This is a genomic window from Clostridium sp. CX1 (genome assembly GCF_025398335.1).
GTDB lineage: Bacteria > Bacillota > Clostridia > Clostridiales > Clostridiaceae > Clostridium_AM > Clostridium_AM tanneri.
In genome coordinates this window covers 346,029-392,330 of the sequence record NZ_JAODOO010000001.1, presented here as the reverse complement: position 1 = coordinate 392,330, position 46,302 = coordinate 346,029, and the positions used below count along the sequence as shown (strand labels likewise).

The 46,302-nt window shown below is 34.3% G+C and carries 37 protein-coding genes, 3 pseudogenes and 1 CRISPR repeat array (1 of these 41 cut by a window edge); of the genes and pseudogenes, 7 read left to right on the top strand and 33 right to left on the bottom strand.

Annotation, left to right across the window (positions count from 1 at the left end):
- Positions 1-1,168, top strand: a 1,168-nt coding sequence (istA, locus tag N4T77_RS01800) for an IS21 family transposase (protein ID WP_261670000.1), incomplete at its 5' end; no start/stop codon positions are given.
- Entirely contained in the window at positions 1,161-1,949 is a 789-nt protein-coding gene (gene istB / locus N4T77_RS01795) for an IS21-like element helper ATPase IstB (protein ID WP_261669998.1), read from the top strand. The genes istA and istB, both read left to right, overlap by 8 nt.
- 102 nt (positions 1,950-2,051) lie before the next feature.
- A CRISPR array of direct repeats spans positions 2,052-6,941; the repeat unit is 32 nt; unit sequence ATTTCAATCCACACTCCCATGTAGGGAGTGAC.
- 168 nt (positions 6,942-7,109) lie between these two features.
- Here istB and cas2 read toward each other — a convergent pair.
- From cas2 to cas3, 7 genes are read right to left on the bottom strand one after another with little or no spacing between them, the layout of a single operon-like run.
- Positions 7,110-7,400 carry a CRISPR-associated endonuclease Cas2 gene (gene cas2, locus N4T77_RS01790; protein ID WP_261669997.1) on the bottom strand — a complete coding sequence of 97 codons (291 nt, stop codon included), beginning with the start codon at positions 7,398-7,400 and terminating at the stop codon, positions 7,110-7,112.
- A gap of 8 nt (positions 7,401-7,408) precedes the next feature.
- Positions 7,409-8,440: a type I-C CRISPR-associated endonuclease Cas1c gene (cas1c, locus tag N4T77_RS01785; protein ID WP_261669996.1), complete on the bottom strand. Its 1,032-nt coding sequence runs from the start codon at positions 8,438-8,440 to the stop codon at positions 7,409-7,411.
- Positions 8,437-9,102, bottom strand: a complete 666-nt coding sequence (cas4, locus tag N4T77_RS01780; RefSeq protein ID WP_261669995.1) for a CRISPR-associated protein Cas4 — start codon at positions 9,100-9,102, stop codon at positions 8,437-8,439. Before cas4 ends, cas1c begins: the two co-directional genes overlap by 4 nt.
- On the bottom strand, positions 9,092-9,949 hold the full coding sequence (gene cas7c, locus N4T77_RS01775) for a type I-C CRISPR-associated protein Cas7/Csd2 (RefSeq protein ID WP_261669993.1): 858 nt from the start codon (positions 9,947-9,949) through the stop codon (positions 9,092-9,094). The genes cas4 and cas7c overlap by 11 nt, the downstream gene beginning before the upstream one ends.
- Before the next feature lie 3 nt (positions 9,950-9,952).
- Entirely contained in the window at positions 9,953-11,857 is a 1,905-nt protein-coding gene (gene cas8c / locus N4T77_RS01770; RefSeq protein ID WP_261669992.1) for a type I-C CRISPR-associated protein Cas8c/Csd1, read from the bottom strand.
- 4 nt (positions 11,858-11,861) lie between these two features.
- The gene (gene cas5c / locus N4T77_RS01765) at positions 11,862-12,569 is read right to left on the bottom strand and encodes a type I-C CRISPR-associated protein Cas5c (protein ID WP_261669990.1); all 708 of its coding nucleotides are present in this window, start codon (positions 12,567-12,569) and stop codon (positions 11,862-11,864) included.
- 14 nt (positions 12,570-12,583) lie between these two features.
- A complete protein-coding gene (cas3, locus tag N4T77_RS01760; RefSeq protein ID WP_261669989.1) occupies positions 12,584-14,998 on the bottom strand; it encodes a CRISPR-associated helicase Cas3' in 2,415 nt (804 codons plus the stop codon).
- Between the two features lie 301 nt (positions 14,999-15,299).
- On the opposite strand from cas3, the gene N4T77_RS01755 reads away from it, so the two are divergent.
- Complete coding sequence (locus tag N4T77_RS01755; RefSeq protein WP_261669987.1) at positions 15,300-15,458, top strand: hypothetical protein; 159 nt, start codon at positions 15,300-15,302, stop codon at positions 15,456-15,458.
- 17 nt (positions 15,459-15,475) lie between these two features.
- Here N4T77_RS01755 and N4T77_RS01750 read toward each other — a convergent pair whose 3' ends face one another.
- Together N4T77_RS01750 and N4T77_RS01745 are read right to left on the bottom strand one after the other, a co-directional pair.
- Complete coding sequence (locus tag N4T77_RS01750) at positions 15,476-15,883, bottom strand: hypothetical protein (RefSeq protein WP_261669986.1); 408 nt, start codon at positions 15,881-15,883, stop codon at positions 15,476-15,478.
- A gap of 14 nt (positions 15,884-15,897) precedes the next feature.
- Entirely contained in the window at positions 15,898-16,134 is a 237-nt protein-coding gene (locus N4T77_RS01745) for a transposase (protein ID WP_261669985.1), read from the bottom strand.
- A 112-nt stretch (positions 16,135-16,246) separates the two neighbouring features.
- Between N4T77_RS01745 and N4T77_RS01740 the strand changes: the two are divergent.
- Positions 16,247-16,963: pseudogene (locus N4T77_RS01740) on the top strand (DUF4180 domain-containing protein); the annotation flags it as partial.
- Between the two features lie 53 nt (positions 16,964-17,016).
- On the opposite strand, the gene N4T77_RS01735 reads toward N4T77_RS01740, so the two are convergent.
- The 16 genes and pseudogenes from N4T77_RS01735 to N4T77_RS01660 all read right to left on the bottom strand — a co-directional run.
- A complete protein-coding gene (locus N4T77_RS01735) occupies positions 17,017-17,526 on the bottom strand; it encodes a putative ABC transporter permease (RefSeq protein WP_261670014.1) in 510 nt (169 codons plus the stop codon).
- Between the two features lie 59 nt (positions 17,527-17,585).
- Positions 17,586-17,867, bottom strand: coding sequence for a hypothetical protein (locus N4T77_RS01730; RefSeq protein ID WP_261669983.1), 282 nt, complete (start codon positions 17,865-17,867; stop codon positions 17,586-17,588).
- 201 nt (positions 17,868-18,068) lie between these two features.
- Positions 18,069-18,788: an MBL fold metallo-hydrolase gene (locus tag N4T77_RS01725; RefSeq protein WP_261669982.1), complete on the bottom strand. Its 720-nt coding sequence runs from the start codon at positions 18,786-18,788 to the stop codon at positions 18,069-18,071.
- A gap of 71 nt (positions 18,789-18,859) precedes the next feature.
- Complete coding sequence (locus N4T77_RS01720) at positions 18,860-19,594, bottom strand: bifunctional 2-polyprenyl-6-hydroxyphenol methylase/3-demethylubiquinol 3-O-methyltransferase UbiG (protein WP_261669981.1); 735 nt, start codon at positions 19,592-19,594, stop codon at positions 18,860-18,862.
- Between the two features lie 150 nt (positions 19,595-19,744).
- Entirely contained in the window at positions 19,745-20,023 is a 279-nt protein-coding gene (locus tag N4T77_RS01715) for a CD3324 family protein (RefSeq protein ID WP_261669980.1), read from the bottom strand.
- A 203-nt stretch (positions 20,024-20,226) separates the two neighbouring features.
- Complete coding sequence (locus N4T77_RS01710; protein WP_261669979.1) at positions 20,227-20,613, bottom strand: MerR family transcriptional regulator; 387 nt, start codon at positions 20,611-20,613, stop codon at positions 20,227-20,229.
- A gap of 26 nt (positions 20,614-20,639) precedes the next feature.
- The gene (locus N4T77_RS01705) at positions 20,640-21,794 is read right to left on the bottom strand and encodes an aldo/keto reductase (protein WP_261669978.1); all 1,155 of its coding nucleotides are present in this window, start codon (positions 21,792-21,794) and stop codon (positions 20,640-20,642) included.
- 222 nt (positions 21,795-22,016) lie between these two features.
- Positions 22,017-23,183 (bottom strand): iron-containing alcohol dehydrogenase, encoded by a 1,167-nt coding sequence (locus tag N4T77_RS01700; protein WP_261669977.1) that lies wholly within the window; start codon positions 23,181-23,183, stop codon positions 22,017-22,019.
- A gap of 345 nt (positions 23,184-23,528) precedes the next feature.
- On the bottom strand, positions 23,529-25,415 hold the full coding sequence (locus N4T77_RS01695; protein WP_261669976.1) for an endonuclease MutS2: 1,887 nt from the start codon (positions 25,413-25,415) through the stop codon (positions 23,529-23,531).
- Positions 25,416-25,849: 434 nt separating this feature from the next.
- The gene (locus N4T77_RS01690) at positions 25,850-28,210 is read right to left on the bottom strand and encodes a PEP/pyruvate-binding domain-containing protein (RefSeq protein WP_261669975.1); all 2,361 of its coding nucleotides are present in this window, start codon (positions 28,208-28,210) and stop codon (positions 25,850-25,852) included.
- Between the two features lie 20 nt (positions 28,211-28,230).
- Complete coding sequence (locus N4T77_RS01685) at positions 28,231-28,863, bottom strand: TetR/AcrR family transcriptional regulator (protein WP_261669974.1); 633 nt, start codon at positions 28,861-28,863, stop codon at positions 28,231-28,233.
- 384 nt (positions 28,864-29,247) lie between these two features.
- Positions 29,248-29,781 (bottom strand): AAA family ATPase, encoded by a 534-nt coding sequence (locus N4T77_RS01680; RefSeq protein ID WP_261669973.1) that lies wholly within the window; start codon positions 29,779-29,781, stop codon positions 29,248-29,250.
- A 30-nt stretch (positions 29,782-29,811) separates the two neighbouring features.
- The gene (locus tag N4T77_RS01675) at positions 29,812-29,943 is read right to left on the bottom strand and encodes a hypothetical protein (protein ID WP_261669972.1); all 132 of its coding nucleotides are present in this window, start codon (positions 29,941-29,943) and stop codon (positions 29,812-29,814) included.
- A gap of 29 nt (positions 29,944-29,972) precedes the next feature.
- Positions 29,973-31,889: an ABC-F family ATP-binding cassette domain-containing protein gene (locus N4T77_RS01670; protein ID WP_261669971.1), complete on the bottom strand. Its 1,917-nt coding sequence runs from the start codon at positions 31,887-31,889 to the stop codon at positions 29,973-29,975.
- 212 nt (positions 31,890-32,101) lie between these two features.
- On the bottom strand, positions 32,102-32,245 hold the full coding sequence (locus N4T77_RS01665; protein ID WP_261669970.1) for a hypothetical protein: 144 nt from the start codon (positions 32,243-32,245) through the stop codon (positions 32,102-32,104).
- A 117-nt stretch (positions 32,246-32,362) separates the two neighbouring features.
- A pseudogene (locus tag N4T77_RS01660) lies at positions 32,363-33,883 on the bottom strand (phosphoenolpyruvate synthase); the annotation flags it as partial.
- A 100-nt stretch (positions 33,884-33,983) separates the two neighbouring features.
- Between N4T77_RS01660 and N4T77_RS01655 the strand changes: the two are divergent.
- Positions 33,984-35,459 carry a recombinase family protein gene (locus N4T77_RS01655; RefSeq protein ID WP_261669969.1) on the top strand — a complete coding sequence of 492 codons (1,476 nt, stop codon included), beginning with the start codon at positions 33,984-33,986 and terminating at the stop codon, positions 35,457-35,459.
- A gap of 150 nt (positions 35,460-35,609) precedes the next feature.
- Here N4T77_RS01655 and N4T77_RS01650 read toward each other — a convergent pair whose 3' ends face one another.
- From N4T77_RS01650 to N4T77_RS01640, 3 genes are all read right to left on the bottom strand, one after another.
- Positions 35,610-36,224, bottom strand: coding sequence for a recombinase family protein (locus N4T77_RS01650; protein ID WP_261669968.1), 615 nt, complete (start codon positions 36,222-36,224; stop codon positions 35,610-35,612).
- Positions 36,225-36,982: 758 nt separating this feature from the next.
- Positions 36,983-37,357 carry a hypothetical protein gene (locus tag N4T77_RS01645; protein ID WP_261669967.1) on the bottom strand — a complete coding sequence of 125 codons (375 nt, stop codon included), beginning with the start codon at positions 37,355-37,357 and terminating at the stop codon, positions 36,983-36,985.
- A 94-nt stretch (positions 37,358-37,451) separates the two neighbouring features.
- Positions 37,452-37,790: a hypothetical protein gene (locus tag N4T77_RS01640; RefSeq protein WP_261669966.1), complete on the bottom strand. Its 339-nt coding sequence runs from the start codon at positions 37,788-37,790 to the stop codon at positions 37,452-37,454.
- Between the two features lie 662 nt (positions 37,791-38,452).
- Here N4T77_RS01640 and N4T77_RS01635 point away from each other — a divergent pair.
- Positions 38,453-38,779: a hypothetical protein gene (locus N4T77_RS01635; protein WP_261669965.1), complete on the top strand. Its 327-nt coding sequence runs from the start codon at positions 38,453-38,455 to the stop codon at positions 38,777-38,779.
- 539 nt (positions 38,780-39,318) lie between these two features.
- Here N4T77_RS01635 and arr read toward each other — a convergent pair.
- From arr to N4T77_RS01615, 4 genes and pseudogenes are all read right to left on the bottom strand, one after another.
- The gene (arr, locus tag N4T77_RS01630) at positions 39,319-39,735 is read right to left on the bottom strand and encodes an NAD(+)--rifampin ADP-ribosyltransferase (protein ID WP_261669964.1); all 417 of its coding nucleotides are present in this window, start codon (positions 39,733-39,735) and stop codon (positions 39,319-39,321) included.
- 298 nt (positions 39,736-40,033) lie between these two features.
- A pseudogene (locus N4T77_RS01625) lies at positions 40,034-41,134 on the bottom strand (PEP/pyruvate-binding domain-containing protein); the annotation flags it as partial.
- 226 nt (positions 41,135-41,360) lie between these two features.
- Positions 41,361-42,398, bottom strand: a complete 1,038-nt coding sequence (locus tag N4T77_RS01620) for a DUF362 domain-containing protein (protein WP_261669963.1) — start codon at positions 42,396-42,398, stop codon at positions 41,361-41,363.
- Between the two features lie 137 nt (positions 42,399-42,535).
- Positions 42,536-43,465, bottom strand: a complete 930-nt coding sequence (locus tag N4T77_RS01615) for an exonuclease domain-containing protein (protein WP_261669962.1) — start codon at positions 43,463-43,465, stop codon at positions 42,536-42,538.
- Between the two features lie 348 nt (positions 43,466-43,813).
- Between N4T77_RS01615 and N4T77_RS01610 the strand changes: the two genes are divergently transcribed.
- Positions 43,814-44,950, top strand: coding sequence for an MFS transporter (locus N4T77_RS01610; RefSeq protein ID WP_396125074.1), 1,137 nt, complete (start codon positions 43,814-43,816; stop codon positions 44,948-44,950).
- A gap of 177 nt (positions 44,951-45,127) precedes the next feature.
- Here the strand turns inward: N4T77_RS01610 and N4T77_RS01605 are convergent, their stop codons facing one another.
- A protein-coding gene (locus N4T77_RS01605; RefSeq protein WP_261669960.1) for an efflux RND transporter permease subunit crosses the window boundary here: on the bottom strand, positions 45,128-46,302 show its 3' portion. 1,897 nt of this gene lie beyond the right edge of the window; 1,175 of the gene's 3,072 nt are visible here — the last part of the coding sequence; its start codon lies off the right edge, out of view — the gene reads right to left on this strand; its stop codon occupies positions 45,128-45,130.

The window sequence follows — 46,302 nt, the reverse complement described above, 5'->3', positions numbered from 1 at the left end:
GTATAATATAGATTGGCGTACTGCTAAAAAATATGCTACTTCAGAAGGCAAACCTAAGTACACACTAAGGGAGCCTAAACCTTCAAAGTTAGATGATTTTAAACCCATGATAAACAGCTTGCTTGAAGAAGCACCATATACTGCAGTTAGAATATATGAGATTATTTTAGAAAATGGATATACTGGTAAGCTGGGAATTGTAAAGAAATATGTTAAATCTATTAAGCGAAAGCTTAATAACAAAGCAACTGTAAGATTTGAAACTTTACCCGGAAAGCAAGGACAAGTAGATTGGGGGCACTTTGGTGAGTTCATAGACAAAAACAGCATTAAGCGCAACTTATACTGCTTTCTTATGGTTTTAGGGTACTCAAGAACAAGGTACATTGAATTTGTAACAGATATGACAACCACAACACTAGTAAGGTGTCATAACAATGCGTTTAGGTACTTTAGAGGTTATCCTGATGAAATCCTTTATGACAATATGAAACAGGTAGTAATAAAAAGGGTTCTAAAACAAGAAAATTCAAAGCTTAATCCGCTATTTGAAGACTTTGCTGGATTTTATGGATTTAAGCCTATACTGTGCAGACCATATAGAGGGCAAACTAAGGGAAAAATAGAAAGAACAGTACGGTTTGTTAGAGAGAATTTCTTTGTAGGAATACGATTTGAAAGCATTGATGACCTAAATAAACAGGCGCTAGCCTGGTGTGACAAGGTAAACTCTAGAACACATTCAACTACAAACGAAGTGCCCTTTGATAGACTTAGTAGAGAAAATTTAAACAAGATAGATAGAGAATATGTGCTAAATATTAATGAAATAAGAAAAGTGGAAAAGGACTGCTTGATTTCTTTCCAGAACAACAAGTATTCTGTCCCACCAGAATACATAGGAAAAGAAGTTACAGTTCTATCCACCCAAAACCTACTTAAAGTTTATCATAATGAGATACTTATAGCAACTCATAATATACCTGATACCAAACACAATATGATTGTAACGAAGACGCACTACGATAAGATATCTTCAAAAGAATCAAAGGTGTACAAGAATAGTATATATGATCTATCTGATCGCTATCGCGGAATCTCTGAAGTGGAATGTAGAGATCTTAAAATACTTGATAGTTTGTTCGGGGAGGTAATAAATAATGGATAGGTTGGCATATGAAAGAGTTAAAGAAAATCTTCAAGCACTGGATCTAACAAATACGTATAATATAATTGATAACTATTTGGAAAGAGCCTTAAAGGAAGATCAGAATGTTGTAGAAATTCTTGATTATCTGCTGATGGAAGAAGTGAAATTTAAGGATAAAAGAGCAGCCGATATACAAGTAAGTGTTGCTGCTTTTCCCTATAAAAAGACTCTAGAAGAGTTTGACCTAGATTTTCAGCCCTCTATAGATAAAAAATTGATAGATGAACTAGCAACACTAAGGTTTGTTAACAATGCAGAAAATGTTGTTTTTCTAGGCCCTCCGGGCGTCGGTAAAACGCATCTTGCAATAGCCCTAGGAATAATTGCCGCCAGGCATAGGTATATAACTTACTATATAAGCTGCCAGGATCTTATTACTCAACTAAATAAGGCTCATTTTGAAAACAAGCTGGCTTCTAAGATTAAACATTTTTCTAAATATAAGCTCCTTATAATAGATGAGATAGGTTATCTTCCTATGGATATTCAAGGAGCTAACCTTTTCTTCCAACTTATAGCAAGAAGGTATGAAAAATGTGCGACAATATTCACCTCTAATAAATCCTTCTCTCAATGGGGAGAAGTTTTCTGTGATAATACTATTGCCGCAGCTATTCTAGATAGAGTTCTACACCATGCTACTGTAGTTAACATCAAAGGAGATTCCTATAGACTTAAGGATAGAAAAGAATTCTTAAATAATAAAAAGGATGTTATAAATACCCTCTTGTCTAAATAACCTAGTAACTTTTCTCTGTATTTTTCTAGTGACTTTTTTATGGATTTTTAAATTGCCGTTGACAACATAGATAATTCAGTGCCAGAAAGCACACATGATTTAATTTCAATCCACACTCCCATGTAGGGAGTGACGCATTATGCCAGAGTTTTGTTTTGTAATTAAAAGATTTCAATCCACACTCCCATGTAGGGAGTGACCTAAAGTTCCTGGTATGTCAGTGTCATCATCATTACTATTTCAATCCACACTCCCATGTAGGGAGTGACTCTAATGACCACGTTGCAGTATCTATATTGAATTATTTCAATCCACACTCCCATGTAGGGAGTGACAAGAGAAAAAATACTTAGGAACTTCAAGCCTAGATATTTCAATCCACACTCCCATGTAGGGAGTGACTAAAGGGTCATTTACGTTAGTTATTTTAGAATTATTTCAATCCACACTCCCATGTAGGGAGTGACCAGAGGAAAAGTATAAATATGAGAAATCTTTAGAGATTTCAATCCACACTCCCATGTAGGGAGTGACCCTATTACCGCGGCAAACGCTAGAAAAGTCGATATTTCAATCCACACTCCCATGTAGGGAGTGACAACTCTTTGGAATCAATATAAAGTAAAATTTGAGATTTCAATCCACACTCCCATGTAGGGAGTGACTTTAATGATGATAACTTAGCTATTGATACCAAAATATTTCAATCCACACTCCCATGTAGGGAGTGACGCAGAAAGCTCCCAGCCTTTTTCATCTACAGTTATTTCAATCCACACTCCCATGTAGGGAGTGACCCAGTGTAATCATGGTCTATTATATAGCTCTTAGATTTCAATCCACACTCCCATGTAGGGAGTGACTTATATTTGTATAAAGCTTCGTACAATTTTTGAGATTTCAATCCACACTCCCATGTAGGGAGTGACTTATATTTGTATAAAGCTTCGTACAATTTTTGAGATTTCAATCCACACTCCCATGTAGGGAGTGACTAGATTATATTATGGGATTTATGTGTGGTACAAAGATTTCAATCCACACTCCCATGTAGGGAGTGACACCTCGTTTATATCGCAGTACTGATTGCCTTGTATATTTCAATCCACACTCCCATGTAGGGAGTGACTCCAATAGCCCAGGACTTTCCCGATCCTGACTTCAAATTTCAATCCACACTCCCATGTAGGGAGTGACAGAAACTAGGATTAAAAAATTGTTAGATGATGATAGATTTCAATCCACACTCCCATGTAGGGAGTGACGTTAATGAAACAGAAGAAGGTAAGTTTGAATTAAAAATTTCAATCCACACTCCCATGTAGGGAGTGACTCAGCAATCCCTTCAATTAACGCAACTAAAACTTATTTCAATCCACACTCCCATGTAGGGAGTGACTTGTTGCTGAAGCGTCAGTAATGCTTGTTAATGCTATTTCAATCCACACTCCCATGTAGGGAGTGACCTAAATCTGTTTTGTTCGCCTTTTCCTCCAATTGCATTTCAATCCACACTCCCATGTAGGGAGTGACTAACCACTGACATTATAGTAATTACATTGTCATAAATTTCAATCCACACTCCCATGTAGGGAGTGACATGTTCTTTAGTTGTTCATCTGTATAAGTTCTTACTATTTCAATCCACACTCCCATGTAGGGAGTGACTTGATACTTACTTCTTTTACGCCTAGCAACTTTTAATTTCAATCCACACTCCCATGTAGGGAGTGACTCTACACTGCCAGGTCCTTTTATAGCACCTCTAGCATTTCAATCCACACTCCCATGTAGGGAGTGACTAAATCCTCCTTAAATTTAATTCGCATTATATCCAATTTCAATCCACACTCCCATGTAGGGAGTGACTTTAACTGTATCAGTGATTAAAGTTGCATCATTTTATTTCAATCCACACTCCCATGTAGGGAGTGACTTTAACTGTATCAGTGATTAAAGTTGCATCATTTTATTTCAATCCACACTCCCATGTAGGGAGTGACAGTAAAGATTTAAGTACAAGACTTATAGATGATGATTTCAATCCACACTCCCATGTAGGGAGTGACCAATTATTACTGGACAACAGAGGGGCAATTTAATATTTCAATCCACACTCCCATGTAGGGAGTGACAATCGCTTGCTCTATACCTTCTATCACCATTTACAATTTCAATCCACACTCCCATGTAGGGAGTGACAACCTATTACGTTTTTTCTAGTTACTTGTGTGTATTTCAATCCACACTCCCATGTAGGGAGTGACAAAATTTATAAAAATAAGGAGGAAGTAAAGTAATATTTCAATCCACACTCCCATGTAGGGAGTGACAAAATGTAGATGTCTAAAAGATGATTATGTATGGATTTCAATCCACACTCCCATGTAGGGAGTGACATAATAGAATTAATTTAATAGTTCGGAATTTTAATTTCAATCCACACTCCCATGTAGGGAGTGACTTAAAAGGTGAAGATAGATATAAAACTATGCTGATTTCAATCCACACTCCCATGTAGGGAGTGACAATTTTCTACCTATGCGGTACCAATGATTATTGGAATTTCAATCCACACTCCCATGTAGGGAGTGACTGGTCGTTACAAATGGACAGGAGCAAAGACTATAATTTCAATCCACACTCCCATGTAGGGAGTGACAAAGGACTATTAGCAACGCCATTGCTTACATTGTAATTTCAATCCACACTCCCATGTAGGGAGTGACTTAGCACATATGCCCTTCATTCCTTTGTTAACAGATTTCAATCCACACTCCCATGTAGGGAGTGACTTAATCAAATTATTAAAGAAAAAAGCTATAGATATTTCAATCCACACTCCCATGTAGGGAGTGACTAAATTATACGTATAAAACAATAAATGGTTAAATTATTTCAATCCACACTCCCATGTAGGGAGTGACATAACCAACCACTTAGATTATTGTGCAACGGATATTATTTCAATCCACACTCCCATGTAGGGAGTGACGAAAATAGCACACCATCAAGATGTGCCTTTGATTATTTCAATCCACACTCCCATGTAGGGAGTGACTTTATTATCTCACTCCTTTAATGTCGTAATAATTTCAATTTCAATCCACACTCCCATGTAGGGAGTGACCTACTCTTCCTTTTCGTGTGGTTGAGTCAGGAAACTATTTCAATCCACACTCCCATGTAGGGAGTGACTCCTGTCTTTTCTTTTAAGTTAGGATATCCAGGAATTTCAATCCACACTCCCATGTAGGGAGTGACTAATAAAAAGGAGTAAAAATATGTTAGGTTGGTGATTTCAATCCACACTCCCATGTAGGGAGTGACATAAATACCCAGCTTTTATTTTATCTTCCGTCTTTATTTCAATCCACACTCCCATGTAGGGAGTGACTAGGACTACTAAAGACGATTCAGCTATTGTTATGATTTCAATCCACACTCCCATGTAGGGAGTGACTTTTGTACTATGGTACTTGTCCTTATGAGGTAGGAATTTCAATCCACACTCCCATGTAGGGAGTGACAAAAACATAGCAGAGTCTAAACCTATTGTAGGATTTCAATCCACACTCCCATGTAGGGAGTGACAAGATGCTCCACTACCTTCTACTTTTGCACAAGAAATTTCAATCCACACTCCCATGTAGGGAGTGACATGTTAAGATACAATCTGCTATAGACTACTTAGATATTTCAATCCACACTCCCATGTAGGGAGTGACACACATCATCTATAAATCTGTTATCTTTATAAGTAATTTCAATCCACACTCCCATGTAGGGAGTGACCACATAACAGATAAGTTCACAAAATTCTGACTTAATTTCAATCCACACTCCCATGTAGGGAGTGACTTCATACACTTTTAGGCTCCTTTCTCTTTATAATTATTTCAATCCACACTCCCATGTAGGGAGTGACTCATTATCACTTGTCATTGGTCTTACTGTCATAATTTCAATCCACACTCCCATGTAGGGAGTGACGTGAGAGTAAATACCTAAAGGGAGTGATTTAGGTATTTCAATCCACACTCCCATGTAGGGAGTGACTATTCATCCATCAGCTTATCTTTATATTCTTATCATTTCAATCCACACTCCCATGTAGGGAGTGACAGATTCAACTAGTAAAAAAGCTGGAAGTTACTTAGATTTCAATCCACACTCCCATGTAGGGAGTGACAATAATCAATTTCTAGTGCTAGACCACAGCTAAATTTCAATCCACACTCCCATGTAGGGAGTGACTTCATACACTTTTAGGCTCCTTTCTCTTTATAATTATTTCAATCCACACTCCCATGTAGGGAGTGACGTTTTATAAATAGAGCATTTGATGAATGGGGTAAATTTCAATCCACACTCCCATGTAGGGAGTGACATAGGGTGACAGCAGAAAATTTAAGAGCCATAGCAATTTCAATCCACACTCCCATGTAGGGAGTGACCTATAATACCTTTTCCATCACCGTATAACATTCTTATTTCAATCCACACTCCCATGTAGGGAGTGACCATCTAATCTGTCATAAGGTATGCTTAGACAGAAAATTTCAATCCACACTCCCATGTAGGGAGTGACCTGTTTCCTTGTTGTAATATTCATCCCTATAAAGATTTCAATCCACACTCCCATGTAGGGAGTGACCTGTTATCTTATTTTCTTTTTCTATAGTGAGTTTATTTCAATCCACACTCCCATGTAGGGAGTGACCTTACGATACAAGTAATAATTATAATACTACAATTTCAATCCACACTCCCATGTAGGGAGTGACCTAAATTCTCAGCACTCTTTCCCCATACAACTATAGATTTCAATCCACACTCCCATGTAGGGAGTGACAAAGGATGCTGGCAACTTTTTCGGAATATCTGTAGCAATTTCAATCCACACTCCCATGTAGGGAGTGACTACTTACCTTCTAAAAGTTGTATAAGCTGTTCTTTAATTTCAATCCACACTCCCATGTAGGGAGTGACAGCAAAAATAACCTAAAAGTTATCAACTTCTCAGCTTTCAAGTCGTTTTTTGCAGTTTTAATCTCTAAATAATCATCTCCAATCTAATATTTTATTTTTCACATGCAATTTTTAGTACTTTTTTAGGTGCGAAAGATATGGTGATTTTATGGTTACTTCACATTCGCATTATACTATAAGTGTTCCTTCTACATCAAATGACTCTTTTGCACCTATGTGTACAACTTTGCTTTTATAATTATTTCCTAAGTAATAAAATCTTAAGCTATCTTTATCCTTATCAATAATTTGTTCCAGTTTGTGCTCTATCTCGCGGCATTTAGCTGCATCTGCTACACATTCAAATACCGAATTCTGCACACGCTGTCCGTAGTTAACACATTGTTTTGCCACCATTCTTAAGCGTTTTCTTCCAGCCGCTGTCTCTGTATTTACATCGTAGGTTATCAATACTAACATTTCATCACCTACTTCCACATAAATGGAGGATACCCATCTAGATCACCACGAATATATCGTGCTAATAACATTGCCTGTGTATACGGTACAAGTCCCCACTCTAATTTTTCCTTTAAAAATGGATGTGTAATTACATCTTGTTTTTTGTTCTGCCATGCCTTTAGAATAACTTTTCTTGTATCATCATCCATTATAACCGCTCCATTTTCTTTTTGTGTAAATCCTTTTGCATTTACTTCTCTCTTATTAATCATTGATATAACAAATCTATCTGCATAAACTGAGCGTAGTTCTTCCATCATATCAAGTGCCAGTGAAATCCTTCCTGGTCTATCCCGATGTAAGAATCCAACGTACGGGTCTAGACCTACTGTTTCCAATGCTGCTGCAACATCATGTGCTAAGAGTGTATATACAAATGATAACATGGCATTTACATTGTCTAGAGGTGGTCTCTTGTTCCTACCATTAAAATAAAATGCCTCTTTTTGTTGAAGAATTAAATCGTTAAATACACTAAAATATTGTGATGCTGCCTCCCCTTCAAAACCACGAAGTTGTTCTAAATTTTCACTTCTCTCAACCAGTTTTATGGAATTCGAAAGAGTCTTAGAAATACCTTTTAATTTATCCACATCAAGTCTCATTGCATAGTCTCGAGTTGCACGTTCAATTATCCACCTTGTGTTGAAAATCTTGCCTATAATAAAATTTCTGGAAATTTTATTACTTTCCTCCAAGCTATCTGAAATTCTATACTGAGTTTTTCTAAGTGTTACATTACCTCTAACTTCACCAACTACCCTAGCCAGAAATTTACCACTTTGTGTCATGAAACTTAATGCTATATTACGTTTTGCACAAGCACCCATTAGTGCCGGACTTGCACCAGTATAACCAAATGTAACAATGCCTTCAAGATTATGAAACGGTATTCTTAATACCTCTATTTCTTCCTTTAGAATTACAACATTTTCTCCATCTAGAGATAAATAAGTATTTTGGGAAGTAACATATAAAGTGTTAAGTAATTTTCTCATTTCTCAACCTCCAACAGATTTTCGCTTATATAGTTATCAACTGATGGATTCTTGCATAGCTTTGGAACACAAATTTCAGATAACGAACATGCCTTACAACTTTTAGATAACTTTACTTTAGGTGTATATCTTTTATCATATAATTGGTGCATTTCCTTTGTCATAGTTCTAACTCTTTCACGTAACTCAATATCTAGGACAATTTTAAGCCTCCGTTTTGTTTCTCCATAGAACAAAAATGCTTCTGGAATTTCACATAATAACATTTCCTCTAGGCATATTGCCTGTGCACATAACTGCAATGCATCAGAATCATTTTCTTTAGGCTTTCCTTTTTTATACTCCACAGGGATTGGCCTATAAGTACCCTCCCTGCCGAATATACTTATACCTTTTACACTTTTGTGCAATTCTACAATATCACAGGTTCCTGTAATTCCTAACGAACGAGAAAAAATTGACATTCCTCTAGAAATTATTAAATCGCCACGTTTTTCTGCCAAGGTATTGTCATGAGCTTTCTCATGAAAAATCCCTCCTTCAACTGTACGGAGATTTTCTTGCCACTGCTGTTCAATATGTATTAATGCCCATTGACGTTTACAAAATGCAAAGTGCTGTATACCAGATAATAGAAGATAATCTTCCTCTCTATATTCCATCGTAAATCTCTGGTACTAATCCATCTAAGGCTTCATTAGATACACTATAATCATTAATACTTTTTGGTATTTCAGCAGTTGGCACTAATTTTAGACTTCTATGGACTTTCGCAGAAGAATATTGGCCGATTTGTGAGTTATGCTTCCACCAGTATACCTTGTAAACCTCCATACTTCCATCTGGACGTGCTGATGAACAATCATTTTCGAAAAGTGTAATGAGCGCCTTTTTAATAAACTCACTATCTTCTTCATTGAATCCTGTCTTTTCTGCTAGTTGAGTGTTAATGCTTCCATAGATAACATAAACTCCAAACTCTACTCTATGCTTCATACCCATCGTGTCTGCACTTTTCTTATCTGGATCTTTACCAGTTTCCCCATTAACACTTTTCGTAATTTGCATACTTGATATTTCAATTGGTGAAACGCTTACCGCTGAATGTATTGATACAGGTCCTCTTATGCCTATTGAAACTGAGTTATCATCACCTGCTTTAAACGCAAATACTTGTCCAAAGCTCCTAACATCAATCCATTTTTCACAAGCTAATGCTGCATATTTCTCCTTATCCTTACTTAGCTTTTTAAGTTCTGCACAACCATCTGCTCTATCCTTTAAACTTCTAAAACCATCTGATCTTCTTTCATCTGATTGAACAAATATTGCTTGTCCCATGTCCTGTAAGCGATTTCTGATTTTTCTTTTAATACAAACATCAGAAATTTCCCCATGACCTTCATAATTCTCTCTAGGTCTATTTCCATTCAAAGGATCACCGTTTGGGTTCGCATTTTTTACAGAAATAACAACTGCAAAGTCAATTTTGTTATTAAATTTACTCATGATTTATTTCCCCTTTTCGCTTATTTTATTTAGCTTTTTTTCTACTGCTTCTTGAATTCTTTGATTTTTTTCATCAATAAAAACCTGTCTTTGGCAATAATATCCCAAGATATAGCTGTCATTTAATTGCTTAGAACTTGTAAATTCTTCAAACGAAAGCATAGAATTAATTTTTGTCATTAACTCTACTAAGTTTACACCTTTTGCTCCTAATCTAGATACATATGGTTTAAGTTTATCTGTAATAATCCCCCAAGTCTTATATGGATGAAGCTTAAACTGATGCATTAATCTTTCTGCATTAGTATCTCTCTTTTCTCCTGTAGTACTTAATGCCCATTCTTCTATTTGCTGTGCTACTGCTAAAAGTCTACCAAATAAATAACTTCTATCAGTCTGATTTTCATCAAGTGCCATTCTCCATTCCTCCTTAAACTTATCATATCTATATTTTTTCACTAAAGCACAAGTTATAGTTAGTGTTTTTTCCCATTCCCACTTTTCCATTAAAACTGGATTTGAAGCACGATTTACTGCTGAATTCACAATATCATATGGTAATCTAGAATTATCAATAATGCATGGTAACAATCTCTCTATGGTTGCCTTTTTAAGCTTGTCGTTTATTTTATTGCCATAAGCTGTTAGAGCTATATCTCTTGGTGATGGTGCTCCTATAAAAGTAATAGACTTAAACTTCTGTTTTCCCTTTTCATTAAATCCATCCTGCACTTCTTTATAGGTATGTTTCCATATACAACTTCCATGCCAGCGCTCTATCCTAGACAAAAAATCTGAACCATAAAGTTCTCTATAATAGGATATGGATAACCTTCCTGTTGTTGCGGCCTCCAATCCCATTACAATAATTTCAGCCTTTGTATCTAAGTCACAAGCATATCCTGCAATAGCCTTATTTAGCCTTTCAGCAAATTCTTTTTCAGTTGAAATCGTGGTAATAGTATCTTCTCCAAAAAGACTATCTTCCGTATCTTCAAGAATCCCTGGAATAGACTGATCCTTAGTTCCCCAAGCAACTATTACCTGCTCGCCATTTCTATATCCTTGTTTATCAATAAGCCAACGTAAGGCATTATGCGCTTTCTGTGAGGTTTCATAACCAATGCTAACCACTTGATTTTTGTCTTCAAATCGTCCACGATATGTAAAGCCATCAGGGTCATTTGCTGAAATTAGCTTTGATTTATCAGCTGTGTTCCTAACCTTTGCTGGATGTTTTTGTGAACAAGGAATTTTCTCTCCACGTACATAACACAAATCTGAGCTTTCTTGAATACTTGAATAATATTTAATATAGCTTTCATAGATTTTACTATCAAGCCATACAGCTGACTCATCCTCCTTTGGAATTTCAACTCTAAACCTTATAAATGCATCACTTTGAGCACTTGCTCCAAGCTTTATTCCTTTTGATATATTTCCATCCTCATCGCATACTAATATTTTGTTTTTTATTAAATCTGTCATTAGAGTCTTCTTCTTTAAATAATTTAAAACTGCACTTACCTTTCTATTAGAATAAGGGCTCTTACACCAACCTTGAAGTTGCTCTATATATTTATTATAGTATTCTTCAGCCTTTTTCTTAGAAACATAATTAGCATAGTCACCCGCCACATATTGTAATTTATCGCAAAGTGGATGTGGTGCTATTCCACTACTTCTAGTTGCTGAATCTTCTGTTACAGGAATAATTGTGACAATGTCATCTTTTTCTAGAATCTTTGCCCTTAACAAATTACCATCACCATTAATAACGACTTCTATTTGAGCATTTTGCGTTGAATGTGCTATTGGAAGAAGAGGTGTTGTATCCTTATTTACTATAACGCCTACTTCACTGTTACAATTCTCATAAGTTTCATAGAGCTTATAAATCCAACTCAATATACTATCCCTCCATTTCAAATTCCTCAAATCCAGTGAAATTACTTTTACCAAACACCTTAGGTTTCATTGAAGAAATCTCTCTTTTAATTGTGCATTCCTCTGGTTTTAAAAACTCGATTACTCCATTTTCCATCACTGGTACCCATAATCTCGCAGTTAACTTGTCTTCTCCTGTTTCATCTGGGTAGTCAAAGCCATGAAACATTAGTCCAAAGGAAAGTGAGCCATAGTTATCGTATGCACCCTCACCCTCTCCAAATTTACATGGTTCAACATAACCTTGACATTCCCTTGTTCCTAAGAAGATATCTCGTCTGCCACCACAATTTATCATTCTCTTAGCTATAAAGTAATGTTTATTCTCATTTCTATCTTGTTCTAAATTAGGTCTATTGTAATTCCATTCAAAATGAGCTCTTACTTGATATTCAACATCTGATAGATATGTATAAATAGATAGAGTATTTCCTCCATTAAAGTTCACAGGGCGTATTCCTTGAGATTGAGTTTTAATCAACTTCATAACTCTTACCTCATCAATTACCCATATTATTGTAGGCTTCCAATACACGCTTTCTAGTATCCCCTTTAATGCCTGATAGGTTGGAACTTGGTATGTAAATTTTTCTCCACCTATTCTGTTTATAGGATCGGTAAAAAGTGCATATCGTCCACTAATTTTAAACTCAACGCTATTTTTCTTTTCCACTTATCTCACCTTCTTTATATGTTATAAAAGTCCATTGTTTGTTTTTCCAGCGTTACACCTATATCTTCCTTATAGAAACCCTCTCTAAGAGCAAGTACTCCACCATTCCTTAATTCAATAATTCCATCTAAATCATCTAATTTTCTTTTATCAATATCAAATAAATTAACAGAATACTGTTGAGCTCTATTTAGATACGTTTTCAACTCACTTAAAGAACATTCCCCATTTATAAGAGTTATAATTTCTTTACCCTTTTGGTAAGGAACAATAACTCCTGTTGTTTTTTGATCTATTACCTCAAACTTATCTCCTGCTGTTTTAAACGCTTGTTTTAGAATTAAATTTGGATTAGTGTCATGCCTTCCTCTAAAAGCACTGACTCCATCAGTATTTGTCGATAATAAATCATACATTGTTTTATCATTATTAGGCTTCTTCAACGTATAGTTCATTTCCACACTTCTGTTATAAAAATAATATTGATAGTATCTATCCATAGCTTTTGAAGAAAGTAAATCGTTATCAAATTCCATTGGATTTTTCTTAAACTCTTCAAGTACCCTTAATGTACATTCTTGTCCTTCTTTAATATCAACTAATTTATCAACATTTTCACCTTCAACATTAACTATAAAGACATCACTACATTTTCTTTCTCCATGTCGATTACATCTGCCAGCTGCTTGAGCAATACTATCAAGCCCCGCAAGTGACCTCACAACACACTCAAAAGAGATGTTAACTCCAGCTTCTATCAATTGTGTACTTATACAGATTACTCTCTCATTACCTAACTTACTTTTTATATCTTTAAGAACATCCATTCTATGTGCTGGGCACATACTTGTACTTAAATGAAAAATTAAATACTTATCTTTTTTAGGCAAATCTTTGTTCATTTTTTTAAGCTCATTAAAAAGTTCTTTTGCTGAATTTTTAGTATTTAAAATTATCAGCACACTTTTTAAATATCTCATCTTATCTAAAACAAAATTTCCCAAAGAAACTGTACTATAGCCTCCAATAATCCTGTTGTCAATCAAATTCACACGTTTAAATTCCTTGAATTTTTCTTGAATATTAGGAACCATATTTGAATGTTCACTTAATTTCAAGGGCATTTCCGTTGTTCCTAAAAGCGGTTGCGTTGCTGTACAAAGCACTATAGTAGCATTACAAATATTTGATAAAAAATTAGTTGCACTGTTAAACATACTAATACACTTAATTGGAATTGATTGAATTTCATCAAATATGATGATTGAATTTGCCAGGTTATGTAATCTTCTTATAGCTTGTGTTCCTCCACTAAACAAAGTATCCATGAACTGAACCATAGTAGTAAGAATAATAGGACTATCCCATCTCTCAGTTAAAAGTTTATAATCTTCCCCAGCATTATCAATAATAATATTTGAATGATGTTCAAGAACAATATCCTCTCTACCTAAAATATCTTTAATTTCCTTAGCATTTTGCTCTATGATTGTAGTATAAGGTACTACGTATAAAATCCTATCTTTACTAAATTCTTTAGCATGATGTATAGCATATCGTAAGCTAGAAAGAGTTTTTCCACCACCTGTTGGAACTGAAAGCTGATATATTCCCGTGTTGTTCTTCGCAAAATCCCTACAAGATCTTGAAACTTCTTCTCTCAATAAGTCCATCTTAGTCTCTTTAGGATAACCTTCTAGTTTATTTTCCAGTATATCTGCAAGTTCATTCCATAAAGCTGGTTTGTCAACTTTATGTTGCTGCTCAGCACCTTCCATAAATGCATATGTATCATATCTATCTGCGTCTATAACCGAACTAAAAAGGTACTTCTGTAAAAATCCTACTGAAAATAATCTAAATTTCAAAGTAATATCTTTTTTATCTGAAATAGGTATTGCATTAATTTTACCAATAATAGATTTTATCTCAGCTTTAGATTTATTAAACAACTTCTTAATCTGTTCCATGTCAAGGCACTCATTTTTAAAATTAGATTGTGCTTCTTCATAAAAAATTTCTTTATCTGTATTCATTTTATAATTAAATACATCCATACCACTTAAGTCTAGACAATCTATTAAACCACCATGGTGGGAACAAATGGCTAATGAAATAAGTTGTGCTGTGATTTTTTCATATTGATTAGTTGTATTATAAAAGTTGCCATAAATAAGCTTAGCTCCTGCTGTGGAATGGTTGATTTTTCCCTTAAGAGACTTATCTTTAGGATTAGCTGAACTGTAATGTATATAGGAATTAAATTGCTCTGTTTCTTTTCCCATATCGTGAAGAATGCCAATTAATTCTCCTGTTGCATTAAGTGATATTTTTGCACCATGGTCCTTGGACAATGCAGAAACATTATATAAGTGTTCTTTAACACTCTGTTCCTTTAAAGTTATTGGATTGATGTGAGCACAAAACATATAATCACTCCTTTGCTGACTTTAGCTATAACAGCTTGATGTTAATGTAAAATATTACTTTTACACCAAATTGCTCATATAGTTACATTATATTCCTCAAAACTCTGTTTTTCCATATTTTCCTGTAAATCTAGATACTTATTTTTAAACTTTATGAAATATTTTTTGTTATTTCCTATATATAATTACATAAAGCCTTAGACCTCAACGCTAGCATCCTAAATTATATGAAAAAGTATAGTCCCCCTGAACAAAAACTCCGCCCAAACATCGGTCTAAGGAGAAATCGAATATATTATGTATGATCATAGATTCAAATTCTCATATAATTTTAGATGAAGAGACATTAAAATCTAAAAAAGATGACTCTGATAAAGATGGGAGCGAGTTTATGTATTTTATACTTAAATTTTGGTTTTCTCGCAATTTTGGTGAAAAATTTATATACTTGCCTACTTAGTTAATACAAGTAAGTTATCAATCACATATTTCCTGATAGTTCAATACCTTCAATCTCAATAATTCAAATTTACACCTTTCATAGCTTGTACGTTTTATTCTCTTAACCTTGCTTACCATGCCTTCTAAAAGGCCGTTTGTATAACTAGTCCTAGTGCTGTTTTTAACTGAAACTAAATCATTTTCCATTCCTGAAATAAAAGAGTTTAGTTCTAATATATTAATGATTGCAGGCTTAGATTTATTTTCATAATCAAGTCTTATTGTGTATGAGTTCCTTCTTATGCCAGTTCTGCTCATACATGCAGAGAGAGATAATCGTGTTCCATCATATCCTTTTTCTTTTATAATATTAAATATTTCTTGATGCGTTTTTTCTTCATAAGAGAGTTTAATTATCAATTCTTTAGAGAGTTTAATTATCAATTCTTTGAATATGTTTAATTTACTTCCACGTTTAAACCCTTTCTCCCATAGGCTATATAATCATCTCTACTAACCGATTTAATGTGTGTGTAGTTTTTCAGCCAATTGGAAACTGTATCTTTATTTCTACTAGGTAATATATCTAGTATTTGTCTTTTATCCATATCAAATATTAATGTACAATAGTTCTTGCTTTTTTTAAATGCAAAATCATCTATGCCTATATTGACAACATTCTTATCTATTTTCATAGCAGATATATTTTAATATGTTATTCATTTTACTAAAAGCATTGCTATTAACTATCACTTTCGACTTTCTAAAAAGCGTCTTAGCATAATAGGTAGTATCTATACACCATAGCTATATACCATAACTGAGGAAGGCCTTAAGGAGCTAAAAGAATGGATTATGTCATCACCAGAAGCTCCTGAGATAAAAAAGACATTTTTAATACAGCTTGCATGGTCAGATATGTTAAATACTCAGGAACTAAATGAATTGCTCTCCAAATATGAAGAGGAACTCCAAGTGCAGTTAGTTATGCAGCAGGAAAAAGACAGACGTGCTCTTCACTGGCCTAATAGAAGCACTAGAGAAAGATTTATATGGGAGAGGATTTCAGAAAATATTATTTCAACCTATAATAATGAATTGAATTGGGTCCGAGAAACCCGTCAAAAGTTATTTGAAAATCTAGATATAAAGGAGAAAGATAAAATGAATTATCAAATTATAGAAATGAATAATAAAAAATACATAGAGTTGATTTCTGCTACCAACCCTTTAAGTACTGAGAATGATGCACTTGACCTAGTAGCTTTAACCGGTGAACATGACACATATCTGCTTATGATCCATTATGCTGCCTTATCTAAAGACTTCTTCAAGCTTAAGACTAGAGTAGCAGGTGATATGCTTCAAAAGTTTATTAACTATGGTGTAAAAACTGTGGCTGTCATTCCCCAGGAGATCATGGAAAAAGGCAGATTTAGAGAAATGGCCTTAGAAACCAATAAGGGCAATCATTTTAGAATGTATGGAAGTAAAGAAGAAGCTGAGGAATGGCTTCTAAGATAGAGGACTGCTGAAATTACATCAGTCCTCTTTACACAAAATTAATAGGTCTTATTCTATTGCAATGTAACTAACTTTCTAAAATAACTAAATAAACTTCCCGTTTTTTCTTCTCCATAATGATAATTAGTCAAGACATCATCAAGCCAAATAATGACTACAGTTAACATGTACCACCATATGCAATTTCGAAAGCATATCTGACCCATGAAGTTACATTTATCATGAGAATAATTCCATAGATTTAAGCTTAAGTATATATTGAAAAATATACCTGCAAGTAATTCTATTCCAGTAATCAAAGAACCTCCCATAATCATCTTCTGCCACATCTTCAAATTGTAATAGCCAGGCACATCATTTAAAGACCCAATTAATACTGCACAAAACCCACCTATTGGGAACATCCATAAGGAAGTCCAACCACATAAGCTCCATTTGGATATTCCATCAAAGCCTACTAATGCACCACCATAAGCCCTTGAAAATACTTCTATATTCAAATATATACTGCCAAATATAAGAAAATGAACTATCTTATTCTTTTTATACTTCAATAATACCACCTCTGCGTTGTAGTATTGCCGGTTGGAATAACTGTGTACCATTTATCCTTAATGAAAACTTAAGGATTATTTCTTTTTTTTCTATGTGCTAACCATGCTGTTTTTAATGATGAATACAATCCAACAGCTGCTGATCCATAAAAACCACCCATAAAAATACCAGCACTTAGATTCCCTCGATGACTAAAAAATATTGAGATAATAAATCCAATGATTGTTGCAATTGTTGGAAAATATTTTCGTGGTATGGGAAACAGCTTAAAAATCTGTGTTAATAAAACAATTAACGGCACTGCAATTACGGCATCCCAAAAATTAGTATGTATATCTGGAAAGTTCATGTTAATTATCCTTTCGGTATTTATATTATTAAAAAATGTGAATATTTAAATTTGGTGTTCTTTACGTCTTAATACTGATTGTTACTAGTATTCCCAAAAAATAAAGAAGTACTACTTTCCATTTAGTAGTACCTATTTTAACATCCTAACCACTAGAGGATAGGAAGATGTGGCATTATTTCCCTATCTTTCGGAGTAGCTTCAAATATTCTGTAGAGCCTCTGATATATTTTCTTTATATTCACCTCCATGATAGCAGATTATTTTTTCTATATCATAATTTAGCAACTTTAAAACAGACTTTTTTGCTTCCGGCATATCCAAGGTAAATTGTGGTGCTGCGATTTCAAGTTTACCATTTTCTATTGCTAATGCATCTCCACTAATTAAAACTTTACACTTATTTATATAAAGTGAAATATGCCCTGGCATATGTCCAGGAGTTTCCACAATTTCGATTCCTCCGCACCAAGGAAAGTAATCTCCATCTTTTACAGTGAAATCTACTTCTACATTTTCAACGGCTTTTAAAATATCTTGAAATACTCTCCCTGCCTCCTGTTGCTCTGGAGGCAAAAGTAACTGAGTTTGTTCTGCCTGCTGAAGTCGTAATGACCTAGCCTTTCCTTCGATATAAGGAGCATTCTTTTCACTTGCAATTACTTGAACCCTCGGATACTTTCTCTTGATTGCAGCTAAGCTTCCCATGTGGTCGTGGTCATGATGTGTTATGATTACCTTTGTCAATTCAGAAAAGTCAATACCTTTTTCCTTAGCAGACTGTTCTAATTTTGGGAGAAACTCTGGGTACCCACAATCTATTAGAATCATTTCATTTTTATCTTTAAGTATAACAGGATAGATTGTATCTTCTCCATAACCAAAATCAAAAGAAACATTTAAAACAACTATATATTCCATAAATTCTCTCCTTTTTCTCTAAAGTATATATAATCACTGAAGTTGGAAACAGCCCATATACTTAAGGTAATTTATTTTTTTCTAGCAGATATTATAAGAAACATTGGTCTTCGTAACTCATCTTCACAATCTGGGTATGCTTTAAGAAAGGCTGCATCAGCCTTTGGTTCAACTAGTCCTGTTAACTCAAAACCAGACTTGAGAATAATGTTTACATAAGTAGTTAGTGTTTTATGGTATTTTATTACTTCTTCCCCTAGAAAAATAGCCTTCCGTGTTCCTTCATCAAAATACCTATCAACAGGCCAGTGCATACGGTTGCCCTGTTCGTCGTAGTACCAGTCCTGTTCCCCATAAGCTGTAAATATTGGATGTTCCACAGAAAAAATAAAATCTCCACCTTTTGAAAGGCAGGTATTTACTTTTTTACAAATGTCATTAAAAGATTGAATATAGTGAAGCGCTAAAGAACTTACAACTATGTCAAAGCTATCTGCAGGAAAATCTATATCTTCAATTGCCATATGCTTGTATTCCACAGAAGATGCTTGATGTTTTTTCTTAGCTACCTCCAGCATTTTTTCAGAGATGTCAACGCCAACTACGGACTTAGCTCCTTGTTCAACGGCATATTGACAGTGCCAGCCAAAGCCACATCCCAAATCCAAAACCCGCTTATTACGTAAATCAGGCAGCATTTTTTGCAGCACAGGCCATTCCCCTGCAGCCTTTAATCCCCCGATGGAACGAGGCATTTGACTATATTGGTTAAAAAAATTGATATCATCATATTTATTTTCTTTCATTATTCCTCACCTTTATTTCTATTTATTATTTAATAAAAATGATATCACAGCAATTGCTCATAAAGCTATTTCATAAATGATTCTGTCTTATTTATAACCTTACATAAATAAAAGGAATATTTGTCTTCATACAAATACTCCTCTTATTATTTATCTAGTTAATTCTCTACATTCTCTTATTATTCTTCTTATACTATTTTCTGTTAGATAGTAGTTACTAGCTAGTTCTTTAACGGATGTTCCTGCTAGAAACTTCTGAAATATGTCATTATTTCTCTTAGCTAGTTCAAGCTTAACTCCACTATCTTGTCCCCATGATTTTTTATTGTTATCTTTCTTAGGTATATATAAATATATCCCATCAACATACTGTTGAAGTTGATGAAGAATATCATTTGGTAATATATTCTGCGCATTTTCATATTTCATGTTTTTGCTCCTATTCACTAATATTAATGTAAATATTAACGCAAAAACTGCACAAAACTATTTTGCCAAACTATAACACTCTGAAATAGCTCCAAACAAAATATGCTCTGCATCCTACAGTTTTTGCTTGGAGCTTGATGCAATAACTAATTGATCTGTGCTATACATAGTAAGTATCCCCCCTTTATGTTAAACTATTCTTTCTAATCCTGTGATTTTTTTAGTTCCTTCTCTTTTTTAACCACCGATTGATCATATTTTTCAATTTTATAATCCAGGCGTTCCAGTGTTTTTTTCATATCTTCTATTCTTGTTATAAGCTGCTCACGCTGCTCTACTAAAAGCTCTTTTCTTCCCTTAATGGTCTCATCACCTTGTTGAAACAGCGCAACATATTCAATTAATACTTCAATGGGAAGTCCCGCATTTCGCATACATTTAATAAATTCAACCCACCTACAGTCATCTTCTGTATAATCCCGTACCCCACTTTTATTTCGATTAACAGTTGGAATCAGTCCGATGCGTTCATAGTAGCGGAGTGTATCCTGTGAAAGGTTAAATTTTTTACTTACTTCTGTAATTGTCATGGGATTTCACCTCCTATCTTAGCTGTTTATTTACCAAATAGTTTAACTGCTTCCTTCATTCTATTAATAATATCCACACCAAATGGACAGTTTTTCATACATGCCCCGCATTCTATGCATTCACTTCCATGCTGTTCTAATAACTCATAATGATTCTTTAAGGTTTCAGGAACAGTTTCCTGAATCAAGGCCAAATCCAAATATTTATTTACTGCTGCAATATCTATCCTTTTTGAACAGGGAGCACAATGCCCACAATACATACAATGCCCACTAAATGAAGTCCTTGGAGCATTGGAAAGAACCTCACTATAGTCTTTTTCTTTATCGCTTTTCGTAACATAGGCAGTTGCTGCAAGAACTTGTTCCTTACTCGATATCCCAACCATTACGGAAGCAACTGCTGGTCTAGTTAAACAGTAATGTAAACACTGCACCGGAGTCAGTGCCTTCCCAAAGGGTGATTGCTTGTCGCTTAAAAGCACACCTGCAGCATATCCTTTCATGACAGTTAAGGCAACCCCAACATTTTCACAAGTTTGGTATAGCTTGCCCCGCTTTGGATCAATACCTTCATAGGTCCTGTCTTTAAAAGTGCTTTCCTCAAACAGTTCGTATACATCCTCAGTGGCCGGCAGCATATCATAGGCAGCATTTATACTGAATAAAATCACATCAATTATTCCTGTTTCCACTGCTCTAAAAGCAATATCAGTATTGTGCGTTGACATTCCTAAGTACTTAATTACCCCTTTTTCTTTTAATTCCTTTGCATATTTGATTATTTCTCCGTTAAAGATGCTATCAAAATCTTTATCATCATCAACATAGTGAATCATTCCTATATCCACGTAGTCCAGCTGCATTCTGGTTAAAAGATCTTCATATGCGCTGACGACTTCATTAAAATCCCTGGTACGCCGATATTGACCATTGTCCCAGGTGGAACATAGGTGCCCTTCAATAACAAAGCTATCCCGTGGATACCTGCTTAAAATTCTACCAACGTTGCTTCTAACCTCAGGGTTTGAATTATATATATCGATAAAATTAATACCTTCTTTAAATGCACAATCAATAATTGCTTCGCATTCCTCATAACTTTTATTTTCAAATCCTTCGCCGCCGATACCAATGGCACTTACCTTAATTCCCGTTCTTCCTAAAATCCGATATTCCATATTATACACCTCACAATTAAGCATATCACTTGGAGCCAGCTCCAAGTAAAAAGTAATTTTATACGATTCCCATGAAATTTAACTACACTCTTCTATTATAGATTTATAACAAAGATTTAGCTAGGGCTAACTCCTCCTAGCTAGTATCTCTTTGAATATTCTTGCTTTGAAACAACGCACCTGCTTTTAATGCAAGTGCGTTACAATTAATAAACTAGGTTTTTATAGACACATCTTAAAGATATTTTCAATATCCTGCTGCTTCAAAGCTTTGAATCCAGGTAGAACACTACCTCCGCAAGCCTTCTTAGCCATTATGCTAAAGTTATCTTGATCAATTCCTATTTCTGTGAAAGTACTCTTTAAACCAAGTGTATTGAAGAAGAAGTCAGATAACATCGCAATGCTCTTCTTTGCAACAGCCATTGGTTCCATATCCTTATCAATACCAAATACATTGCATCCGAACTGATAGAATTTTGATACTGTTGTTTCATCCAGTGTATATTCCATCCAGCGTGGTGTCAAAATAGCAAGCCCTAGACCATGGGTTATATCATAATATGCTGACAGCTCATGCTCCATTGGATGACAGCTCCATGCCTGTCTCTTGCCACCGTTTATAAAACCATTAATCGCCCAGGATGAGGTCCACATGAGGTTTGCACGAGCTTCATAGTTTTCTGGCTCTTTCATTGCTATTGGGGCATATTTGATTACAGTTTTCATAAAACCTTCTGCCGCAGTGTCTAACATATACAAATCTTGATTCATGTTAAAATACACTTCTATAATATGAGACATTATATCTACTGCACCACATGCAGTCTGATATGGACTAACTGTATAAGTATTTGTTGGGTCAAGGAAAGATACTTTTGGAAGCAACATAGGATGTATGTAACCAATTTTATCCTTTGTGTCTAAATTACTGATAACGCCACCTGCATCCATTTCCGATCCAGTAGCAGACAGTGTAAGTACTGTAATGATAGGCAGGCAATTGGTAACAGGCGTTTTTCCCGTAAGAATGTCCCATGCATCTCCATCATAGTAAGCTCCTGCTCCAATAAACTTTGTAGCATCTATGGTAGAACCTCCACCTACAGCCAGTAATACATCGATTTTCTCTTTTTTACAGATTTTTGCACCTTCATTAACAGATGTAATACGAGGATTTGGTTCAATACCTGAAAGCTCGAACAATTCAAGTCCTGCATTTTTTATCTCAGCTACAATTTTGTCATATAATCCAATTTTCTTAATAGAACCTCCACCATATGTAAGTAAAACCCGCTTACCGTACTTCTTTAGTTCCTCGCCAAGATTTCCAAGCTGGTTTTCACCAAAATATACTTTAACAGGGATATCATAAGTAAAATTATTCATTTAATTACTTCCTTTCTTATTGCTTTTACAAATTTATTTTCATTTCAACTGTAACGGGGTGGGATATTGGGATATTTCTCCAAAAGTAAACTTATCTTTGCCATATCTTCAGCTGTTACTTTTACATCCCGCATTACTACTCTACTCCTTGGAGTTCACTCCAAGTCAATAGTTTTTTCTAAAAAAGTACAAAAACAATTTTACAATAAAAAGGCCAGTCAGAGTGAAAATTACTCACCTTAACTGGCTATTTGACGTGATATATGGAATCTGTACCATTGGTGTTCAATAATCTACTATAAAAATTCTTTAATCTATTCTCCACTTCTATTTATATTTGTATCTTTATTTTAAGCTTTCTTTTCTTATTTTTTTCAATGCTTTTTTAGATCCTCTCTCAATATCTCTTTCTAATTTTCTTTCCCTATAGCTTACAAATAATTGATTTAAATCATAACCCTCTGGGTAAAGATCACTTGCCTTTAATTCTAGTTTTATTCTCTTATAATTAACTTCAATAAATTCATTGTTATATAGAACTGTTACATTATTTAATCTGTCCCTTTCCTTATATACAATGGCTGATTCATCATTTTCTAAAAGAATAACCTTATCTCCTACAGAGTATTCATATAAATTCTCAGCTTCCTGCTCCTCTTTACTTTTAGCCTTTTTACTATCCTTTATTAAATTATAATTATAATTTTTAGTATCCATATATTCTCTTGCTCTACTTATAATTGAGTCATATAATCCCATCTTTTTAGAAATGTATAGTGCATTACTAGCTCCTACTTTTCCTATACTAAGCTTATATAGCGGTTCAAGGCTTTCCTTCTCAAATTCCATAGCTGCATTTTCAAAATCAGGGTGTTCTTTTGAAAAGTTTTTTATTTCTCCATAATGAGTAGTTGCTATAGTTATACATCCCTTGTGATATAGTTCTTCTAGTATTGCAATAGCCAAAGCTGATCCTTCATTAGGCTCTGTTCCGCTGCCAATTTCATCAAACAATAATAATGTTGAATTTGTGCTTTTTCTTACTATTTCTGCTAGATTTTTTACATGTGATGAAAATGTACTTAAAGCATTTTCAACGCTTTGATTATCTCCTATATCAACAAATACATTGTTAAATACGGAAAGCTCTGTACCTTCTGTTGCTTCAATATGAAACCCAGACTGTGCTGCTAATGTGAGTAATCCAATTGTCTTTAACACTATAGTCTTTCCACCTGCATTTGGTCCTGTTATTATTAGTCCCCTGTAGCTTTTAGCAATTTCAAAATCTAAAGGCACGCTGTTCTTAATTAAAGGATATTTTGCTTTAATTATCTTAATATATCCATAGTCATTTAACTTGGGCTTAATTCCATCTATTTCTTTGCTGTATTTAGCCTTTGCTAAAATCATATCGTACTCGGATATAACCTCAATATTCATCTTTAAATCCCTTATTCTCTGAAAAAGCATATCTGTTAAAGTAGCTAATATTCTATATTCTTCAACGGCTTCTTCTGCCTTTAATACATTTAGTTCATTTGTATACTTTAATATAGTGTTTGGCTCTATAAAAACAGTACTTCCCTTTGAAGATGCTTCAACAACTGTTCCTTGAACTTGATTTTTATATGCTGCCTTAATAGGAATCGTATATTTCCCATCACGCTGGCTAATGAAGAATTCTTGAATATATTCTTTATTTTCATTGCTTCTAAGGAATTTGTCTAATCTTTCCTTTATCTTACCTTCACATATATCAATATATCTTCTTATTTTCTTTAATTCTTTACTAGCATTTGAGTCAACTATGCTTCCTTTAATTGAAATGTTTATTTCATCTTCAATGTAGCTTAAATCAGAAATATTTCCCCCATAGGCACTTAGTGTAGGTGCATATCCCTCTTTATCCTTTATGAATAGTTTCACTTTCCTGCACCCACTTAAAAAGTTTGACATCATAGTTAAATCAGCTGCATCTAAGGATGCTCCCTTTTCAATCTTATCAATAAGAGGCAGTACATTAAAGATTCCCTTTAATGGTACATGATAAGAAGCATCTATTAATGCTCTTCCTTCTGATGTTTCATTTAGTCTTTGATTTACAATTTTCATATTGCTACTTGGCTCTAATTTATCAATTAATATTCTTCCTAATCCACTAACGCAGTATCCTTTTACTATTTCTTTTAACTCATAGTAATGTAATTTTTCTAATGTTTCTTTATTCATATTAATAACCCTTCCTTGCTTTCTTTTATTACACTACAAGTCAACGAAATCTCGATAGATTTCTATTTTTTGTATAATAAAAAAAGCCATGGATACCTCCACAGCTTAAAATTCAACAATTAATAAAGGTAATTTTAATTACCTCTTTAAAGTAAATTCGTGGACTTGTATCTTCAATAGTACAAATTAATTCCATAGCAAATAAAAGGCATACTATCCTTTATTTTTTTGGAATTAATATTAAGTTAACTATTTTAGATACTAGACACTCACAAAAATACCTCTCTTCTTTGAAATCTATCTCTTATAATATATATTACTTTTAACCTAACTGTCAATGTTATTTTTACTAAACCTTCTTTATACATCCATGATATCCACTATCTCCATAAGCTGTTTTATGCTTAATCAGAACTAGAGACACCAGCTGCTGTTCAAACCAAGATATGCACAACACCTTGTCCACCCTTAACAAGTACTCTATCTCCTGTCTTAAGTCGTGTAGTAGCATTGCCGCATCCAACAACAGCAGGAATACCAAGTTCTCTGGCTACAATGGCGGCATGGGACAGAGGTGCTCCTATGTCGGTAATGATTGCTGCAGCTTTAGGAAAAAGTGGGGTCCATCCTACATTAGTGGTTGATGCTACTAATATTTCACCGGACTTAAGGTTTTCACCTTCCTCTGGATTAGTCAAAACACGCACAACTCCTTCTACTCTGCCTGCTGCTCCGGCAAAACCTTTCAGTGTTTCAGAATCAGGTACATTAACAATTTTTAAATCAGGATCATAATAATCTACTCTTCTCTTTGGATCCTCTGACCACTTAAATGGATCAAATCTTCCACGGATAATTGATGGCAATGGAGGTAGTGCTTTATATTTTTCATAAGTTTTGCGTCTAGCAGGAATATGCTTCAATGCCGATTTGTCTCCAGAAAGCAAATTCAAAACTTCATCTAGGTAGAGGAAAAATACATCCTCTCCAATTCCTGTGAGATTTCCTGCTTTAAGCGCAAAAGCACGGTTAACCCTGAATACTCTTGTCCATTCCGAACGAGCAGCTTCCCTTAAATAGCTACCTTCAGAAGCATCTGCAATTTGCTTGCTAATCTTTTTGGCTTTTCCTGGGAAATACTCTTCAAGTTTCTTTAAAGTTTTTTCATATTGGGTATGCTGCTTCTTTAGAAGTCCTTCAGCATCTACATTGGACTTTTTAAATTCCTCTATCTGTTTTTCAAGCCAAGCTTTATCTTCTGAAGGGTCAGGTATGGATATCTCAAACTCATGGGGACCTCTATGGCCGTACTTCATCAAGTATTCCTCTCTGCTTAATTCCCCTTTAATAATCTTGGATATCCCCACAACTGGACCAAGACTTTCAAGTTCAGAACTTCCTCTTAAATTCGATAACAGTGTATTTGCATCTTCCTTTCCTAAAAGCTTTGGAAGCTCTTCATTTAACTTAAATAATCCCATCAATTTTTTTCGAGGAGCAAAACGACCAACCCACAACGCCTTACAGTTGTAAGGCCAAAGTTCCCCCTTCCAAAGGGACAGTAATTCTTTACTAGTCTCTATTCTTTCAATACGTTCTTTCATTATTCTACACCAGTTTGGTGTGTCCTTAAGATAATTCGGCATTGCCTTAGCAACTTCTTTAGATTTTTTTAAGGTATTCATTATTCCTGGTATCATTGCTTTTATTAATCCTAACCCTGAATATGGATAGATAGGAATATTCATTCCTTCTGGCATCTGTCCAAATATATCATTCATTTTTTTAAGCACAGGCTTATAATCCTTACCGAAGGCAGGATATATGGATAATGCCAGATTTACATTGGAGTACATTCTTCCGCATATATTACCGGAAAATAAATAATATCCGGGAACTACCATTTGCTCCTCATCAAGGGCTCTTATTACAGACCAACTTAAGGGAGTAAAAACATCCGCCATAGCCTCACCTACATTGGTATTAGTCCAGAGGAAGTCTCCGTCCAAAGTGTCATTCAATTCATAGGTGTCCAGATTACCTGTGTTCAGTGTTGTAATAGGCCTTGCTTGAAGAATATATACTTTCCCTCTTGCAACAGCCCATTCAATATCCTGTTGGCATCCCAACTCCTTCACAAGTTTAGCAGCATGTTTATATAATTCTGAGGCATACTTCATAAAGTCATTGGGGCCTTCATATTTTCCTTTTGGTCTCATCAATTTAAAAGGATATGCATTGGCCTCCCCTGATACAAGCTGCTCTCCCAATCCATATACAAAATTACCTGCCATACTTGTGTGGCTGCCTGTAATAGGATCAGCAGTAAACAATACTCCCGAAATTTCAGACTGAACCATAAGCATAATCACTACGGCAATCTGGTGAGACTGTTCCATACCTTGAATAGTGCTGTATGCCTTTACTCTATCTGATTCTCTTGATCTAAAAACTGTATAGATTGCTTCCCATATCTCTTTATCTGTTTTAACATTAAGAACAGTTTCAAACTCTCCTGCAAAGGAAGCCTGTGCTGAATCTTCACTTAAAGCGGATGACCTTACTGCAAACAACGCTCCCTCATGATTTTTTCTAATGGTATTCAGATAAACCCTTATCTCGTTCCAGGCTTCATCATTAAGCTTTTGCTCCTGAAAAGCTGACGGTAAAACAACAAAACCATCAGGAACAGGATACCCGTCCTGATACATTCTAGCTAGGCTGCCACCTTTTCCTCCTGCAAACGCCTGAAGCTCAGGAGTCAAATCTTTAAAGCTTTTGACCATATTTGGCATATCAATTATCTCCTTTTTCTTTACTTATAAAAACTACTTTTTAACAGTTCAAAATAGATATTCACTTCCGATAATATTTCATCAAAATTAAGATTAGTTATAGAGTGATCCTTTATCTTTTCCTTCTCTTTGGATACAAAACCTTCCATGGTCCAAACAATAACATCTACAGCTCTTTTTATGTCAATATTCTCTTTAAATTTGGAAGTATCAAAATTATTTAGTACTTTACTATAGGCATCTATTAGGTATTCTTTATTCCTTAACTCCATATCATTTTTTACTTCATCAGAGTCTTCAAAATTAGCAGTCTTAACAAAGTCAAGCATATCAGGATATTTATTAACTAGCATAAATTGAGTTAGTAAAACCTGCTGCAATCTTTTTAAGATATCTTTTTCATCCAAATCTATTTTTCCGAAAAACTCATTCATAAGAATCTCTAAAGTATAGTCATATAAAAATATGAACAGGCCCTTTTTACTATTAAAATAGTGAAATAATGCTCCTTTCGAGATATTAGCTTCCTTTACAATCTCATCTGTCGCTGTATTTTTATATCCTTTTTTTGCGAATTCCTTTATTGCTGCATTTAATATTCGCTGTTGTTTCTCAGGTTTTAAGCTAAAAAACTTTGTAAAAATACTGTTCACCTTCTTTCTAAATAAAAAACATGTGGTTTTTGACTAAAATGGTCAATTTAAATATAACACCATTGACTATCTTAGTCAACACCTATGTATGAATAATTTTAAACACTTCTTATACCACAATGTTTATATTTTAGTTTTGCTGCTTTTCCTTGAGATATGTATTTTATTTGTTGCTCTAATTTTGCCTTGAGAAAAAAATTTATGATATTCACAGCGTTAATCAAGAACTGGATTATTTTAGCTCGAAGCCTTTATCTGATGTATTAGAATAAATCACAAAAAACCAGCTAAGGTAAAAGAGCACCTCAGCTGGTCAATCATAAAAGCTTATTCAATTTCTGAACCATCCAGCATACTGATAACAAATCTAGAATAATCGTAGATTTATCTATATTTTCCTTCCTTATCAGCCCTTCTTATAATTTCGTTAACTGTTTCCTCCGGTGACATATTAGAAGTATCTAGCCAAAGTCCTATTCTAGGCGTGCTTTCCATAAAACTCCCATATAAGCTATCAACTGTAAAACCAATGTATCCTTTCTTTCCTCTATTTTTTTCACGTTGTTCTATAGTCTTTATACTAGGGCATAACACTATAACGTAAACTTGGTAGTTCCTTAGAAGTTCGGTAAAATACGTAAGTTTATCCCCTAGATAATTGTCTTGTACAACAACAGTAAAGCCATTATCATAATACTCTTTTGCTACATTCGCAGTAATACGATACCTAATATTAAGCTGGTTTAAGGCTTCTTCACTTGGATTGTCACTCATTTCCTCTCTACCGCTTACAATCATCTTCCTAAAAACATCTCCGTGAAGATGAACACACTTTTCTAATTTTTTTGATAAGGCTTCAGCAACAGTAGACTTGCCTGCTGCCATTACACCAGTAATTACATATATTGCTTTTTCCATAACAATCAATCCTTTCCTTTGTGATACAGCTTAATCAATAATAATGTCTATTGAGCTTAATAAACTAACAACTTCAGGATAAGAAAATTTCGCTCCTTCTAAGTTATTGTTTTTAATATCAATAGCATATCCACGTGCTCCTCTAAAGTCTGCTTTCGGCATATTACACTGTAACATTAGCCATAACGCAATTATGATCTAAATCCAAAACTATCTTCTGTTAACCTATCCTGCAATTCGCCCCATTCTTCTAAATAGCCCATATTGATCTCTTCTTGTGCCATAAGTTCCTCTTGAAGCTCCGTTAGTCTTACATAATCGGAAATAACCTCTTGTGATTGAAGCTCTTCTTGAAGTTTTGCAATTTTTTCATCACATTTCTCAAGTAATATTTCAAGTTTTTTTACCCTTGTCTCTATTTTAGCCTTTTCCTTACCAGGTGTTGTAAACTTTTTCTTTTGACTCTTCTCTTTAACTACAGTTGTTTCTTTATCAACAAGTTTCTTTGCTGCCTTTTCCAAATAATCTTCATATCCGAAAGGGTAGTAGCCAACATTACCCTTATCAAATACCAGAACTGACGAAGCAATCTGTTTCACAAAATATCTATCATGAGAAACGAAAATTAGCGTGCCGGTATAGTCTTTAAGCATTTTCTCCAATGTTTCCTTGCCTATTATATCCATATGATTTGTAGGCTCATCAAGGATCAGAAAGTTTGGTCTGCGCTTTAATATTTTACACAATTCTAAACGTACCTTTTCTCCACCAGAAAGAGCATTAACCGGTTTAAATACATCCTCCTGTGTAAAAAGAAAAGCTCCAAGAGCACTGCGAACCTCTGTCTGAGTTAAATCAGGAAACTCATCCCAATATTCATCCAGTACAGTTTTATCACTTTTATACTGTGCCATATGCTGGTCAAAATATCCGATTTTAACCTTATCCCCAACGGAATATGTACCACCGAGCTTAGGAATAGCGCCAACAATGGTTTTTAAGAATGTAGATTTACCTAATCCATTGCCGCCTATAATCCCAATTTTTTCACCGCGGGTTATATTGAGTGAAACTGTTGAAAGTGTTTTACTATAGCCTATTTCCAAATCTTTTGCTCTCAATACCAACTGAACACTTTGGTACTCAGGTTCAAAATCCGCAAAAAAGCCCTTTGTATCTGCCACCTCAGAAGCTTCCACAATATCCATACGATCAAGCTGTTTTATTTTAGATTGTGCCATAGCCGCTTTGGTAGCTTTATAACGAAAACGCTCAACAAGTCCGCTTAAATGGGCAATTTCCTTTTGCTGTTCAATATGTTTCTTTTGCTGAATTTGCCATTCAAGACGCTTCTTTTCAGCAAATGCGGAGTAATTTCCAGTATATCTTGTAATTTTTCCTCGCTCAATCTCATAAACTGAGCTCGCAATTTTATCTAAAAATTCCCTGTCATGGGCAACTATAAGAACTGCCTTTTTATATTCCTTTAAATATTCTTCAAGCCATTCAATAGCATTAATATCAAGATGATTAGTAGGTTCATCCAATACCAATAAATCCGGCTTACTGAGCAAAAGCTTGATAAAGGCAATTTTAGTGCGCTGTCCTCCAGAAAACTCTGAAAGAGCCTTTGCCTTATCTTCATCAGTAAATCCAAACTGCTTAATAGCAACCTCATATTCTTTCTTATAGGTATATCCTCCAAGCAGATTATATCTTTCCTGTAATTCTGAGTATTTCTTAACTGCAGAACTATTTGAGTCACTCTCCATCTCACTAAGAAGTTTTTCCATCCTAACTTCTATATCTGATATTTCTTTGTAGGCTTTTTTCACTTCATCCTCAAGCGTAATAGTTTCATCCTCAAAGGTAATCTGCTTAAGATAACCGATAGTTATATTTCTCGCTGTACTAATAGAGGATGTTTCACCATTATCAAGCTTTGAAAGCTCATATTCACCGGAAATCAACTTAAGAAGAGTTGTCTTTCCGCATCCATTTCGTCCAACTAAAGCAACCTTTTCCCCTGCGTTTATTTGAAAATCAATATTAGATAATATTGTATTTGTGCCAAAAGCAACGCAGCCATTTGTAATTTTAACTAGCATCTAATGCACTCCTTCTAAATGTCCTTATTTCCCTTTTCAATTATATATCATTTATAGGAAACATATATAGGAAACATAAAATAATTAATGTACAACTACAGGATTTTACTATTATAGTTTTCATCATTTCCGAGGACTTTTAACAAAGAAAAAAGTTGCACTCAATACTATAATTGTGCGCAACCCAATTTTGTTTTCTGTATGGGCCATAATTAGAGATTTGATAATATTCCTTTTAGAATTTTAAGTGCCTTTTTTAATTCTTCATCGCTAGATGGAGCTGTAACAGCCAGCCTTACTGCAATGGCCAGGTATAACGTTTGATTACTGTCGGTCAATTTTGGTTTCCAACTCATTGGATAATTTCCAAAAGAATTTACAGGCATAGACATCATCCATTCTTAATATTTTAAGCAAATTTACTTGTGCATTTAGCTTGTGTAGTTTCCACAAATGTTTTATTAATTCCCTCATTATAGGATTTCTACATACCCTGCTGTTCCATTCACCCGAATTCGCTGTCCGTCTTTTATCAGTTTAGTAGCATTTTCTACTCCCACAACTGCTGGTAAGCCATATTCACGTGCGATAACTGCTCCATGGGTCATCAATCCGCCAACTTCGGTTACTAGGCCTTTTATGGATACAAACAATGGTGTCCAGCTAGGGTCAGTAAAAGAGGTGACTAATATATCTCCATCTTCTAGATTAGCATCTTCTATGTCTAAGATGACACGTGCCCTTCCCTCAAAACTTCCAGAAGAAACAGGTAGACCTGCAATAGCGCCTACTGGGAGATTTTCTCCTTTGTACTTACCTGCGGGTATTTCACCCTCAGAGGTTATAACACGTGGAGGAGTTAGTTTTTTAAATAATTTGTACTCTTCCTTTCTTTTGCTGATGGTATCATAATCCAGTTTATTTGTGCCTATCACTTGGCGAAGTTCTTCAAAGGTGAGGTAATATATATCTTCTTTTTCATGAATAACCTTTGCTTTTACCAGTCTCTCCGCTTCTTTCAGTAGAGTCTGCCTATAAATAAAGTAACGACTAATCATGCCGTATTTTGGATATTCCCTAAACCCAATAAAATTCCGGATTAAGTCAATCATTCCTTTTGTCTCTTTGGCTTTTTCTTCACCATCCGGTAATTGCTTCAATCCTTCTAATAACTCATGTTCTTTCTTCAAAGCTTCCTGTCGCCCTTGCTCAAATTTTTGATGTCTAGCATTAGGCTCAAAATTTTTGATATTATTTAGAATCATGGGTATAAGTGTAGTTGGTTTTTCGCTGAAGCGAGGTCTAGTAATATCAATCTCTCCGCTGCATCGCATTCCGTATTTGTCAATATAAGAATAGATAGCGTCTTGGATTTCCTTACCACCATTAAACTTAACCAGTTCATCCAAAAACTTGTCATCTTTTACATGTTGTAAATAATCGATTACTTCTGGATAAGGACGAATTACATCTGCCACATCCAATAGTTCCAGACCCATTTCCGAAGTAATATTGTTTGGTACAGATTGAGAAAGTATATCTGCTGCGTTCTTTTCACCTAACCACTTATTCATTTTTTCATTAATCCAATATGAAGCATTTATAGCAGCCATAAATACTGCTGAACTTTGTGGGTCAAATAAAATCCTCTTTAACTCTTGAATATCTTCTAGTATAAAATCTATTAAATCTGTTCCTGATTTCCCTTGGATGTTTTGTTTTAACTCTTCTATGGATCTTTGACTTTTCTCAATCAAATCAAAAACGATTGACGGACTGTTTTTGATTTGTGCTTGAGGATCTACAGGAGACTTAACCTTATTGCTGTTACCAGAGCTCTGCTCTTTCTTATCATTCGGTAAAGATTTTATAAAATCTCCCTCTATTATGGTCATAAGTGAGTCTTTCATGAGAGGATCGTGTTGCCCCATGTTATTTAATAACACTTTTCTGATGTCAGGTGAAGCAAGCATTTGTGTCACATCAACAAACATATCCCTTTAGCACATTTAAATATAATGTCCCATTTATCAGACTTGACTTGTTAAATAGATTATAGCAATAAAAATTTAAAATAAGAAGGAGATTAAAAAAATGAATGAGATTAAGCACGTTGCCATTTATTTAAGGATATCAAGGGAAAAGCAAGAAACGGAAGACACGTTACAAAGCCATAGAGAAAGATTAACGAGACTATGCAATGAAAGAAATTATAACTATACTATATTCGAAGAAGTTATAAGTGGTCATGCAGATATGGAGGACAGAGTAGCTTTAACCCAAATGCTTGATACATTACATTTGTATGATGCTTTAGTTGTTGTAGATGTTTATAGAATTGCAAGAAGGTTAAAAATCGCCGCAGAAGTATATGAAAAAATTGAAAAGCTTAATATTCCAATAATCACACCCGACAAACAGTATAATATGAGTGATATTATGGTACTAAAATTTCAAGCTATTTTGGCAGAAGAGGAATACAAACACATTGTAAAAATAATGTTAGCTGGCAAGGTAGACAAGACCCTACGTAAAGAGAATGTTAATGCACGTCCCCCTTTTGGCTATGATGCTGTAAAAATAGATGGTAAAAGAACCTTTGTCCCTAATCAGTATGCTGAAACAGTAAAAGAGATATTTAACCTAGCATTAAACGGATATGGTACTAAACACATTGCTGAAATGGTGGATAAACCTGCCAAGTCCGTACATTGTATTTGTACCAATGAAGGGTACACAGGGACTATAATCTATAAAGATTTAAGAGTAGAGGACGCATTTGAACCAATAATCTCCAAGGATGATTTTATAAAGGTACAAGAAGGTTTGAAAAGTAGGAATACTTTAGAAGGGGGTAAAAGAGGCAGATTCAGGGGGAAGGTACTAAACATATTAAAAGACATCCTGTATTGCGATGAGTGTGGAAATAAGCTATTCTTTCAAATGTCTAATAGGAATACTAATCATCCTTCTTTGATGGTAAGAAATTGTACCTGTGGCAAGAACAAAGGTATTAAAGCAGACAAAATAATGAATGATTTCTACTCCCAAATAGATTATATAGAATTAATGTTAAGGGAAGAATGGCAGAAGGTATTAAATACCCCTGTTATAGATACAACGGAAATATTTGAATCACAAATACAGGATTTAGAGAAGAAGAAAACCAAGCTGACTAAGAGGTTATCCAATGCCAAGGAAATGAGATTAGACGGAGAAATCAATAGAGTTGAATTTGAAGAAATTAAAAATGATATAGGGGTACAATTACAAGATTTAGATAAAAGCATAGCCGAAATTTCTAGTAGAATTGATTCCCTAGACAAAACTAAGGTATCTAATGAGTACCAAGAGAAGCTTGAATTAATAGGTAGAATCAATAGCCTTAAATCCATTCCGTCAAAGGGTACATTCCCTATAACTACACTACCTTTAATAGAGGATAAGGAACAGGCAAACCGATTGCTTAGACTACTCTTGGACAAGGTATTTTTGGGATGGGAAACTGATGAAAATGGCATTGAGGATTTTAGATTAACTGTATTACCTAAGAAAGTATTTAATATATGACATTTAGTAACCTCCTTGGTACAAGTGTATTGACTAAGGGGGTTTTATTTTCCCTTAAGGAAAGCCTTTATTATAATAAAGTTTTAACTAATCTGTAAAGGAATCGGAGGGAATATACAAATATAACCCAATAAAAAAAGAACTACAAACCTATTGTTCATAGTCTTTTACTAATTTATAAAAGGTTGTCTTTTTAAGGTTTAATATATCCATTGCTTTTACGGCTGATATACTTCCTTCCTTCCATTCAGCATAAACCTTACTAAACTCTTTTGGATACTCAACCGAAGGTCTACCAAACTTTAGACCTTTTGCTTTTGCAGATGCTATTCCCTCTGCTTGTCTTTGTTTTATTTTAATTCTTTCCTTTTGTGCCATATATGACAATAGTTCAAACACTATATTAGATATTAGGCTTTTTTCTAAATCTGTCTTATTTGTAGTGTTCAGTATAGGGGTATCAATTACAATAATGTTTACCCCTTGTTTTAACAGTTCGTGCCACTCTTCTTTTATCCTTTGCATATCTCTGCCAAGTCTATCAAGTTCTTTAATTATTAAAGTATCTCCATCCCTTAAATTAAGCTTTAAAGCCTTGTAGTTTTCCCTGTTAAAGTCCTTTCCACTTGCTTTGTCGGTGTAAATATCACGTTCATTTATAACAATATTGTTCTCTTTACAGTAATCATTTAAAGCCTGTACTTGTCTATCTGTATTCTGTTCAAGTGTACTTACTCTTATGTAAGCAAATGTTTTATTTTTCATTGTATATCATTCCTTTACAATAAACTCATTAATCATATAATAACAGTATAGTTCGTAATAGTCAATATATAATTACGAACGTTCACAATATTATTTAGCAACTTTAACGGACGATAAATGTTGTGTTTTTAAATAGTCCGTAATTGTATACTTTTATGAACTCATATAAGGAATATCAATAATGACCCAAATGCAAATAGGTAGGGGGTAGGTAATAAATTTCCCCTTATACATTTGGGACTTAATGCCAACAAAGTTTACGATTTTACATTTAGACTTTCCGTTAATTGGCTTCCCTTTATGTATTAGCTAACTCAACTTTTTAAGATTGAAGTTAATTAAAGGACTTATACCCTTCCCATATGACTTAAGATTTAAAATACCCTAGCTACCTATAGGAAAAATTAAAAGCAAGTTGATTATAAAAAGATGTTTTCCGTATCAGACAAGCCTTAAAAAATAGTTTTGGGTATTTTGTCCCATTTAGGTAAAATAACTTGTTAAATTACTATAAGGGGGTTTTTATTAGAAAAAGAAATAATATCCGTTAGGATATAGATACTAATAGAAACCTCTAGAATAACGGAGAGATTAATGATGTAAGCTATCGGAAAGATGGGTAAATAAAAAGAAAATGCCTTACTATCTGTTAATTTAGATAGCAAAGCTATTTCTACATTCCTGTATAGGTTGAAGCTGTTTAAAAATCTAGTTAAGGCTTCTTTAGTTCATCATATGAGAATACGAACTAGTTAGATTTATTTTGCTTGATGTAAAATTTCAATATCTCCATCTACAAATCCAACACCAACACCTTGTAGTTCTTGAAGTACATTGGCAAGTTTTCCGTCTTGAAGATATTTTTCTATCATTTTTGTTATAAAGGATAAACCATCTTCCCAATTTTCAATATCATCAGTTCGAGGTATAAGAAATACATCTTCTCCTGTTGTAAATATCTCTTCACACACCCAATCCTCATCTTCTTCATCAAATGTATCTGTTCCAATTAATTGGATATCATATGTTTGGTTTGAACCCTCATACAAATTAAAGTTAACTGCAATCACATCTGACGGAAGTTGTTGCAAATTACTATCTACCCATTTTGAAAAATCTTCATAATATAACATATGTACCTTCCTTTCTTTTCTCACAAAACATATATTTATTCGTCTTAATTTAAACTTGTAACACAAGATAACAACATTCCTAATTAGTAATCCCTCATTCTAAAACAAAATAATCATCGAATGTTTCCCCTGAAAAATTAAAAAGCAAACTATAGTAACCAATATATTTGTTTTTATATTCTAACTTTAAGTATGCTTCAATAAATTCGTGGTTTTCATTATATTCTTCATAAAAGGTATCCCAATTCATAATTTTAAGTGCTATCTTATCTGTCCATATAGTTAATGAACCTTTATCAAATAAGCCAAAGTATTCATCATATTCATCAGGACTCTCTACCTTATATTTTTCAAAGCATCGCCAAAAGCTTTCAATAGTCCTTTGTTTAATATTATTTTCAATTACCCATTTTTTCAGTTCATTACCATTCATAATATACCTCAATGCAAAAGAGACGTTACTTCGTATAATTTTACAAGTACCAACTAACTTCATTATACATGGATTGCATAACTTTATCTAGAAGTAATGTATATGATTTTCAACATCAATCTTTAACATAGCTTAGCTATTAAACAATAACTTCCGTCGTCCCTGAATAGCTTAACAGGTTCATTTAGTTTAGTCCCTTTATATTCCAATTAGATTTCCTCCAAGACCTTCTATATAGTTATTTACCGAGTTGAGTAAATGGATGGAACAACTGCAAATAAAAAAATATAGTACGTTACTCATCTGTACAGGGACAAGTTTACGGAAAAGGCACCCTGTCTAGTCCCCTTTTTTATAAACTCTTATTCCTTATCTACTATATAACGGATTAAATCCTTAATATCTAATATATCTATAACGAAGTAATCTCCTACTTTAGTAGGTAAATTAATGTTATTAGTAATAGTATTGGTAATGGTTTGTATTAATATAGGTGTGTATTCAGTACCATAGTTTTAGGTACTCTGTACCATTACCCTGTGTACAAAATACCACTACCTAGGTACTCTGTCCCATACCTCCCCTTTTGCTTGTTAGATAAGTATAGGCTTCTTAAAAATGAAGCTTACGAAGTATAACTTAAAATAAAGGGGTGTAAAATTATGGCTAGAGAAAAATTCTACACAATGGAGAGTGTAGACTTAGAGAAAGAATATAGACTAACCTTGGCAGATAGTAGGGTATTAGGTGTATTAGTTGGAATATACCAAAATACTAAGTATAGGGATGAGTATGGCAAAAAATATGCTTGTCCTTCATACCAACAGTTATCCGAATATACAAACCTATCTATAGAACAAATCAGAAAGAAGTCCGTCCCTAAGTTAAGGAAATTAGGTTTAATTGTTAGTGACGGACAACCTTATAAAAAAGAAGGGGTTGCCAAAAGGTATTATTTGAATGACGAAATAATTAAAAAATATTTCTAGTGGGGTACTAATAAAGAGTAGAAAAAAGGTGGTTAGTTAAATGATGATGATACATTTGTTATAATGAAGTTTCACTATGATGAAGTGATAGCACGGATTTGTGATGCAAATGTAGAACTATTACTTAGGAACGAGGATGTTTAAAATTTCTCCTTTTTATGTCCTTGGTACGAATGCATGGAAAATTTACGCATTTGTATTTAGCAAAGTCATAATTTTACCCCTTCAAAATTGACCTAATCCCCCTCTAGAATGAGTATTTCCAATGTTTTTATAAGTGTCAATGTATGTCATAAAAACTCTTTTTATATAATACCTTGATATACTATCTAGCACAGGCATTGACGGACAGTAGGTAATAAAATAGTTATTAATTTAGGGGTAATGGGTTAATTCTCATTACCCTTTTTCTTTACCTTTTCTCATTCAAAAAATTATGCACCTATTCTCCACTTTTATTTTAGGCTATGCTGAAGAATAATGTTGATTTTACAACATAAAAAGAAGCCTTGCAATGTTGTTAATTGTATATTTATGGATTAATCGTATATTACATTTTTTCCTTCTTCACTTAACTTTTTTAAAGATGAAAGCATATGATTTATTTCTTCATCGGAATGTCTTTCCCATGAACCTAATTCAGCTATTATTTTCAAAGGAGATTTAGACCTATAAGAACGTGTTGGATTTCCAGGAAATCTTTTGTCAGTTAAGTTCGGGTCATTTTCAAATTCACCTAATGGTTCTATAATGTAAATTCTTTCTTTTGAGTTAGATTTCGCTAATTCAGCACCCCATTTAGCAGCATTTAATGTTCCAGTAAAATAGATATAGTTTGATTTTTTATCCTGGTAATTTGATAAGTGTTGTGGTTTTAATAAATCTCCAAGTTTTAGTTCTGCTTTAGTACCATGAAAAAAAGGACCACTATCTAAAACATCTTTTTTGCCATTCATACTGATACACTCCTTTTATATTTTTAAATTTAACATATCATTATTGTATAAAAATAAGTCCTAAGTTGTTTCTGCCTGTGAAATAAATATTAAAAAATCTTTAGCTTACTCTATGAAAAAATCATATAGTTAAATGGTACTTTTATTGGTATAATTTAATGGGTAATGTAATTGTATCTTTTATAATGAAAAAATTTTTTATAGGTTTTCTATAGGAAATTTTAAAAGGAATTAACTCCGTTATATATGGAAGCCTTGATTTAAGCCACTTTAACGTTAGTTGTGCTAAGTGGACAAGTACAAACAACCTTCCACCAGCTTTAGACATAGGTCTAGCTGCTGTTAACTGCCATAAAGACAATCCCAATGGTTTCATGGCGTCTGTCATCATCTGTTGATGACCTACAGATACATAAACGTGATTTTCATGGTCATTTGCTTCAGGGATTGGGTATAAAGTAGTGATTGGGCGGCTCTGGACAATATAAAATGTATCATCAGCCAAACACCATTCGATGTCCTGTGGGCAGCGGAAATGTTCTTCGATCTTTCTGCCCATGTGCGCGAGGCTCAAAATCTGTTCAGACCTCAGCACTTGCTTATCCTGTATCTCAGGCTCAATCTCATATTCTTTTGTGCCGCCATCTTTTAAGGCATAAATAGCTAGCTTCTTGGTAGATATCTTCTTATCAATAACCTTACCATCACGGACTTTATAGTTATCAGCATTCACTAGGCCGGAGACCAAGGCTTCACCAAGTCCGAAGCTGGCATCAATGGATAACACCTTTCTATTAGAAGTGACGGGATCTGCAGTAAACAAAATTCCTGCTGCCTCTGGGAAGATCATCTTCTGAACAACTACAGACAGGTGGACTTTACGGTGGTTGAAGCCATTTTTAAGGCGGTAAGTTACTGCCCTCGCAGTAAATAGCGATGCCCAGCACTTACTGATATGCTTTAGGATTGCCTCCCTTCCGATAATGTTCAGATACGTATCTTGCTGGCCGGCAAAGGAGGCTGTCGGTAAATCCTCTGCAGTTGCGCTAGATCGCACTGCATAGGCATCTTTTTTACCAAACTTTGTGAGATAACCCATGATCTCTTCTTCTATATCTTCAGAAATAGATATTCTTTCGATGACCATGCGAATTTTCCTGCTAACTCCACCAATTTTTTTCCTATCTTCCACTCTAAGACGGGATAACTCATCTAATAAACTTTTAAGTTCCTGATTATTTCCAGTTATCTTTTTATATGCTTCTGTAGTAACACAAAAACCATCTGGTACTAATATCCCCGGAGTCTTGGATAGTTCCCCTAGGTTGGAGCCTTTACCCCCAACCATGGAAATCTTTGTTTTGTCAATTTCCTGAAAGCTAAGCACATATGAATTCACACACATTCTCCTTCCTCTTTTCCAGGTGTAGTTGAAACAATTCTCTATGAAATAATGTCTGCTCTTATAATACACACAATAAGCGCACATTATAAGCCTGTTATTTAAAAATTTCATATGATATAATATAATTGGGAGGAAGAAAGATAATGTACTTAAGGCCTCAGTTTTTGTACTGAGACCTCAAATAAGTTTTTTTATTATCCATTAAATCTTACTTTCTAGATTACTCATTGCTTTCAGTTATTACCTCATTAAGCTCATACTCCATTATTCCCAGTCCTATTTTTTCTGCATGCATAAGAGATTGCCTGCCTTTTTCAAAAAGCTTTTTTCCGCTGCTTTTCTGAACTAAGTCCAGACATGCTGTATCCAAGGCAACAGGATCCTTTCCAGCAAGAATACCAATATTACCTGCAATTGGTTTCATAGCTGTTCCGGCGCAGTCACACTCCTTGGTGATATTGTGAACAAAGGTAATATATATGATGTCCTTGTCTTTTGATGCTCCGTAGGCATACTCTGAAAGTTTCTCAAGAAAATGAGATCCTCCCCAGGTATTTTCAATTGCACCTTCAGGGCAAACAGCAATACACCCTGCGCAGCCAATGCATTTACTTTCGTCAATAACCGCAGTATCTGGCTTCTGGATGGCACCAAAGTTGCATTTATTCACACAAATACCACAGGAAATACATTTTTCAGCATCTACTACAGGAGATATTCCAGAGTGCTGCTCTAGCTTTCCTCCTCTAGCAGCAAAACCCATAGCAAGCTGTTTTAGAGCACCACCAAATCCCGCTGCAACATGACCTTTAAAATGGCTCATAACAATAAATTGTTTGTATTTTCCATATCCCTTACCTATTTTACATTTGCTTATATATTCCTTATTTATTTCTACTTCATCGTACTCTGTTCCAATGTCTCCGTCTGCAATTATAATTGGAATCTGTGTAAAGCCATGGGATTTTGCTGTCTCAATATGAAGCTCTGTAGTAGTTCTTGATCCTCTATATAATACATTAGTTTCGATATAAGATGGGGACACTCCCTCTTCTTTTAGATAGTTTATAATTTCATCGTAGCACTTTGCCGGAATAAAGGTTTTGTTTCCTTTTTCACCGAAATGCACTTTTATAGGCACTTCTTTTTCAAAGCTATGCTCCGTTTCTGATACTATTCTCTTCAAAAGTTCCAAAGCATCTTTTCCAAGCTTACTGTAATCGGATCCTGAATTTTTAATAAAATATACTTTACTCAAGTTGACACCTTCTCTTTTCATTTTTTATTTATATTATTCCCTAGGAATTCCCATACTTTCCTCATGACACATGTTATATGTATATTTCTTTCGTTCTAAATATTTTTTGAAAGGATTAACCTTTTTATGCACAAATATCAAGAACCCTTCCTCATATTTAAAAATTCTTCTTCATTTAAAAACCTTATATTCTGTCCTTCTGCATTTAAATCTGTTGCCTTTTTAAGCTTATTACTCATTTCTTCCCTACGCAAATCTTTAACATCTTTCATATTAGTCACTAGAATTGTTGTCTTTTTTGTAACAGAGCTTCCTGTTGCCCCTCCAAGCCTTCTAACTAATCTCATGGCTTCATCTCTAGACATGGAAGTTAACCTTCCTGTAAATACAACCACTTCATTTCTAAATAGATCCTTTTCTAGCCTTTCAAATATAGTTTCTTTTTTATGATCATAAATTCTATTAGATGTTTTAATGCCACTTCCTTTAGATGATGATGGTTTATATCCACTGCTGTCTGCTATTCCAATAGTTACACCTATTAATTTAGATATTTCATTAATATCCCCACACTTTAATTCTTCTGATATATTAAGCAATATGTTACTACAGGCGAGAGCATCCTGCAGTGCATCGTGATGCTTAAACTCATATCCTAAAAAATCATTCACTGTATTCAATTTTGCATTTTCAATTCCTTTATAAAAGTTTCTAGCAAGTTTCATTGTGCAAATATATTTAAAACTAGGCAGTTCTATATCATAAAGTTCTGCACTCTTTCTTAAAACGGATATATCAAAGGAAGCGTTGTGTGCTATCACTAAATTTTCATTAAAATAATGCTTAATTTTCTCCCATACTTTATCAAACCCTGGTTCATTCTCAACCATGGCTGGTCTTATTCCATGAATTCCAATATTAATTGGCATGAATCTCATTTCCTTAGGTCTTATTAAATGGTGTATTTTTTCTACAACATGTCCATTTTTCACAACAACAATACCAATTGAGCATGCACTGTTTCTTTTTTCATTTGCAGTCTCAAAATCTATAGCTATAAAATTCATCTATATTCTCCTCAATGTTATAATAAAAATCTCTATATGACTCTCATTAGTGTTTTCTCTCAATTTTATTATTTCATTATTTATAATCTCTGGAGCAAATTCATATAAAGTAAAGACTATTACCAAGTTCATATCGCAAGTATTACGGAAAATTTACAACTTCGACTAAACCTAAAGGCAATTATATCATATAAATCTTTTTATTTCATTATTCTATTATCCATTGAAAAGATTACTTTGCTTTTGTAAATTTATACGAAATAGTGAAGGGGTTATATCAGATGCAGGCACTTTAAATATTTCATTTTCATAAACTAACTAATGTAATATTACTTAAAGGTGATGAATGTGTGTTTTAACCTAAAAGAGACCATGTATCTTCTTACAGGGTGGCTTACCTTATTTATTATTGGCACTGATTTATTTGTTATCTCCCCTTTGTTACCATTTATAGCCAAAGAATATGAAATAACTCCTGCTGCTGCAGGGTGGATAGTTACCGTGTTTTCACTTATTTATGCCATTAGTGCGCCATTTTTTGGGTGGCTTTCAGATCACAAAGGCCGCCGTCTTTTCATTGTTTCCGGTTTATTATCCTTTTGCTTATCCAATTTTTTAACAGCTATTTCTTCTACCTTCACCATGTTAATAATTAGTCGTATTTTTGCTGGTTTATCTGTTGCCTCTATAACCCCGTTAGTCTACGCAATTATTAGCGATATAGCATTACCTGAACGTAGGGGTACATGGCTTTCTGTAGTAGTATCTGGACATCTTATGGCTTTATGGGCAGGAGCACCTATCGGAACTCTGTTAGAACAATTTCTTGGATGGCGTTCTGTTTTTATATCTCTAGCTGCAATTGCTTTTTTTCTATCAATTTTAAACTTTAAAGTTTGGGCATCAACAAGTAAAGCACATTTAGCAGAAAAATTGACAAAAGGCCGCCCAATAAAAATTATATTCGCAGTTAGTGCAACTACTTTTTGGGCCATTGCAATGTATGCCCTTTATGTATTTCTTGGAACAGGATTGGTTTTATATAACCATTTTTCTTCAGATGAACTTACAACTTCAATTACTGCCTATGGTATGGGGGCTGTAATTGGTAGTTTATCCAGTGGGAGAGTTACTGATAAAATTGGTGCAAGAATGGTATCAATATTCAGTACAGCCATGCTTATGGGCATCCTTGTACTATTAGGCATTTTCTTTTCATCAGAAACTTTGGTTTATTTTTTGTTGTTTTTGTGGGCACTTGTTGGATATACCTCCTTTACTTCATATCAAGCTCGTTTAGCAGAAAGTTTTCCAGAAACTCGTGGAATGGCACTTGCCTTAAACAACACAGCATTATATATTGGAATTACGCTTGGTTCTATATTAGGAAGCTTTGTAATTTCCAAGTTTGGGTTTTATATTTTGCCATTTATCTGCAGTGGAATAGCATTAATCAGTAGTTTAATATGTTCCATAAGGAAATAATTAATTTTGCAATAAACAAGAAAAGACCCAAATATTGATTTTAGTAAAGATGCCCCCTTGAATAAAGGGGGCATCCGAATATCCATAGGTAACGGATTTTTTGTTTGTAAAAATATCTTCTAAAAATTCGAAAGCCGAGTCTTGGGGATCTGTAGTTATTACAAATTTTTTCCGGTTTTAACTAAAAGTATTTAGGGTATTATCTTTCTTTTTAACCCTTTGGTCAAATGCTTTCTTAAAATCATGTAAATAGGTGTACACCACCGGCACAAATAATAGAGTCAACAATGTAGATGTTATCAATCCTCCAATAATTGCAAAGGCCATAGGTGCACGTTGTTCTGAGCCCGCACCGGATGCTATTGCTGTAGGAATCATACCAAAAATCATTGCCAAAGTAGTCATAATAATTGGTCTTAGACGTGTATGACCAGCATCAATTAGAGCTTCTTTTAGATTCATTCCTTTGCTGTAGTTTTGTTTTGCAAAATCAATAAGCAAAATTGCATTTTTAGTAACCAAGCCCATAAGCATGATAACACCTATAGCAGACATCATATCAAGTTCTTTATTACCAATAAGCAGTCCTAAAATTGCACCAATAATCGCTAGTGGTAACGAAAGCAAAATAGCTAATGGATCTATAAAACTTTCAAATTGAGCTGCAATTACAAGGAATATAAATAGAACTCCCATGAGGAGTGCTGTAGCCAATCCTCCCATACTTTCTGCCATTTGATCCTGACTTCCTCCAGCACTTAGCTTTATACCATTTGGTGTTGGAGCTTCACTTTTCAGCTTATTATTAAATGCCTTAGTAAAATCACTCTGTTCTACGTGGGCGTAGTTTGCTGTTAACTGGATTTCTCTTTCTTTATCATATCTATTAATGGTAGATGAAGATGTAGTGAAGACTTTTTTAGTTACTTGATCAATAGCAATCATTTTTCCGGTTGTGCTAAGTACATATATTCTCTGTAAACTATCAAAGTTTTTCCTATCTCCTTCTTCAAGCTGCATACGAACATCGTATCTATCCTTTTCAGTTTCATACTGGCTCACTACAGTTCCGTTAAACAAAGTATTTAATGTACTGGCAACTGCATTGGGGTTTACTCCTAAATCTTGAGCTTTATCACGATCCACCTCCAATTTAACTATTGGCTTTCCAGACTTATAAGTAAGTCCTACATCTACAGCTCCAGGAGTATTTTTCATTACTTTCTGAGCCTTCAAAGCATATTCCTGCAGCTTCGTAAAATCTGAACCTTGAATATGATATTGAACTAATTTACCTGATCCCATAGAACCGCCAGCGGAAGTAACTGATAACTCAATTCCTGGGACATTCA

Coding starts and splice junctions, on each gene's coding strand:
- istB (WP_261669998.1), top strand. CDS start 1,161: ATGGATAGGTTGGCATATGAAAGAGTTAAAGAAAATCTTCAAGCACTG.
- cas2 (WP_261669997.1), bottom strand. CDS start 7,400: ATGTTAGTATTGATAACCTACGATGTAAATACAGAGACAGCGGCTGGA.
- cas1c (WP_261669996.1), bottom strand. CDS start 8,440: ATGAGAAAATTACTTAACACTTTATATGTTACTTCCCAAAATACTTAT.
- cas4 (WP_261669995.1), bottom strand. CDS start 9,102: ATGGAATATAGAGAGGAAGATTATCTTCTATTATCTGGTATACAGCAC.
- cas7c (WP_261669993.1), bottom strand. CDS start 9,949: ATGAGTAAATTTAATAACAAAATTGACTTTGCAGTTGTTATTTCTGTA.
- cas3 (WP_261669989.1), bottom strand. CDS start 14,998: ATGTTTTGTGCTCACATCAATCCAATAACTTTAAAGGAACAGAGTGTT.
- N4T77_RS01755 (WP_261669987.1), top strand. CDS start 15,300: ATGATCATAGATTCAAATTCTCATATAATTTTAGATGAAGAGACATTA.
- N4T77_RS01745 (WP_261669985.1), bottom strand. CDS start 16,134: ATGAAAATAGATAAGAATGTTGTCAATATAGGCATAGATGATTTTGCA.
- N4T77_RS01730 (WP_261669983.1), bottom strand. CDS start 17,867: ATGAACTTTCCAGATATACATACTAATTTTTGGGATGCCGTAATTGCA.
- N4T77_RS01725 (WP_261669982.1), bottom strand. CDS start 18,788: ATGGAATATATAGTTGTTTTAAATGTTTCTTTTGATTTTGGTTATGGA.
- N4T77_RS01720 (WP_261669981.1), bottom strand. CDS start 19,594: ATGAAAGAAAATAAATATGATGATATCAATTTTTTTAACCAATATAGT.
- N4T77_RS01715 (WP_261669980.1), bottom strand. CDS start 20,023: ATGAAATATGAAAATGCGCAGAATATATTACCAAATGATATTCTTCAT.
- N4T77_RS01710 (WP_261669979.1), bottom strand. CDS start 20,613: ATGACAATTACAGAAGTAAGTAAAAAATTTAACCTTTCACAGGATACA.
- N4T77_RS01705 (WP_261669978.1), bottom strand. CDS start 21,794: ATGGAATATCGGATTTTAGGAAGAACGGGAATTAAGGTAAGTGCCATT.
- N4T77_RS01700 (WP_261669977.1), bottom strand. CDS start 23,183: ATGAATAATTTTACTTATGATATCCCTGTTAAAGTATATTTTGGTGAA.
- N4T77_RS01695 (WP_261669976.1), bottom strand. CDS start 25,415: ATGAATAAAGAAACATTAGAAAAATTACATTACTATGAGTTAAAAGAA.
- N4T77_RS01690 (WP_261669975.1), bottom strand. CDS start 28,210: ATGCCAAATATGGTCAAAAGCTTTAAAGATTTGACTCCTGAGCTTCAG.
- N4T77_RS01680 (WP_261669973.1), bottom strand. CDS start 29,781: ATGGAAAAAGCAATATATGTAATTACTGGTGTAATGGCAGCAGGCAAG.
- N4T77_RS01675 (WP_261669972.1), bottom strand. CDS start 29,943: ATGCCGAAAGCAGACTTTAGAGGAGCACGTGGATATGCTATTGATATT.
- N4T77_RS01670 (WP_261669971.1), bottom strand. CDS start 31,889: ATGCTAGTTAAAATTACAAATGGCTGCGTTGCTTTTGGCACAAATACA.
- N4T77_RS01665 (WP_261669970.1), bottom strand. CDS start 32,245: ATGAGTTGGAAACCAAAATTGACCGACAGTAATCAAACGTTATACCTG.
- N4T77_RS01655 (WP_261669969.1), top strand. CDS start 33,984: ATGAATGAGATTAAGCACGTTGCCATTTATTTAAGGATATCAAGGGAA.
- N4T77_RS01650 (WP_261669968.1), bottom strand. CDS start 36,224: ATGAAAAATAAAACATTTGCTTACATAAGAGTAAGTACACTTGAACAG.
- N4T77_RS01645 (WP_261669967.1), bottom strand. CDS start 37,357: ATGTTATATTATGAAGATTTTTCAAAATGGGTAGATAGTAATTTGCAA.
- N4T77_RS01640 (WP_261669966.1), bottom strand. CDS start 37,790: ATGAATGGTAATGAACTGAAAAAATGGGTAATTGAAAATAATATTAAA.
- N4T77_RS01635 (WP_261669965.1), top strand. CDS start 38,453: ATGGCTAGAGAAAAATTCTACACAATGGAGAGTGTAGACTTAGAGAAA.
- arr (WP_261669964.1), bottom strand. CDS start 39,735: ATGAATGGCAAAAAAGATGTTTTAGATAGTGGTCCTTTTTTTCATGGT.
- N4T77_RS01615 (WP_261669962.1), bottom strand. CDS start 43,465: ATGAATTTTATAGCTATAGATTTTGAGACTGCAAATGAAAAAAGAAAC.